Origin of the sequence: Veronia pacifica, from assembly GCF_001707825.1 — a bacterium.
GTDB lineage: Bacteria > Pseudomonadota > Gammaproteobacteria > Enterobacterales > Vibrionaceae > Veronia > Veronia pacifica.
Map to the genome: position 1 here is coordinate 57,672 of NZ_LYBM01000009.1, position 57,671 is coordinate 115,342.

The 57,671-nt window shown below is 46.7% G+C and carries 50 protein-coding genes and 1 pseudogene (2 of these 51 cut by a window edge); 27 read left to right on the forward strand and 24 right to left on the reverse strand.

The genetic code is table 11. The features are described 5' to 3' along the window. From apbC to A8L45_RS06980, 5 genes are all read left to right on the forward strand, one after another. Nucleotides 1–104, forward strand: the 3' portion of a protein-coding gene (gene apbC, locus A8L45_RS06960; RefSeq protein ID WP_068900608.1) for an iron-sulfur cluster carrier protein ApbC. The gene continues 988 nt to the left of window position 1, outside the view; 104 of the gene's 1,092 nt are visible here — the last part of the coding sequence; its start codon lies off the left edge, out of view; it ends in the stop codon at nucleotides 102–104. 153 nt (nucleotides 105–257) lie between these two features. Continuing rightward, a complete protein-coding gene (gene udk, locus A8L45_RS06965) occupies nucleotides 258–899 on the forward strand; it encodes a uridine kinase (protein ID WP_068900610.1) in 642 nt (213 codons plus the stop codon). Between the two features lie 112 nt (nucleotides 900–1,011). Continuing rightward, a complete protein-coding gene (gene dcd, locus A8L45_RS06970) occupies nucleotides 1,012–1,593 on the forward strand; it encodes a dCTP deaminase (RefSeq protein WP_068900612.1) in 582 nt (193 codons plus the stop codon). Nucleotides 1,594–1,740: 147 nt separating this feature from the next. Next, complete coding sequence (locus A8L45_RS06975) at nucleotides 1,741–3,930, forward strand: AsmA family protein (RefSeq protein WP_068900614.1); 2,190 nt, start codon at nucleotides 1,741–1,743, stop codon at nucleotides 3,928–3,930. 86 nt (nucleotides 3,931–4,016) lie between these two features. Beyond that, entirely contained in the window at nucleotides 4,017–5,045 is a 1,029-nt protein-coding gene (locus tag A8L45_RS06980; RefSeq protein ID WP_068900616.1) for a metal-dependent hydrolase, read from the forward strand. 50 nt (nucleotides 5,046–5,095) lie between these two features. Here the strand turns inward: A8L45_RS06980 and cobO are convergent, their stop codons facing one another. After that, a complete protein-coding gene (gene cobO / locus A8L45_RS06985; protein WP_068900618.1) occupies nucleotides 5,096–5,686 on the reverse strand; it encodes a cob(I)yrinic acid a,c-diamide adenosyltransferase in 591 nt (196 codons plus the stop codon). Nucleotides 5,687–5,901: 215 nt separating this feature from the next. Here cobO and A8L45_RS06990 point away from each other — a divergent pair, with 215 nt between their 5' ends. Beyond that, a complete protein-coding gene (locus A8L45_RS06990) occupies nucleotides 5,902–6,393 on the forward strand; it encodes a low molecular weight protein-tyrosine-phosphatase (protein ID WP_068900620.1) in 492 nt (163 codons plus the stop codon). 144 nt (nucleotides 6,394–6,537) lie between these two features. Next, nucleotides 6,538–7,515: a LysR substrate-binding domain-containing protein gene (locus A8L45_RS06995; protein ID WP_068900621.1), complete on the forward strand. Its 978-nt coding sequence runs from the start codon at nucleotides 6,538–6,540 to the stop codon at nucleotides 7,513–7,515. 83 nt (nucleotides 7,516–7,598) lie between these two features. On the opposite strand, the gene A8L45_RS07000 is transcribed toward A8L45_RS06995, so the two are convergent. The 3 genes from A8L45_RS07000 to A8L45_RS07015 all read right to left on the reverse strand — a co-directional run bounded on the left by A8L45_RS07000 (nucleotide 7,599) and on the right by A8L45_RS07015 (nucleotide 11,835). Further along, entirely contained in the window at nucleotides 7,599–8,888 is a 1,290-nt protein-coding gene (locus A8L45_RS07000) for an ABC transporter substrate-binding protein (RefSeq protein WP_068900623.1), read from the reverse strand. Between the two features lie 10 nt (nucleotides 8,889–8,898). Next, nucleotides 8,899–10,767, reverse strand: a complete 1,869-nt coding sequence (locus tag A8L45_RS07005; RefSeq protein WP_245680663.1) for a methyl-accepting chemotaxis protein — start codon at nucleotides 10,765–10,767, stop codon at nucleotides 8,899–8,901. A gap of 375 nt (nucleotides 10,768–11,142) precedes the next feature. Continuing rightward, on the reverse strand, nucleotides 11,143–11,835 hold the full coding sequence (locus A8L45_RS07015; protein ID WP_245680666.1) for a DNA repair protein: 693 nt from the start codon (nucleotides 11,833–11,835) through the stop codon (nucleotides 11,143–11,145). Nucleotides 11,836–12,281: 446 nt separating this feature from the next. On the opposite strand from A8L45_RS07015, the gene A8L45_RS07020 reads away from it, so the two are divergent. Both A8L45_RS07020 and A8L45_RS07025 read left to right on the forward strand, forming a co-directional pair. Continuing rightward, on the forward strand, nucleotides 12,282–13,487 hold the full coding sequence (locus A8L45_RS07020; protein ID WP_068900631.1) for a methyltransferase: 1,206 nt from the start codon (nucleotides 12,282–12,284) through the stop codon (nucleotides 13,485–13,487). Continuing rightward, nucleotides 13,484–14,197 carry a sulfite exporter TauE/SafE family protein gene (locus A8L45_RS07025; protein WP_068900633.1) on the forward strand — a complete coding sequence of 238 codons (714 nt, stop codon included), beginning with the start codon at nucleotides 13,484–13,486 and terminating at the stop codon, nucleotides 14,195–14,197. The genes A8L45_RS07020 and A8L45_RS07025 overlap by 4 nt, the downstream gene beginning before the upstream one ends. A 135-nt stretch (nucleotides 14,198–14,332) precedes the next feature. Here the strand turns inward: A8L45_RS07025 and A8L45_RS07030 are convergent, their stop codons facing one another. Further along, nucleotides 14,333–15,517, reverse strand: coding sequence for an aromatic amino acid transport family protein (locus A8L45_RS07030; RefSeq protein WP_068900635.1), 1,185 nt, complete (start codon nucleotides 15,515–15,517; stop codon nucleotides 14,333–14,335). A 230-nt stretch (nucleotides 15,518–15,747) separates the two neighbouring features. Between A8L45_RS07030 and A8L45_RS07035 the strand changes: the two genes are divergently transcribed. Continuing rightward, nucleotides 15,748–16,980 carry a CinA family nicotinamide mononucleotide deamidase-related protein gene (locus A8L45_RS07035; protein WP_245680664.1) on the forward strand — a complete coding sequence of 411 codons (1,233 nt, stop codon included), beginning with the start codon at nucleotides 15,748–15,750 and terminating at the stop codon, nucleotides 16,978–16,980. 140 nt (nucleotides 16,981–17,120) lie between these two features. Here the strand turns inward: A8L45_RS07035 and A8L45_RS07040 are convergent, their stop codons facing one another. The 5 genes from A8L45_RS07040 to ubiG form a co-directional block, all read right to left on the reverse strand. Further along, complete coding sequence (locus A8L45_RS07040) at nucleotides 17,121–17,408, reverse strand: 2Fe-2S iron-sulfur cluster-binding protein (protein WP_068900636.1); 288 nt, start codon at nucleotides 17,406–17,408, stop codon at nucleotides 17,121–17,123. Beyond that, the gene (gene nrdB / locus A8L45_RS07045; protein WP_068900638.1) at nucleotides 17,405–18,538 is read right to left on the reverse strand and encodes a class Ia ribonucleoside-diphosphate reductase subunit beta; all 1,134 of its coding nucleotides are present in this window, start codon (nucleotides 18,536–18,538) and stop codon (nucleotides 17,405–17,407) included. The genes A8L45_RS07040 and nrdB overlap by 4 nt, the downstream gene beginning before the upstream one ends. A gap of 67 nt (nucleotides 18,539–18,605) precedes the next feature. Beyond that, nucleotides 18,606–20,885, reverse strand: a complete 2,280-nt coding sequence (nrdA, locus tag A8L45_RS07050; RefSeq protein WP_068900640.1) for a class 1a ribonucleoside-diphosphate reductase subunit alpha — start codon at nucleotides 20,883–20,885, stop codon at nucleotides 18,606–18,608. 398 nt (nucleotides 20,886–21,283) lie between these two features. Beyond that, nucleotides 21,284–21,937 (reverse strand): HAD family hydrolase, encoded by a 654-nt coding sequence (locus A8L45_RS07055; protein WP_068900642.1) that lies wholly within the window; start codon nucleotides 21,935–21,937, stop codon nucleotides 21,284–21,286. A 30-nt stretch (nucleotides 21,938–21,967) separates the two neighbouring features. Beyond that, on the reverse strand, nucleotides 21,968–22,684 hold the full coding sequence (ubiG, locus tag A8L45_RS07060) for a bifunctional 2-polyprenyl-6-hydroxyphenol methylase/3-demethylubiquinol 3-O-methyltransferase UbiG (RefSeq protein WP_068900644.1): 717 nt from the start codon (nucleotides 22,682–22,684) through the stop codon (nucleotides 21,968–21,970). Nucleotides 22,685–23,141: 457 nt separating this feature from the next. Between ubiG and gyrA the strand changes: the two genes are divergently transcribed. Both gyrA and serC read left to right on the forward strand, forming a co-directional pair. Then, nucleotides 23,142–25,796, forward strand: a complete 2,655-nt coding sequence (gene gyrA / locus A8L45_RS07065; RefSeq protein WP_068900646.1) for a DNA topoisomerase (ATP-hydrolyzing) subunit A — start codon at nucleotides 23,142–23,144, stop codon at nucleotides 25,794–25,796. A gap of 234 nt (nucleotides 25,797–26,030) precedes the next feature. After that, nucleotides 26,031–27,113: a 3-phosphoserine/phosphohydroxythreonine transaminase gene (gene serC / locus A8L45_RS07070; protein WP_068900648.1), complete on the forward strand. Its 1,083-nt coding sequence runs from the start codon at nucleotides 26,031–26,033 to the stop codon at nucleotides 27,111–27,113. A 41-nt stretch (nucleotides 27,114–27,154) separates the two neighbouring features. Here the strand turns inward: serC and A8L45_RS25605 are convergent, their stop codons facing one another. The 4 genes and pseudogenes from A8L45_RS25605 to A8L45_RS07085 all read right to left on the reverse strand — a co-directional run bounded on the left by A8L45_RS25605 (nucleotide 27,155) and on the right by A8L45_RS07085 (nucleotide 32,692). Next, nucleotides 27,155–27,544: an MBL fold metallo-hydrolase gene (locus A8L45_RS25605; protein ID WP_349266991.1), complete on the reverse strand. Its 390-nt coding sequence runs from the start codon at nucleotides 27,542–27,544 to the stop codon at nucleotides 27,155–27,157. Then, on the reverse strand, nucleotides 27,499–27,939 hold the full coding sequence (locus A8L45_RS25610) for an MBL fold metallo-hydrolase (protein WP_349266992.1): 441 nt from the start codon (nucleotides 27,937–27,939) through the stop codon (nucleotides 27,499–27,501). The genes A8L45_RS25605 and A8L45_RS25610 overlap by 46 nt, the downstream gene beginning before the upstream one ends. A gap of 134 nt (nucleotides 27,940–28,073) precedes the next feature. Continuing rightward, nucleotides 28,074–30,794, reverse strand: a complete 2,721-nt coding sequence (locus tag A8L45_RS07080; protein WP_068900650.1) for a M16 family metallopeptidase — start codon at nucleotides 30,792–30,794, stop codon at nucleotides 28,074–28,076. A 339-nt stretch (nucleotides 30,795–31,133) separates the two neighbouring features. Continuing rightward, a pseudogene (locus A8L45_RS07085) lies at nucleotides 31,134–32,692 on the reverse strand (BCCT family transporter). Between the two features lie 462 nt (nucleotides 32,693–33,154). Here A8L45_RS07085 and aroA point away from each other — a divergent pair. The 7 genes from aroA (at nucleotide 33,155) to pyrF (ending at nucleotide 39,751) form a co-directional block, all read left to right on the forward strand. Further along, entirely contained in the window at nucleotides 33,155–34,435 is a 1,281-nt protein-coding gene (aroA, locus tag A8L45_RS07090) for a 3-phosphoshikimate 1-carboxyvinyltransferase (RefSeq protein ID WP_068900653.1), read from the forward strand. Nucleotides 34,436–34,612: 177 nt separating this feature from the next. After that, nucleotides 34,613–35,296 carry a (d)CMP kinase gene (cmk, locus tag A8L45_RS07095; protein ID WP_068900655.1) on the forward strand — a complete coding sequence of 228 codons (684 nt, stop codon included), beginning with the start codon at nucleotides 34,613–34,615 and terminating at the stop codon, nucleotides 35,294–35,296. A 97-nt stretch (nucleotides 35,297–35,393) separates the two neighbouring features. Next, complete coding sequence (gene rpsA, locus A8L45_RS07100) at nucleotides 35,394–37,064, forward strand: 30S ribosomal protein S1 (protein ID WP_068900657.1); 1,671 nt, start codon at nucleotides 35,394–35,396, stop codon at nucleotides 37,062–37,064. 74 nt (nucleotides 37,065–37,138) lie between these two features. Continuing rightward, nucleotides 37,139–37,423: an integration host factor subunit beta gene (gene ihfB / locus A8L45_RS07105; RefSeq protein ID WP_068900660.1), complete on the forward strand. Its 285-nt coding sequence runs from the start codon at nucleotides 37,139–37,141 to the stop codon at nucleotides 37,421–37,423. Between the two features lie 170 nt (nucleotides 37,424–37,593). Further along, nucleotides 37,594–37,881 (forward strand): LapA family protein, encoded by a 288-nt coding sequence (locus A8L45_RS07110; RefSeq protein WP_068900662.1) that lies wholly within the window; start codon nucleotides 37,594–37,596, stop codon nucleotides 37,879–37,881. Between the two features lie 3 nt (nucleotides 37,882–37,884). Then, entirely contained in the window at nucleotides 37,885–39,054 is a 1,170-nt protein-coding gene (lapB, locus tag A8L45_RS07115; protein ID WP_068900664.1) for a lipopolysaccharide assembly protein LapB, read from the forward strand. 1 nt (nucleotide 39,055) lies between these two features. Next, nucleotides 39,056–39,751 (forward strand): orotidine-5'-phosphate decarboxylase, encoded by a 696-nt coding sequence (gene pyrF / locus A8L45_RS07120; protein ID WP_068900666.1) that lies wholly within the window; start codon nucleotides 39,056–39,058, stop codon nucleotides 39,749–39,751. 49 nt (nucleotides 39,752–39,800) lie between these two features. On the opposite strand, the gene A8L45_RS07125 is transcribed toward pyrF, so the two are convergent. From A8L45_RS07125 to pspF, 6 genes are all read right to left on the reverse strand, one after another. Then, nucleotides 39,801–40,604: a peptide ABC transporter ATP-binding protein gene (locus tag A8L45_RS07125; RefSeq protein ID WP_068900668.1), complete on the reverse strand. Its 804-nt coding sequence runs from the start codon at nucleotides 40,602–40,604 to the stop codon at nucleotides 39,801–39,803. After that, entirely contained in the window at nucleotides 40,588–41,598 is a 1,011-nt protein-coding gene (locus A8L45_RS07130; protein ID WP_068900671.1) for a peptide ABC transporter ATP-binding protein, read from the reverse strand. The genes A8L45_RS07125 and A8L45_RS07130 overlap by 17 nt, the downstream gene beginning before the upstream one ends. Then, a complete protein-coding gene (gene sapC, locus A8L45_RS07135) occupies nucleotides 41,598–42,485 on the reverse strand; it encodes a putrescine export ABC transporter permease SapC (RefSeq protein ID WP_068900673.1) in 888 nt (295 codons plus the stop codon). Before sapC ends, A8L45_RS07130 begins: the two co-directional genes overlap by 1 nt. Continuing rightward, nucleotides 42,472–43,434 (reverse strand): ABC transporter permease, encoded by a 963-nt coding sequence (locus A8L45_RS07140; RefSeq protein ID WP_068900676.1) that lies wholly within the window; start codon nucleotides 43,432–43,434, stop codon nucleotides 42,472–42,474. Before A8L45_RS07140 ends, sapC begins: the two co-directional genes overlap by 14 nt. A gap of 3 nt (nucleotides 43,435–43,437) precedes the next feature. Next, nucleotides 43,438–45,060 carry an ABC transporter substrate-binding protein SapA gene (gene sapA, locus A8L45_RS07145; protein ID WP_068900709.1) on the reverse strand — a complete coding sequence of 541 codons (1,623 nt, stop codon included), beginning with the start codon at nucleotides 45,058–45,060 and terminating at the stop codon, nucleotides 43,438–43,440. Between the two features lie 130 nt (nucleotides 45,061–45,190). Next, the gene (gene pspF / locus A8L45_RS07150) at nucleotides 45,191–46,195 is read right to left on the reverse strand and encodes a phage shock protein operon transcriptional activator (protein WP_068900678.1); all 1,005 of its coding nucleotides are present in this window, start codon (nucleotides 46,193–46,195) and stop codon (nucleotides 45,191–45,193) included. Nucleotides 46,196–46,391: 196 nt separating this feature from the next. Between pspF and pspA the strand changes: the two genes are divergently transcribed. From pspA to tyrR, 6 genes are all read left to right on the forward strand, one after another. Continuing rightward, nucleotides 46,392–47,057, forward strand: a complete 666-nt coding sequence (gene pspA, locus A8L45_RS07155; protein WP_068900680.1) for a phage shock protein PspA — start codon at nucleotides 46,392–46,394, stop codon at nucleotides 47,055–47,057. A gap of 37 nt (nucleotides 47,058–47,094) precedes the next feature. After that, the gene (pspB, locus tag A8L45_RS07160) at nucleotides 47,095–47,325 is read left to right on the forward strand and encodes an envelope stress response membrane protein PspB (RefSeq protein WP_068900682.1); all 231 of its coding nucleotides are present in this window, start codon (nucleotides 47,095–47,097) and stop codon (nucleotides 47,323–47,325) included. Then, nucleotides 47,322–47,708 (forward strand): envelope stress response membrane protein PspC, encoded by a 387-nt coding sequence (gene pspC / locus A8L45_RS07165; protein ID WP_068900684.1) that lies wholly within the window; start codon nucleotides 47,322–47,324, stop codon nucleotides 47,706–47,708. Before pspB ends, pspC begins: the two co-directional genes overlap by 4 nt. A gap of 69 nt (nucleotides 47,709–47,777) precedes the next feature. Next, the gene (locus A8L45_RS07170; protein ID WP_390335666.1) at nucleotides 47,778–49,181 is read left to right on the forward strand and encodes a YcjX family GTP-binding protein; all 1,404 of its coding nucleotides are present in this window, start codon (nucleotides 47,778–47,780) and stop codon (nucleotides 49,179–49,181) included. Further along, nucleotides 49,178–50,203: a YcjF family protein gene (locus A8L45_RS07175; RefSeq protein ID WP_068900686.1), complete on the forward strand. Its 1,026-nt coding sequence runs from the start codon at nucleotides 49,178–49,180 to the stop codon at nucleotides 50,201–50,203. Before A8L45_RS07170 ends, A8L45_RS07175 begins: the two co-directional genes overlap by 4 nt. Before the next feature lie 269 nt (nucleotides 50,204–50,472). After that, nucleotides 50,473–52,011 carry a transcriptional regulator TyrR gene (tyrR, locus tag A8L45_RS07180; RefSeq protein WP_068900688.1) on the forward strand — a complete coding sequence of 513 codons (1,539 nt, stop codon included), beginning with the start codon at nucleotides 50,473–50,475 and terminating at the stop codon, nucleotides 52,009–52,011. A 91-nt stretch (nucleotides 52,012–52,102) separates the two neighbouring features. Here tyrR and A8L45_RS07185 read toward each other — a convergent pair whose 3' ends face one another. Next, nucleotides 52,103–52,594, reverse strand: a complete 492-nt coding sequence (locus tag A8L45_RS07185) for a methylated-DNA--[protein]-cysteine S-methyltransferase (RefSeq protein WP_068900690.1) — start codon at nucleotides 52,592–52,594, stop codon at nucleotides 52,103–52,105. A 29-nt stretch (nucleotides 52,595–52,623) separates the two neighbouring features. Here A8L45_RS07185 and A8L45_RS07190 point away from each other — a divergent pair, with 29 nt between their 5' ends. Continuing rightward, on the forward strand, nucleotides 52,624–53,211 hold the full coding sequence (locus tag A8L45_RS07190; protein ID WP_083228239.1) for a GNAT family N-acetyltransferase: 588 nt from the start codon (nucleotides 52,624–52,626) through the stop codon (nucleotides 53,209–53,211). Between the two features lie 177 nt (nucleotides 53,212–53,388). Here A8L45_RS07190 and pyk read toward each other — a convergent pair whose 3' ends face one another. After that, nucleotides 53,389–54,831, reverse strand: coding sequence for a pyruvate kinase (pyk, locus tag A8L45_RS07195; RefSeq protein WP_068900694.1), 1,443 nt, complete (start codon nucleotides 54,829–54,831; stop codon nucleotides 53,389–53,391). Between the two features lie 159 nt (nucleotides 54,832–54,990). After that, complete coding sequence (locus A8L45_RS07200) at nucleotides 54,991–55,845, reverse strand: MurR/RpiR family transcriptional regulator (RefSeq protein ID WP_068900696.1); 855 nt, start codon at nucleotides 55,843–55,845, stop codon at nucleotides 54,991–54,993. A gap of 283 nt (nucleotides 55,846–56,128) precedes the next feature. Here A8L45_RS07200 and A8L45_RS07205 point away from each other — a divergent pair, with 283 nt between their 5' ends. Next, nucleotides 56,129–56,989 (forward strand): SDR family oxidoreductase, encoded by an 861-nt coding sequence (locus A8L45_RS07205; protein WP_083228237.1) that lies wholly within the window; start codon nucleotides 56,129–56,131, stop codon nucleotides 56,987–56,989. Nucleotides 56,990–56,994: 5 nt separating this feature from the next. Here A8L45_RS07205 and A8L45_RS07210 read toward each other — a convergent pair whose 3' ends face one another. After that, nucleotides 56,995–57,671, reverse strand: partial view of an alpha/beta hydrolase gene (locus tag A8L45_RS07210; protein ID WP_175401933.1) — the 3' portion only. It continues 388 nt past the right edge of the window; the window shows 677 of its 1,065 coding nt (coding positions 389–1,065); its start codon lies beyond the right edge, outside the window — the gene reads right to left on this strand; the stop codon is at nucleotides 56,995–56,997.

Sequence of the window (57,671 nt, forward strand, 5' to 3'; positions counted from 1 at the left end):
AGCACACGGCAATTTACCGAGAGTTGGCTTTGTCTGTTGCCAGCCGTCTCTACTGGCACGGTGATGAAGAAGCGGAACAAATTGACATCAAATTCACGGGGTAAAAACATTTCTCATCGTATATTTGTGTCTAAATAATGCGCTGTTGACAAAGAAAATGTGCTCTGAGTCTTATTTTTGTGGCGCGTTGTGTTTCAACTCCCTATAATCAGGCGGTTTTATTTTCATCTCGCCACATATTTTCCGGGTATGCATTTATGAGTGACAACAGTCAGTGTGTGATTATCGGCATTGCAGGGGCTTCAGCGTCAGGTAAAAGTCTGATTGCCAGAACCATTTATCAGGAACTGAAAGAGAAAGTGGGCGATCACCAGATTGGTGTGATCACAGAAGACCGCTATTATCGCGATCAGAGTCATCTGACTCTTGAAGAACGGATGCTGACAAATTACGACCACCCTCAGGCGTTTGATCATGACCTTTTGTGCCAGCATTTGTCATCCCTGATGGAAGGTAACTCGGTTGAAGTCCCTAATTACAGTTATGCCGAGCATACTCGAACCTCAGAAACGCAAACAATGACACCGAAAAAAGTCATTATTCTTGAGGGAATACTGCTGTTGACTGATCCGCGTCTGCGCGAACTGATGCACGCCACCATCTTTATGGATACACCATTAGATGTCTGCCTGATGCGTCGTGTCAGCCGTGATGTGACGGAGCGTGGTCGCACCATGGAAACGGTTCTTGAGCAATATCAGAAGACGGTGAGACCTATGTTTCTCCAGTTTATCGAACCGTCAAAACAGTATGCTGACATTATTGTCCCGCGTGGTGGGAAAAACAGGATTGCAATTGATGTGCTCAAAGCTCACATTGCCAAATTGTTAAAAGCATAATAAAAAGCCGGGCTCACCCGGCTTTTTCTCTCTTTGCCTCTGGATTCTTCATAATACTCAGTCAAGATAGTGAACCAGAAGCTAACCTTTTATAGATTTCAGGAGTTGCGCAATGAGGCTATGCGACAGGCATATTATCGAACATCTCGATGAGGGGAAGATTGTCATTGAACCCCGGCCGGGCATCGCGTCCATCTCAGGTGTGACAGTAGATGTCTCTCTGGGAAACAAATTTCGCGTATTCAATGATCATGGCGCGCCTTATATTGATTTGTCTGGGCCAAAAGAACAGGTTTCTGCTCAGCTAGAAAAAGTGATGAGTGACGAAATTCATGTTGAAGATGGTGACGCCTTCTATTTACACCCCGGCCAGCTGGCACTGGCGGTGACACATGAATCGGTGACTCTGCCAGATAGCATTGTTGGCTGGCTTGACGGGCGTTCATCATTGGCTCGTCTGGGTTTGATGGTTCACGTGACGGCGCACCGAATTGATCCGGGCTGGTCTGGAAAGATCGTGCTCGAATTTTATAACAGTGGCAGATTACCACTGGCTTTGAGACCGAAAATGCCCATCGGCGCGCTAAGTTTTGAAATGATGTCAGGCTCAGCTGATCGCCCTTATAACAAACGTGACAACGCGAAATATAAAAATCAACAGGGCGCGGTTGCCTCAAAAATTAACGAAGATTAATCAATAGCTTGTCTCACTAAAAGCGGCTGACCCGAGAGGTCGGCCGTTTTTTTATTTTTGGGAGAGTGCACTATGGCGTCGATCTGTTATGGTGTGTGACACTTCAGGGTGTGTATCCCGTATGCGGGAAAGGATGATTCACAAATTATGAAAAAGTTACTCTCAATCCTTTTTGGGCTAATGTTGGTTGCCGTCGTCGGTGTCGTTATTCTTGTTAATGTCATTGACCCCAATCAATTCAAACCACTGCTGGTGGAGCAGGTGAAAAAGCAAACGGGTCGTGATTTGGTGATTGATGGCGATCTGAGCTGGCGTTTCTGGCCAAGCCTAGGTTTGTCAGTCGATAAGCTTGCTCTGAAAAACCCGGACGGATTTGGCGAGCCGAACCTGATAAGCATCGGCCATGCTGAAATGTCAGTGGCCGTGTTGCCACTGTTGTCTGATCATCTCGATGTCGGGCTGATTAGCCTCAGTGATACCCGTTTATATGTACATACTCTGTCAAATGGTGTCAGTAATCTTGATGGCATAACCGACAAATCCTCGACACCGACCGAATCTACAACTGAGTCGTCAGACTCACAAACATCGCCTGATACGGAAGACACCACTAGTCCGAGTTCTGAATCTAATAGCCCTGATGAGGCGACGGGATGGCTAGTGCAGATAAATGGCGTTGAACTGGTAAACGCCAGTGCAGTGATTCGTGATGACAAAGCCGAATCTATCACTGAGCTTTCAAATATCAGTCTGTCGATGGGTGAGCTTAAAATGGATAGCTGGGTGCCTGTTAGTTTTGACATGAAGGGTAAACAAAACGCCCAGCAATTTTCTGCTAAAGGAAAAACTGAGCTAAATCTGAATCCTCAATACGTGAAAAGCCAGCTCAGGCAGCTTGAACTGACCGCAAGTTTCAGTGACGCAGCCACCCGTTTGGACAGCGCATCACTGACTATCGACAACCTGGGGTTCGGCCTTCCTGCAACCACTCAGTTCAAGGTAAAGGGTGAAGCCTCTGGAATGATATTTGATGCCAAGGGCAATATCATAGTCACTCTCGATGAGGCGATGTCCCTGCTCAAGGCCAATGTTGTTAGTCTGGATGCATCCCTTGAGGGTGAGGCGTTACCCAAGAAGACACTTGCTTTATCGGCATCGGCTGATGCCTCCTACGACCTGTCTAAAAAACGCGCAGACTTCACTGCCCTGACGTTGAAAGCGGACGATATTGCTGTTATCGGTAAAGCCAGTGTGACGCTCAACGATATACCCGCTATTCGATTTGCTATGAATAGCGACAATATCGACCTTGATAAATTCCTTGGCCTCAAGGAAACAAAAACTAATAAACCCCCTCAGCAGAAAAAGTCCCCAACAACGGGCGAGCCATCAAAAATCCCTGAAAAACCAGCCAAAGCTCCGATTTCAGATGTGGAACCTGATTTAACAGCACTCAAGGGATTAGACCTCTCTGGTCAGATTAAGATTGGTCAGTTGAAAGCGGCTAATGTCAAAGTGAGCAAGGTCAACCTTGATGTCGCGGTCAATCGTGGTTTGGTGTCCTTGAAGAGATTTACGGCTTCTTTGTACGACGGCGATGTCTCTGCGACAGGTGTTCTTGATACCCGCAAAAAACTGGCAAGGTACTCGTTGAAACAAAACGCGACGGGAATTCAGATTCAGCCGTTACTCATGGATGCTGCGCAACAGGATATGTTGTCAGGCAAAGGGAATGTCTCGGTCAACCTGTCTGGTGCTGGTCTGTCTGAGAAAAAACTACGAGAGGGTATTAAAGGAACGGTCGGGCTCAACCTCACTGATGGTTCGGTGAAAGGTGTCAATGTCGCTGAGATGATTCGGGAAGCGAGGGCATTTTTGAAGGGTAAAAAAGCAGAATATGTTAAAGAAGAGCGCAAGACCGATTTTAGCGGCCTAACTGCGACATTCCAACTAGGAAAAGGTATTGCATCAACGGACAATGTGAAACTTGAAGCGCCACTTTTACGTGTTCGCAGCGAAGGTAAAACGTCTTTGGTGAAAGAGACGCTTGATTTTCTGGTATTTGCGTCCGTGGTCGAAACCAGCAAAGGGCAGGGTGGAAAAGACATCGACGAGTTAAAAGATGTCACTATCCCGGTCAACATCATAGGCACTTGGCAGGCACCTGATTATAAACTTGACCTAAAGAAACTGGCGAAAGTGAATGCGGGCAAAAAGCTGGAGGAGAAAGCCCGGAAAGAGGCCGAGCGCGGTATCAAAAAGCTCTTGGGTGACAAAATAGGTGACGATAAGACCAAAGATTTAGCCGATCAGCTGCTAAAAGGGCTGTTTAACTGATTTGTCTTTTGGAGTCATTGGGCAGATATCAGTAAACAGTCGCGGTAAAATTTTAGTGTTCACAGTAATAAGGAAGTAAGCAAGATATGGATTCAGTCACACAGGCTGCGCTTGGCGCGACAGTTGCCGGGATAGTAGCGGGCAAGGAGTGCAGGCCAAAACACTTATTGGCAGGTGCATTGCTTGGCACACTTCCAGATATGGATGTGTTGTTGGATCACGGTGATCCACTCAGTGATATGATTGGCCACAGAGGCTTTTCCCATTCTCTTTTCTTCCTGCTGCCTCTTTCTGGTGTCTTAGCCTTCTTGTGGCACAAATACAGTCGTACAGAGTGGTCTCTGGGGCACGTTTTTCTGTTTTGCCTGATGACGCTGACAACCCATCCCATGCTTGATTCGTTTACCAGTTACGGTACGCGCTTGTTCTGGCCCATCTTTCCGGAACCGATTGGGGTATCGAGTATTTTCATTATCGACCCTGTCTTCACCATACCCTTGCTCCTCGGTCTTCTCGGCGCGCTTTTATGGCGGGAAAAAGCAGCCCGGCTTTGCACCTATGGAATGGTACTTTCATCAGCATATTTACTTTGGTCTGTTGCTGCGATGGAGATGATTAAATATCGCACTGAGTCAGTGTTAGTAGGCACCTCCATGAAGGGTCAATCGATATTCATTACACCGACTCCCTTTAATACCCTGCTGTGGCGCGTGGTGGTTCGTGATGAAAATACACAGTGGGAAACCTTATTGTCTTTATTGGATAAGGGAGAGGGGGCTGAGTGGCTAAAAACAGAGTCCGGCAAATGGCCCAATGAAGACAAACCTGAGTTGATAAGAAAGTTTGAATCGTTTACCGATGGGTTTATCCGTTACACAGAAGAGGATAACCAGCTGATCGCAACAGATATAAGACTAGGTATGGCGGAGTATCATCCTTTCTCCTTTATTGTCGCGAATTGGGATTCAGGAAGGTGGCAAGCTCAGACACCCGTGCAAATTGAGCCGGGCCCAGTTGTGCCTGGTTCTGTACCTGCAATGTGGCTGCGCCTGCTCGGTGATCAGAACATCGATGCCAGACTGTGCAAAGGGGACGCCTGCTACGGAAAAAAATAGGAGCTGTTGATTCAGCTCCTATACATACATTTCAGTCGTCACTGATGATACTACCAGTCGATACCTTTGCGTGCTTTAACCCCAGATTCAAAAGCGTGTTTTACACTTCTGACCTCTGATACGGTATCTGCCATATCGGTGAGTGTACGATGCGCGCCACGGCCTGTGATGATCACTGATTGCTCAACAGGCCTATTGTTTAGCGCTTCAACCACCTCCTCCAGCGCGACGTAGTCATAGCTGACCATATATGTCAGTTCATCGAGCAATACCACGTCGTAATTTGGGTCGGCAAGCATTTTTTTACATTCTTGCCATACTTGCTGGGCTGCTTCAGTGTCGGCAGATTTATCTTGTGTATCCCAGGTAAAGCCAGTCGCCATAACATGGAAATCCACACCATTATTTGCAAGGAGATTTCGCTCCCCGCATTCCCATGTCCCCTTGATAAACTGGGCAACACCGCATTTTTGACCATGCCCTGTGGCACGGGCAATCATGCCAAAACCTGAGGTGGATTTTCCTTTACCGTTACCAGTGATAACCAATAACAGCCCTTTTTCTGTTTGTGCTGCTGCCACTTTTTCATCGACTTTCTGTTTGATTTTACTTTGTCTGGCTTTGTAGCGTTCTTCACTCATGAGTGGAGGTGTCCTTTAGCTGTCATCATGCTCTAAATTGTTCGCTATCATAGCTGAGTCAACAGAGGCAGTGCTACTGTGTAGAGATAATTGGTCCCGTTTTTATTGCTCGTCGTGTTCAAAGAGAATGTAAGGCCATTACTGATAGTGCTTGGGTATACACTAAAAGTGAATCTCTGGGATAATTGCGCAATATCAAGTTTGAAGGAATGAATATGTCTCGTGAGTTAAAGGAAAAACCCTCGGTGCTGGTGGTATGTATGGGCAATATCTGCCGTTCGCCGACAGGAGAGGCTGTTCTGAAAAAGCTAGCCGCCGACCGTGGAGTAGATATTTTGGTCGATTCAGCGGGAACCATTAATTATCATCAAGGCAGTAGCCCTGATCCCCGCTCTGTTGCGGCTGGTGAGGCAAGAGGGTACAGTTTTAGCGGTATGCATGCCCGTCAGGTCGAGCAGTCAGATTTTGCTCGTTTCGATTTAATACTGGCTGCAGACAGGGATAACCTCAACGATTTACTCCGCCAGTGTCCTGCTGAATACCGCCACAAAGTTACCCTTTTTCTAAGTCACGGCAACAGTGAAACAGATGAAGTACCAGACCCTTATTTCGGCGGGAGCCGTGGCTTTGAGAACGTGCTTGATCTCATAGAAGATGCCGCAGAAAGTATCTTAGATAAGTTATCTCCGACAGCATCAGCCGGGTAACGAACGGATTATGTTTAGATAATGAACCATTTCGGTCTGTAAGCCGAAGTAAGTTCTGTTTTTAGCTTATAATTGCTTGTCTGTAGGAGGTGCCTCTTATACTCTCAGATAAGCGAACCTTTTTTTGGAGTCAGAGGTAAGAGATTGAAACTGCAGCAACTAAAATATCTGAAGGCTATTAAGGATAATAACCTCAATGTCTCTGCCGCCTCTCAGTCTATGTTCACCACTCAGCCTGGTGTAAGTAAACAGGTGGGTCTGCTTGAGAAAGAGTTGGGAGTGAGGATTTTTGAGCGCCGGGGGAAAAACCTCAGCGGGATCACGCCAATAGGCGAGAAAATTCTTGATCAAGTCGAGCGTATGCTTGCGCTTGAGCAAAAAATAAAGGCACTGGCAAACGAACATCTCGACCCGAGTATAGGTACCCTTAATATCTATACTACGCATACCATTGCCCGCTACTTGCTGCCAAACAGTGTTTCTTACTTTACGCAAAAGTATCCGAATATCAATTTTCATTTGCAGCCAACGCTACCGCTACAAACGAAAGGGGTGATCAGTAAAGGTCATTCAGACTTCTCCATTGTGGCCCACGACGTTGGGATGGATAACGACTTAGTCATGTTACCCGCATATCTTTGGACGTTGGGATTGGTGGTACCGGAAGACCATCCACTGGCAGAGATTGATAAACCGACGTTAAAGCAATTGGCCGAATATCCTATCCTGAGCTACGAGCCGAGTGCGACAGGCCGGCAGGTACAGGACGCAGCATTTGAGAAAGAGGGTGTCACTCCTAATTACTTCATGACGGTAATGGATGCTGATGTCATCAAACGCTACGTGCAACTGGGCTTTGGCATAGGTGTGATTTCAACGCTGGCCGCGAGAGATATTGAAAATACAGGGCTAATGTATATCAATCTTGATCATCTCTTCGAGCCCTGCAAGGCATGGATATGTTTCAGTAAAGATATTTTACTGCAAAACTACATGTATGATTTTCTGTCTTCATTTTCACCTCATCTGACCAAGAGTTTGATGGAGAACGTGTTAATGCAGCAGCAAAGTAGCGAGAAACTCGAACGTTTGTTTGACGGCATTGAGTTACCCGTTTACTAATAAACATCTGTAATATCAGTGCGTGAATAGCAAAAAGGCCCACAGCGGGCCTTTTTTGTTGTTACTAATAAATACAACAAAAGTTACATTGCTATGCACTTAACAGCGGCAGACTCTTTTTGTGTATTTTGCTGTGGCGGGTACCAGCTATTCAGTCCTTGCTGAAGTGTATCGACAGCCGTGTCAGGCGTCATTGTCTTATTCAGCACACCCACACTCGTTTCCCACACCTGTCGGTCCAGACTCGGTTTGCCACGGGAAAGGATTTGCGCCGTATTACGAATAGTTGAGTCACACTCGTCACGCCACGACATCATCTCTTTGGCAATAGGGTCCTTTACATCAATAAAGTGATTAGACAGAGAGAAGAAGCCTGAAATCTCATTTGTCAGCAAATCCGCAAATTCGGCTGTTGTCATCCATTTCAGGAAAGTCTCAGCTGCTTCCGGGTTTTTACTTTGGGCATTGATTCCCATACCAAGGTCAGTATGTTCACTGAAGTAGCAAGCATCACCCCGACGTTTAACCGGCGGGCGGAAAACACCAAGATCCAGTTTATCTTTAAAGGTCAGTATGTCCCACGAACCTGCCGGGTAAACTGCCGCTTTTCCATCAGCGAAAAGGGAAATGGTATCCCTATAGCTACGCGTTTGATAGCCGTTACCGAGATAGTCAGACCAGCGTGAGAGCTGTCTGAACGTTTCTTTGTAGGGCTCGCTGTCGATTCTTTCCTTGCCTTCAATAAGCCCATACCGGCCATCTTCCCCTTTCCAGTAGGTAGGGCCTATGTTTTGAAAGCCCATGGTGGCGGCTTCCCATTTGTCTCTTGTTCCCATTGCCAACGGCACGTAACCCGCGCGTTTCGCTTTGTCGAGTACGCGATAAAAATCATCTGTAGTGCTTGGTTTGCTCACTCCCAACCGCTTAAAAATAGCTTTGTTGTATAGAAAGCCATGGATGACTGATGCCATGGGAAGACAAAAGGTTTGTGCGCCTGAGTCGGTTTGCCAAGGCGCCTGAGCAAAACTTGGGAAATTTTCGATTCCCTCCATTTCGGTGACCTCTTTCAGAACACCTTGTTGAAATAGCTTCAGTGAACCATCGAAAGGCAGACAAGTGATTAAATCACCCGCAGTCCCATTTTTCAGGCTGCTTTGTAGCTGTTGATCGAAGGGCTGCGAGTCGTCAGCAGAGCGGTAAATGACCTCTATCTCTGGATGATGTTTATTAAATGCAGGAATAATTTTTTGTTGCCAGATTGCATCGTCTTTTCTCCACGCATCAATAACTATGGTGCTTTTAGCCATCACAGGTAAGCTGAAGGTTGAGACCAGTAGTGAGCTGGCAAGTGAAAGTAAAAAACAATTTTTCATGCCAACTACCTCAGACACGGAATTTTGAAATAAGTGATTGTTGACCTCTCGCCAGCTCTGACAGCGAAGCACTGTTTTCGGCAGAGGCTACGGCATCTTTTTCTGCGTCAGATGCGACGACTGCAATACCATGTATGTGTTCAGCAACATCTGTGCTGACTTTTATCTGCTCTTCTGTTGCCTGCGCAACATGCACTGCCATCTCTTGTATGGCGGTCATGCGACCAGCAATATCCTGCAGCATGTCGTCGGTGATCCGGGTTTGCTGGAGACAATCAGACATTTGTTTTTGACTGTTGGCCATGCTATCGGCCATCTTGCCCGCGTTGTCCTGCAGGTTACCGATCATCGCCTTAATTTCTTCTGTCGATTGTTGGGTTCGGTTGGCAAGGGCGCGAACTTCTTCGGCAACAACAGCAAATCCACGTCCCTGAGTACCTGCTCTGGCAGCTTCAATGGCTGCATTTAAGGCAAGCAGGTTAGTTTGTTCTGCAATCTCTTCAATAACATGCAATACCGAGCCGATATTTGCTGAGTATTGACTCAGTTGCGCCATATCTGTAGCGGCCTGCTCGACATTAGCAGACAGAGATTCAGTGAGTTCACGGCTAAGCGTGACCTGATTTCTGCCATTATCTGCAGCCTGATTAGCACTATCGACCTCAGACACTGTCATTTCCGTTGCCCGGGCAATTTCTTTAGCACTGACTTCCATTTGGGCAATCGCTGTTGCCACTTGTTCGGTTCTTGAACGTTGGTCTTCTGCGCGGTGACGAGAGTTTTCACTGACTGATGCAGAGCGGCTTGCCTCATCAAGTACCTGATTCGCACCAGAGCCAAACTGTGCCAGAGTACTTGCCATGGTATCGGCCATGCTATCGATGGCACGGCTCAGCTCACCAAACTCATCTTGACTGATGTAGTTTGTGCGCTGACGCATGTCTCCAGCGGTGAGCTGGTTGAGAACACGGCGAATTTTAGACAGCGGGCGCTGAATTTTTCTGGTCGTGCTTATCACAACGAATAGACCAATAATGGCGGAAATCAGTGTACCTGTGATCACTGAGAACAAGGCATCACTCAGTGCTTTGTCAGCATCAAGCTTGCTTTGTATCGCGAGTTGATTTGCATGTTCGACATAGTCATTGAGCTGCTCTTGAATATTATTCAACTGGCTTTCGACAGAGAAGGTTGCCTCGCTGATACGGTTTACTAATTGATTCTGCTGGTTAAGTGTCTCAATGAGACCATCTGCACCCAGAGTAAATTCAGCAATACGGTTCAGGTTTTTGGTAAAGCGTTGTTTTACATCTTCGGGAACTGCGATACGCTGCAAGCGCTTCAACGCAATCTCAATGTCTTTCGTCAAGGTTTTTCGCAAGCTGATTAAATCAGTATCTCTGTCAGCGCGACGAAGGTTTTTAAGATCTCTGGCAATACCACTGGTGATAAGCTCCGCGCGATTGTGCAAAGAGCGTTGTGTTGATGCTTTTTGCAGTAACAGATCAGCGGCCCATTGGTAGGTGTCCTCGAGCCTCATGAACTTGAGTGACAAAGCGTGGTCTTGTTTATCAACCTCAATCAATTGCTGCTTGAGGGAGATAAGCGACTGGGCCTCGTCAAAATAACGGGTTGATTCCATAGCAATGATGGAAAGGGTTCTTTGCTCGTTGCTTTCAGTCATCTTTAGGCTGATATCGTCAAGCGTCCTTTGGTATTGAGTCATTAATCTGTTGAACTCAGCCATATCACTATTCTGTCCAGCATTACCAAAGGTTTTCACAAAGAGGCTGGTCTCAATCAATTGATTGATCAGGTGGCTGGAGGCGACAACAACAGGGGTCGATTTTTCCGTGATTTGCTCGATTTTGCTCTGCATGCTTTTAGCGTTAAAAAAGCTGACACTGCTGAGTATGGCAATCAGGCAAAACATCAAAGAAAAACCAATGACGGTTCTTTGAACAACTGAAATTCTCATAGCTTAAAATAATCACTTCTTATTTGGATATTGCAGATACGCGCCGGGAGCAGTTAATTTACCAAGCGAATTAACTGTCAGGTTATCACTCAAAAGGTAGAGGTGCACACAATAATAGAGGGGTTTTTCATAACTGATATCACATTTACATGATGTTCAACTGACAAGCATACATAATATTTTTTAGTCACAAAATAATCGATAAAAAAGTGAACAATAAGCTGAAAAAAAACCTGCTCGGAAGCAGGTTTGATTGTCTCGGCTTTGGGAAGCTCGTTACCATTTCTTTTTGGGAGCAAATAGTTCGTCCAGCTCCTCATTGGATTCGTCTTTCGGTCTTGCCTCTTCAAAGCCTTTGTTGAGGCTATCAGTCAGTTCTTGATAGGCTTGGCCGAGGCTTTCTTTAGCTTGCACACAGTAGGGGTCGTTTTTGGCGCTGACTACGTCCAGTGCCTTCTTAAGAAGTTGTTGTGCTGTGCCCATCTGACCTTTCGCTTTCGCATCATTTACACGTTTGAGCACATTCTCAACGTTAATTTTCATTTGCATTTGCTCTAGGCGAGAGTTTTCAGCGACAAATTCCTGCGTGTGCATGTGTCCTTTAGTATGCTCAGCTTGAATGACTGCACGCAGTCTCTTCACAAGCTTTAGCATAGATATTGCGTCCCGGTCGTTATCCGGTACACGAAAAGCGGTTGAGTCTTTGCTCTGATAGCTTTGCTGCAACTGGCTGATCTGGGTTTGAACGTCCTTAATACGCTGTTGGATAGACTTATCACCTGAATCAATTGCATACATGGCTTTGAGCGAATCGAGAATTTTTTTGTTAAGACAAATCATCAGAGAGCCGCTGTAAGGGAGGTTGTGAGCATTGCCAACCAACTCCTCTGTCGCATCGACAACAGCGATGTACTTCGCTAACTCCTGGCGTTTAGATGATTCAACTCGCTGGCGCTGTTGGGCAATCATGTTATAGCCCACAATAAGTCCAAGCAGAACGACGCACAGACCAACAATTAAGACGATGTTACTAGGCAATGTCCGGTTTCCCTGTAAAAACTGAATGAGGCAGGATGAGATCCCACCGAATTATATACTTTATTTATACTACTTTCGATCTTAGCTAAAAACTCTCGTTCTGTCGGAGTTTTATCGGTTTTCATTTTGCCTGCTGCAAGGTTAATCAATAATTTGGAATGCGTTCGACGGTGACGGCAGAATCGTTTGACACGACCGAGATTTTACTGAGCGTAGCCTGCATAATTTTCAATCGCACCTTGCGAGTTTCCGATAATAACCTTTCATATTCCTCAGCGTTTGATTCTGCACCTGAAGGTTATTTTTGTATATAATTTTGTTTCAAGATTTTCAGTCGACGAATTCGTCATCTGTGTTTTACTTCAGCGGAGCATACCTTGCGAAAACCGTCTTCTTCATATTGTGATTCGTTTGAAAAAATCGATCGATTCCTGACCCGTTTTCAACCTCTTTGGCGAGATAAGCCTTTCGATTTTCTTGAACTGCCTTGGAAAGAGGAGTTCCCCACGTTGTGTGAATGGCTCAATAGTCAGAAGCTTGACACCTTAGCGGAATGGAAGCAAAACAGTCATTGTCTGGCCAGAGAGATTGAGCAATGGATCCCCGAGCTTGTTGAGACGATGGAATCCACATCTTGGCCCCTATCGACAAAAGATAAAGTGTACCCAGATAACCACCTCTCGACAGGTATACCGGGCAGGAAGTGGCAGCAAATTAATGCATTTACTGAGAGTCTCACTGCGGAAGGGGAAAACTGGCTCGAGTGGTGCGGAGGTAAGGGTTTTCTGGGACGACTGATCACTCAACGCACCAATGCCAAAGTGACAACGCTGGAATGGCAGCAATCGCTTTGCGATCAGGGGGCGGATTATGCGAAACAGCATCAGCTAAAAATGGATTTTGTTCAGTCAGATGCATTCTCAGCTGACAGTCAGCAATGGGTGAAAGACTGCGATCACGCTGTCGCCTTACATGCCTGTGGTGACCTTCACGTGACTCTTATTAACCATGCAACCACGGCAAAGATACCTGCAGTCAGTATTTCTCCCTGCTGCTATCACTTAATTCAGGCCAAGGTCTACCAACCTCTGTCCGAACCCGCAAGAGGGTCCCAACTCGTTCTTTCCAAAGATGATCTAAAACTTCCTCTTCAGGAAACAGTGACGGCTGGAAATACCGTTCGCAATAAGCGATTTATTGAAGTCAGCTTTCGCTTAGGCTTTGATTTACTCCAGCGCAGTTTGCTCAATACTGACACCTACCTAGCAGTACCGAGCATAAAAAAATCATTGTTAAACGAGGGCTTTGAGGCCTTTTGTTTGTGGGCCGCGACTGAAAAAGGCCTCTCGCTGCCTGAGAATACGGATTTTCAGTCTTTTCTCAGCAAAGGTGAAAAGCGTTTTTACGTGGTAGAGCAGATGGAAACAGTCCGAACTGTTTTCCGACGTTTACTTGAGTCTTGGTTAGTCTTGGACCGGGCGATGTATCTCCAGCAAATGGGCTATCACGTAGAGATTGGTGAATTTTGTCACCGTAGCCTGACACCACGAAATATTTTGATTCAGGCCAGACTTTACCCATGAGTATCGATTTAATTTCTCTTTTTTCCGTCGCAATCCTTTTGGCTTTTGGCGCGCTTGTTCAGAGTCTGGTTGGGTTTGGTCTAGCTATCGTGGTTGCGCCTCTTTTGTTAGTCATTGACCCTCAACACGTACCGGGCACTATTACTTTCGTCGCGCTCTGCCTTGGCTTGGTCAACACGTGGCAGTATCGCTCTCATCTGTCAATTGGGGGGCTAAGTTGGGCATTTATAGGGCGTGTACCGGGTACCGCTGTAGGAGGCGTGATATTGACCGTCTTCTCGCTAAAATTGATCAAGGTCGTGCTCGCCGTCGCTGTATTGTCTTCAGTCTTGTTGAGCGTGCTTCGCGTCAGTGTTCAACCGAGCAACCGCAATATGCTTATTGCAGGTTTTTTCTCTGGAATTATGGGGACGACAACCAGTGTAGGTGGTCCACCAATGGCGTTGGTATTGCAAAATGCCAAGGCACATCAGCTTAGGGCTAATCTCGCTTTCTATTTTGTTGTCAGCTGTCTCTTGTCCATTGCAACACTACTTTATACCGGCCATTTCGGCATTATTCATATTCAGTATGGCGCTTTCGCTCTGCCTTTCGTATTTCTAGCCTCTCATTTGGCATATACCATTGCTGAACGGATAAATCCCATTTGGGTCAAACACAGTGTCTTGGTGTTGTGCTCGTTGGCTGGTATTGGTCTCTTAATTAATTAGACGTTCAGTCTGCCAGTATTATTCGCATACCGCTTACACATAAAGTTAACCACTGAGAAAACACTCAGCCCGTGACATTCTGTAATGTATCACGGGCTATTTGGGCGCAGATAAAATGCGTCCGGGTCATTGCTGTTATGAAGCAGCACTGATCAATTGGATCAAAATGATCACCATACCGATGAGCAACGCCAACATTAGCGATAAACTGCCACCAGCAACTTGATATTTTCCTTTGTTAAGTCCTTCCATTCTGACTTTTCTGGCCATGAGGACAGGCAATACAACGCCGAGCATGACCAGGGCAATAGCGGCATAACCCAAAGCAGCAGCAAAGCCCTGAGGATAAAATAATGCAACAACCATTGGCGGCAAAAAGGTACATACCGATGTCTGAAGCCTGCCCACACCAGAAGACTCTCGATTAAGTGCATCTCTGAGGAAGTCGAAAAGACCGAGGCTAACACCAAGGAAAGACGTTGCCAGAGCGAGATCAGCAAATACAGATATCGCCGATGCGATAGTCTCTGAGTGAACAACCTGACCAACAAGCATGATAAAACCGGCGAGATTATCATTAGTGATTAACTGGGCCTGTCCAATGCTGCCGAGGCTCGCTGCTTGCCAGAACACGTAAATAAGCAGAGGCAGTCCCGATCCCACAACCATGACTTTACGCAATGCACGAACATCCAGCCCGACATAAGCCACCACTGAAGGAATACTGCCATGAAAACCAAAGGACGTGAATATGACTGGGATAGCGGAAAGCAGCAGGCCTTTCTCCAAAGGCATCTCGACCAGGTGTCCCGATGAAATATGTGGGGTAAGCAGAGCCAGTGCCAATATCAGCATAATGATCTTTAGCGCAAACAAACCACGGTTGATTAAGTCGACTTTACTGGTGCCAAGGCTGACGATAGTGGCAATAAGTAATGTGAATCCAACAACACCGACAGAAGAGGGCAGAGACGTTTCCGTGAGTAAGGCTAATTTAGTTTGTAACTGACTTCCGCCCCCTGCGATGTATGCCGCACAGAGTGCGTAAAGCAAAAACATGGTAGCAAAATTAGCAAACCATTGGCCCTTCTTACCAAGGAACTGGTGGGCGAGGGTGTTCAGTGTCGCACCAGCAGGTGCATGTTGGTGTACTTCCAGCATCAGCATGGCTGTGAATGTCATTAACGTCCACATTCCCACCATGATGAAGACAGAGAGGCCAAGACCGAGTCCAGCCGATGCCAGAGGGAGGGCGAGCATACCGGCACCGATAGTGGTACCAGCGATAATAAGGGCACTGCCAAATAATTTGTTTTGCATGTAATAACAACCTGAAGAGCGATGTATCGAGTGACTTGTTCTATTTGACCGCGCAATGACTGCTTTCTGAGCAACGTGATATAAAAGAGAGGTTTTTTGCGCGACTTTCCTGAGAGTGTAACAATAAAAATACAGTTGTTGTAACTATATTTGTACGGTTACTTGGCTTGCCAGTCAAGTAATGATGGGCGCATAATCAGTTAACTGTATGTTGTACTGGGAGAATATAGGTGAATCAATCAATAAAAATTGCAATGATCAGCACCGGTGAAGAAGTGCTTCATGGAGATATCAACGACACCAATGCCTCCTGGCTATCCCGCAACTGTTTTGAACAAGGTTTTCCTCTTCACCGTCGGGTGACAGTAGGGGACTCTCTCGACGACCTCGCCGTTGAACTTACACGGTGCAGTCTGGTCTCTGATGTGGTGGTTGTGAATGGAGGCTTGGGCCCGACGACAGATGATTTGACCAGTCAGGCCATGGCAGCGGCAATGGACGTTGAGCTTGAGCTGAACACAGATTGGCTGGCAGAGCTAAAAGCCAGATTTGAACGTGACGGTCGTGAGATGCCCAAGAGTAATATCAAGCAGGCAATGTTACCAACGGGGGCTGAAATCCTTGATAACCCTATAGGAAGTGCATGCGGTTTTGTTGCTGTTCTGAATGACAGTGTGTTCTTCTTTACTCCGGGTGTTCCCAGCGAATTTAAGATGATGTTTGACGAACAAATCTTACCTCGTCTGAAGGCGATGGCACCGAATAACGCTGCCCGCGATGTGCAGCGTCTTTACACTTACGGCTTATCTGAAGCGGTATTAAATGACAGTTTTGATGCTCTCTCTTTACCCGACGGCTTTGAGATAGGCTATCGCTCGGCGCTACCTTTTATAGAAGTAAAACTATTTTCCCCGAGGTCTGCCGAACAAGTGCCTGACGTTATTGATGAGCTGAGAGAGAAATTAGGCGAGCATATCGTTGGCGATGGCAAGCCAATGTTAAATCATGTTGGAGAGTTGCTTGCCAAGCGGGAGATCACCGTAGCCCTCGCTGAACAGTTCACTGGCGGCTGGTTAGCCAATGCGATGCAAAGCGAATATGAATGTCAGCAACATTTCATACAAGGTTGGGTGCTATCAGAAAGAGCACAGGTTGACGATGCTGAACAATACCCGCTGGCCGCTGCGATAGCGATGGCATCTGCGGCAAGAGAGAATGCGGGTACCAGTGTTGCCTTGGCGTGCGGTAAAAATATCGAAGGCAAGGTGTCTATTGCCCTGTCGACTTTAGAGGGCGATTGGGGAATCAGGGTTTCATCGCGCAAGGCGATGACACAGGATGATTATCGGCATTATTTGTCGACACTGATGCTGGATTTGTTAAGACGTTGGTTGGAAAAAAAGTCGATGTTCCCGGTTATTGCTTCACTCAACTTACTGGAAGAGCAACATATCTCAGGCTGACAGATAACCGCATGAGTGGCAGAAAGACTTCATATCAATATGTCACTCAAGTTGCTAACAGTAGTATGGGGAAAAAGGGGCTGTTTGAAATGATAACTTTAACTGAAAGTTATAAGGTTACCTTATGATTTTTAATGATTTTACTCGTTGACCGCTTTTGCCCGGGTAACCAGTTGATAATCAAATGTCAGCTCGACATCTGACAGGGGAGTCGACTGACAGGTAAGTATCTCGCCAGCGGACAAGTAGGCCATTGCATCTTTCTGATCGACACTACCATTATCTAACTTACAACGACACGCACCACAAACGCCATTGCGGCACTGATACTCCGGCGCAAGGCCAGCATGCTCCAGTTGTTCGAGGAGATGCTGGTGGGAGTTACCCACCAGCGTCTGACCGTTAACCGTGATTTGGACTCGGTTCATAGCTCGAATTCACCCAGATCATCAATGCTCACGTCATTGTCAATTTGACCGACAAGATAAGAGCTGATTTCTGCTTCCTGCGGAGCAACCTGAACGTTATCCGAAGATAACCACGCATTGATCCATGGAATAGGGTTTTGTGAAGCACCGGGGTAAGGCGATTTTAAACCTACCGCGTTCATTCGCAGATTAGTGATGTACTCAACGTACTGACAAAGGATGTCTTTGTTAAGTCCAATCATCGAGCCGTCTTTGAACAGGTATTCCGCCCACTCTTTTTCCTGCTCAGCAGCTTTCTTGAACAGATCAAAACACTCCTGCTCGCACTCAGCGGCGATCTCTGCCATTTCAGGATCGTCATCACCGCTGCGCAGAATGTTGACCATGTGCTGTGTACTGGTCAGGTGAAGTGCTTCATCACGCGCAATCAGTTTGATAATTTTTGCGTTACCTTCCATCAGCTCGCGTTCTGCAAAAGCAAACGAGCACGCGAAACTAACATAGAAGCGGATAGCTTCCAGCGCGTTGACCGACATCAGGCACAGATAGAGTTTCTTTTTCAGTTCGCGTAATGAGACTGAAACTTCCTCACCATTGAGCGTGTGGTCACCTTCACCGAAACGATGATAATCATTGGTCGCCTGAATTAAATCATCATAAAAGTGAGCAATGTCTGCAGCTCGTTTGATGATTTGCTCATTACCAATGATGTCGTCAAAAACCACACCCGGATCAGCCACAATGTTTCTGATAATGTGGGTATAAGAGCGCGAATGTATGGTCTCAGAGAATGACCATGTTTCTATCCACGTCTCAAGCTCAGGTATCGACACCAGCGGCAGCAATGCAACGTTCGGGCTTCTGCCCTGAATTGAATCGAGCAGCGTCTGATACTTAAGGTTACTGATGAAAATGTGCTTTTCATGCTCAGGAAGACGGTTATAGTCGATGCGATCGTTCGATACGTCGACCTCTTCCGGACGCCAGAAGAAACTGAGCTGCTTCTCAATCAGCTTTTCAAATATTTCATACTTTTGCTGATCATAACGCGCGACGTTCACAGACTGTCCGAAGAACATAGGTTCTTTCAACGCATCGTTTTTTTCTTTAGAAAAAGTACTATAAGCCATTATCGTTCAATTACCGTTTTCATGTTTGAACACCAATGCGGGAGCTGCGCCCCCACATTGAATTTTGTTAGATTTTACAAGCGCCGCCTGCACAACCATCGTCTTCTGCAGCCAGATCTTGCTGGTTATCGTCTGCACCATCACGGGTGTTGTGGTAGTAAAGCGTTTTAACACCGAGCTTGTATGCTGTAAGTAAATCTTTCAGCAGTAATTTCATTGGTACTTTGCCGGATGGCATTTTGCTCGGATCATAGTTGGTGTTGGCAGAGATGGCCTGATCAATAAACTTCTGCATAACACCGACCAGCTGCAAGTAACCATCATTACCGCCAATATTCCAAAGCAGCTCATAATTTTCCTTGTACTTTTCGTACTCAGGAACCACTTGCTTAAGAATTCCGTCTTTCGACGCTTTTATCGAAACGAATCCACGTGGGGGCTCGATTCCATTGGTGGCATTTGAGATCTGAGATGATGTCTCTGATGGCATCAGAGCTGACAGCGTTGAGTTACGCAGGCCATGCTCAACAATCTCTTTTCGCAGAGTTTCCCAGTCATAGTGAAGGGGCTCTTCACAGATCTTATCCAAATCCTTCTTATATGTATCGATAGGAAGGATGCCTTGAGCATACGTTGTCTCTTTAAATGCCGGGCAAGCGCCTTGCTCTTTCGCCAGTTCCAAGGACGCTTTAAGCAAGTAATACTGCATGGCTTCAAAGGTTCTGTGTGTCAGAGCGTTTGCGCTGCCATCTGAATAGCGCACCCCATTCTTCGCCAGATAGTAGGCGTAGTTGATCACACCAACACCCAGTGTCCGACGGTTCATTGTTGCCTTGCGTGCCGCGGGTAACGGGTAATCTTGGTAGTCTAACAACGCGTCAAGTGCGCGTATTGTCAGATCTGCAAGCTCTTCCAGTTCGTCCAGAGATTTGATTGCACCCAAATTGAATGCTGACAAAGTACATAGAGCAATCTCGCCGCTGTCATCCTCAACATTGTTGAGAGGCTTAGTCGGCAGTGCAATTTCAAGGCACAGGTTCGACTGGCGAATCGGCGCAACAGACGGATCAAAAGGACTGTGCGTATTACAGTGGTCAACATTCTGAATGTAGATACGACCTGTAGAGGCGCGCTCTTGCATCATCAGAGAGAAAAGCTCAACGGCTTTAACCGTTTCTCGAGGTATAGATAGATCAGCCTCATACTGAGTATAAAGACGATCGAATTCATCCTGGTCAGCAAAGAATGCATCGTACAGCCCCGGTACATCAGAAGGTGAGAACAACGAAATATCGCCACCCTTTATAAGACGCGTGTACATGAGTTTGTTCAACTGAACGCCGTAGTCCATATGACGAACACGGTTTTCTTCAACGCCACGGTTGTTTTTCAATACCAGCAGGCTTTCCACTTCGCGGTGCCATAATGGGTAGAATAGAGTTGCTGCACCGCCACGAACGCCACCTTGTGAACAGCATTTAACGGCTGTTTGGAAGTACTTGTAGAACGGAATACATCCTGTGTGGAACGCTTCACCACCTCGGATAGGGCTGCCCAGCGCACGGATACGCCCTGCATTGATACCGATGCCTGCACGTTGGCTGACGTAACGCACGATCGCGCTCGACGTCGCATTGATAGAATCAAGACTATCGTCACATTCAATCAGTACACATGAACTGAACTGACGGGTAGGTGTACGAACGCCAGACATAATAGGTGTTGGCAGTGAAATCTTGAACATAGAGACCGCATCGTAGAAACGACGGATGTAATCAAGACGTGTTTCTTTCGGGTATTTTGCGAATAGGCACGCAGCAACCATTATGTATAAAAACTGCGCACTCTCGTAGATTTCACCAGAAACGCGGTTTTGTACCAAGTATTTACCTTCAAGCTGTTTAACGGCAGCATATGAGAAGTTCATGTCACGCCAGTGATCAATGTAACTATCAAGGATATTCAGCTCTTCCGCTGTATAGTCTTCCAAGATGTGTTGATCATACTTGCCCATCTCAACCAAATTGGTCACATGGTCTAACAACTTAGGTGGCTCGAATTGGCCGTAGGCCTTTTTGCGCAAGTGGAAGATAGCCAAACGCGCAGCCAGATATTGGTAGTCCGGAGTCTGCTCAGAAATTAAATCTGCTGCCGCTTTGATGATGGTTTCATGAATATCTTCAGTCCTGATCCCATCATAAAACTGGATGTGAGAGCGTAATTCAACCTGCGACACTGAGACATTATCTAGACCTTCTGCCGCCCAGGTAATAACTCGGTGAATTTTTTCAAGATCAATATTTTCTTTACGACCACAACGTTTTTCAACAGTGATTTGTTGGTTCATTTATCTATTTCCCAGCGATTCTTAGCTTAGCGTCGTTTTTTTGCCGCTTTTTAACTTTTGTTGTTCATGTTGTGAACAATATGTAGGGAGGCGAGCAAAATAAAAACACTACATATAGGGGGTACCCTGAACATGAGTAACAAGATAGTGTTGTACGGCAGATATTGCAAGTTCGGATCTCTTTGGTCGCATGTGGATATCTTGGGGATGAAAAACACAATGTTAGTGCTTACTAACCCATTTATCCCTATGCTCCAATGACGTTGAAAAATGCAATGTGTCAGACAAGAAAATCGAGGCTGAAATTTATTTTTTCAATCGATGTTTTCTTAGCCTGAAAGCACATTGCTAAATGGTTGAATTTCATACGCTCACATGTGAATCAAATGTGACAGCGATCAGAATAATGACAGTATTTGCGTAGGGTTGTTAAAAATCTGATCCGGTTCCCAGTCTGAAGGATGATCACATTCACGTCGGTAACCCCATGCTGCAACAGCAGAAAACATGTTTGCCCGTTGAGCTGCAATGACATCATTTCTGACGTCTCCTACGTACAGACACCTTTCAGGAGCAAGACCGAGTTGATTGGCTGCATGGAGTAATGGGGCAGGGTCAGGCTTAGCCTTGTTAAGGGTATCGGGAGTAACTAATACCTGCGCTTCTGAAAGTAGCGGAAAATGAGGGAGTAACAATGATGTTAGAACACCCGGCTTATTGGTCACAATTCCCCACGGAATCTGCTTATCTGAGAGACCGATGAGCAGTTCCGCCACCCCAGAATAGAAGTCTGTGCCATTGCAAATATTCTCTGAGTAGACCCGAAAAAATGCCTGACGTAGCACGGGTATCATTGCTTCTGGAATGTCGCCGCCAAAGCCGTCACTGAGAAGTCCCCGGGAACCAAAATTTGCACATTGTCTGACCTGCTTATCTGTCAGTGTTTCTTTGCCATGAGCTTTGAGTACTTCATTGACGGCAAAGCCCATATCGGGGGCGGTATCAAGAAGTGTTCCATCAAGGTCGAACAATACTGACGAGATATCTTGCACGTTTCCGAAATCCTATTTTGAAGTGTTAAATCAATCTGATGATTTAATGGTATGTACCATGTAATTCACATCAACATTGCTTGACGACAGCCAGTAGCTTTCTGTTAGTGGATTGTAGTGAAGGCCTGTCATGTGCTGCTCGGCCAAGTCCGTGGTGTCAATCATCCGCAGGAGCTCTGAAGGTCGGATGAACTTATTGTGATCATGTGTGCCTTTCGGAACCATTTTCATCACATACTCAGCACCGACGATAGCCAGCAACCATGATTTAGTGTTGCGGTTAAGTGTGGAGAAAAAGACATGACCATCAGGTTTGACAAGCTTTGCGCATGACGCAATGACGGACGCCGGGTCAGGCACATGCTCAAGCATTTCCATGCAAGTGACAACATCATAGCGGCCAGCATTTTCGGCGGCATGGTCTTCGACGGTATTCTGAATATAATCAAGCTTGGTTGCTGTCTCCAGCGCGTGCAGACGAGCAACTTCTAGAGGCTCTTTACCCATATCCAGCCCGGTTACTACAGCGCCTTCACGCGCCATACTCTCGGCAAGGATTCCGCCACCGCAACCCACATCCAACACTTTCTTACCGAAAATCCCGCCACTCTTTTCCAGAATGTAATTAAGGCGCAACGGGTTAATCTGATGAAGTGGTTTGAATTCACCATCAAGATCCCACCAGCGCGAGGCCATTTCCTCAAATTTTTGGATTTCAGCAGGATCTACATTTAGGTTGCTCGTCATTGGTTTCAGTTTCCTTGGTTTTTTCGGCATTATATATCGAACAAAGCGCAATCTTGTACCTTGAGGTTCATCATCAGTCCGCCAATTGCTCATTGGTAGGGATAGTATGTTTTCTTGATACCGTCATCAAGGCAGGATCATCCCGTCGATGAGGTCCCAAAATTGGCTCAGCAGATAAGTCAATGTTGATGTTTTTCTGTACTCGATGAGTAAACAGCGGCGTGTGGTTCACCAAAAACAAATTGATGTAAGTGACATAGACTATAGTCAGCTAAATTTCCTGTTTAAAAATGCATGGTTATTACACAACCAGCAAAATTTCACTCATTGATTAAAATGACAACAATTCGTGATTTATCTCCTCTTTACCCTATGACTATGTCGTGTTTTTTATGGTAATATTACAGGTCTTGCACGTATTTAATTACGACATTCTTATCTGAGGGATACTGGCTCCATGAGCGATCTTGCTAAAGAGATCACGCCCGTTAATATTGAAGAAGAACTGAAGAGTTCTTACCTTGACTATGCGATGTCGGTTATCGTTGGTCGAGCACTTCCAGACGTGCGTGATGGCCTTAAACCTGTTCACCGTCGTGTCTTATATGCCATGAACGTATTGGGCAACGATTGGAACAAGGCCTACAAAAAATCAGCCCGTGTAGTCGGCGATGTGATTGGTAAATACCACCCACATGGTGACAGTGCGGTATACGACACCATAGTTCGTATGGCTCAGCCATTCTCACTGCGTTATATGCTGGTTGACGGCCAGGGTAACTTTGGTTCGATCGATGGTGACTCCGCAGCTGCAATGCGTTACACCGAAGTTCGTATGGCAAAAATTGCCCATGAGCTTCTTGCGGACCTTGAAAAAGAAACGGTCGATTTCGTTCCTAACTACGACGGAACGGAAAAAATTCCTGAAGTTATGCCGACCCGAATCCCTAACCTTCTGGTAAACGGGGCATCAGGTATTGCAGTCGGTATGGCAACAAACATCCCTCCGCACAACCTGACGGAAGTGATCAGCGGTTGTCTTGCTTACATTGACAATGAAGACATCACAATTGAAGAGCTGATGACCCATATCCCGGGTCCTGACTTCCCAACCGCAGCACTGATAAATGGCCGTAAAGGCATTGAGGATGCGTATCGTACCGGTAGGGGTAAGATCTACCTGCGTTCACGCGCTGAAATCGAAGTTGACAAGAATGGCAAAGAGACCATTATCGTCAATGAGATTCCTTATCAAGTGAACAAAGCGCGTCTGATCGAAAAGATCGCTGAGCTTGTAAAAGACAAAAAGATTGAAGGCATCAGTGCGCTGCGTGATGAGTCTGACAAAGACGGTATGCGCATCGTTATTGAGTGTAAGCGTGATGCAGTTGGTGAGGTTATCCTCAACAACCTATACGCGCAGACTCAACTCCAGACGTCGTTCGGTATCAACATGGTTGCGCTGGACAATAACCAGCCGAAGCTGTTTGGTCTGAAAGAGATGCTGAAGTGCTTCGTCAATCACCGCCGTGAAGTGGTGACTCGACGCACTATCTTCGAACTCCGCAAAGCCCGCGACAGAGCACACATCCTTGAAGGCTTGGCGATTGCTCTGGCTAACATTGACGAAATCATAGAATTGATTCGTGCTGCTCAGACACCTGCTATTGCTCGTGAGCAACTTCAGGCGCGAGGCTGGCAGTTAGGCACTGTTGCTGCAATGCTAGAGGCAACCGGTGTTGATGCAGCTCGTCCAGAGTGGTTGGATGATCAGTTTGGTGTTCGTGATGGCCTGTATTACCTGACGGAGCAACAGGCTCAGGCAATTCTTGATTTACGTCTGCACAAGCTGACTGGCCTTGAGCATGAGAAGATTCTTGATGAGTACAAAGAGCTTCTTTCTCTGATTGGCGAATTGATGCTGATCTTGTCCAGCCCGCAGCGTTTGATGGAAGTGATTCGGGAAGAGCTGGAAGCGGTTCGTGATAACTATGGTGACGAGCGCCGCACTGAAATCACTGCTGCAAGTGCCGATATCGATATTGAAGACCTGATCAACCAGGAAGATGTTGTCGTGACTCTCTCTCACGAAGGCTATGTGAAATATCAGCCGCTGAGCGATTATGAAGCACAGCGACGTGGTGGTAAGGGTAAATCAGCAACGCGAATGAAAGATGAAGATTTCATTGAGCGTCTGCTGGTAGCGAATACCCATGACACCATTCTATGCTTCTCAAGCCGTGGCAGAATGTACTGGCTGAAAGTCTATCAATTGCCTCTTGCATCGCGTACTGCGCGTGGCAAGCCGATTGTTAATCTCTTACCTCTTGAGTCTGATGAGCGAATTACAGCTATTCTGCCAGTCAGAGAATACGAAGAGGATAAGTTTGTCTTCATGGCGACCGGAAACGGTACCGTGAAGAAAACGCCGCTGACAGATTTCAGCCGTCCTCGCAGCGCGGGTATTATCGCGGTGAATTTGCGCGATGATGACTCCCTGATTGGCGTCGATATCACAACCGGTGACAACGACATCATGTTGTTCTCCAAGTCCGGAAAAGTGGTTCGATTCAACGAAGATCAGGTTCGTGGTATGGGCCGTACGGCGGCGGGTGTTCGTGGTATCAAGCTGACCGAAAGCGACAAGGTTGTGTCCCTGATCGTCCCTCACACAGAAGGTGACATCCTGACAGTGACTGAGAACGGTTATGGTAAACGGACTGAGCTTGCTGAGTACCCAGCGAAGAGCCGTGCGACTCAGGGCGTTGTTTCTATCAAGGTCTCTGAACGAAATGGCTGTGTAGTCGGCGCGGTTCAGGTCGAAGAAGGTGATGAGTTTATGATGATCACTAACGCCGGCACCTTGGTCAGAACCCGTGCTTCTGAAGTCAGTCAGGTTGGTCGTAACACCCAGGGTGTCACACTAATTCGTACCTGCGATGGCGAAGAGGTTGTTGGTTTACAGCGTATTGAAGAGCCTGAAGAAGACGATTTACCGACTGAAGATGGCGAGCTTGATGAAGCATCAGCATCGTCAGAATCAGTTGGCGAAAATGCCGATTCAGCGCCTGACGCAGAGCAGAGCGACAGCGATACACCAGACGTGGAATAACACGCAGTTATGATTAAAAACGCAGCCTAGGCTGCGTTTTTTTATGTCTGTCGTTCTATAAACCATTAGGTATAAGAGTTTTACTTTTCAAATGCCTGTCAAAGGTGGTAATAATAAATGTTCATTGGTCAATGCCTCGTTGCTCTGCCTTTTGAACGACAATGCAGTTGACTAATTTTATGTATAACCCAAGAAATAGTCGCAAGAATTCGCGCGCAGGAGTATTCACTGATAATGGAGAAGGTATTTAACTTTTCGGCAGGTCCCGCTATGTTGCCACATGATGTATTGGCAAAGGCACAGGCTGAGCTGACAAATTGGAATGACAATGGAACATCAGTGATGGAAATCTCTCACCGCAGTAAGGAGTTTCTCTCTGTGGTGGCTGATGCTGAGAAAAATCTGCGCGAATTGCTGTCGATACCTGACAATTACCATGTATTGTTTTGCCATGGTGGCGCAAGGGCTCAGTTTGCTGCTGTTCCCATGAATCTGCTTGGTAGCGCAACCATTGCAGACTATGTCGACGCTGGTTACTGGGCGCAGTCGGCTATTACCGAAGCCAAAAAATACTGTACGCCAAATACGGTCAGCGTAATAACAGAAATTGACGGACTCAAAGCTGTTTTGCCCGCCAAAGACTGGAACCTCAGTGCTGATGCGGAATACGTCCACTTCTGCCCTAATGAAACCATCGACGGGATTGAGATCCGGGATTTACCCGTCACGGATAAACCAATTGTTGCGGACATGTCGTCAACCATCCTTTCTCGCCCGATTAATGTCAGCGAGTATGGTGTGATTTATGCGGGTGCTCAGAAAAATATTGGACCGGCAGGAATCACCCTGGTGATTGTAAGAGACGATTTACTGGGCAAGGCAAAAGAATATCTACCAGAGTTCTTAAACTACAAAACTCTGGTAGAGAAGGAATCTATGTTCAATACGCCGCCGACTTTTGCCTGGTATCTTGCTGGCGAAGTCTTTAAATGGGTTTTAGAGAAAGGCGGTCTTGAAGGAATGAGGGAACACAACGAGCATAAAGCGTCTTTGCTATATGATTATATCGACAGCTCGTCTTTCTACAGCAATGGTGTGCACCCTAATAACCGCTCGCTGATGAATGTACCTTTCTTACTTGCGAACCCAGAACTTGATGCACTGTTCCTTGAACAAGCAAAAGCCAAAGGCTTACATTCACTGAAAGGCCACAGAGCAGTAGGTGGAATGCGTGCCTCTATCTACAATGCTATGCCGCTTGAAGGAGTTCAGGCATTGGTTGATTTTATGAAAGTTTTTGAGAAAGAAAACGCCTGATAATCCAATGCTAGGATAGATATCCAATGTCAAAAACCGCCTTAACGGCGGTTTTTTTGTTTGAACATATTGAATAGCAAGCGCTGGTGAATATTTTTCCAGATCACTTTCCATTGTGTCAGTGGTTCGTCAGGAGAACGCTGAATCAGGAGGTCTAAATCGACTTCTTCTGCGCGATTTTCGCCTCCATGAGCCAAGATAAAATAATCCTTTTCAAGATTGCGGATCTTTTCCAGTGAACGCTTGTAGCGGTTGGGGTAAGAAATAGGAACAGGAGGAACGTACTTGTCTCTGATTTTCACAATGAGGTCAGCGACATAGACTGTTCGGGTTGGTTCGTGGAGCAGCGAGAGATCTCTGTCAGTGTGGCCTGGTGTAAAGTAGGCTACCCAGTCCTCAAACCCCGGGATCTTTTCGCCTTCCTTAAGCAAAATGTCCGGCTGAAGTTTCCTTGGGTACCACAGTCTCTCAAAAGGTTTTTTTGTCGTGATGCGACAAAATGCGCCAGTCCAATATCAGTAAGATGCATCACACCACCCGCAAGCCCCTGGTACCACTGGCCGGAAATATCAGCTGAGGCTACTTGGCATCCGGTGAGTTTACGGAAGTGTTGGACGCCACCGACATGATCTGGGTGCATGTGGGTGACAACGACCAATTTGAGGTCCTCTTTTTTTCTCGCCAATTCATGCTCAATAAATGCCAAAACCTTCGGTACATCAGGACGGCTGCAGCCATCGAGTAATAGCAAGCTGTCAGCATACTCTGCCAGATAAATCGTCTGGATGTAGCCCTCAATTTTATGCAGTGCAATAAGTGACGACATTAATTCCATTTAATTAGTAAGGGAGTTTTTTAGTATGAATAAACAGGTACGACCAGTCAAGTTAGCCATCTCTAATGTTAATCTGCAGAACAATAAGCCAGCCTGATGGCTGGCTTATTATGATTGACTCTAGGCTAGTTCACTTTTGATAAATCACCCGCTTTAATAACGACAAAGTCATCCACTTTGACATATTTTCGGAAAGCGCTATTCAAGTCATCAACACTCAGCTCTGACAACGAACGTTCGAACTCTTTATCAAATGTCATATCCCGCTCAAGATACAAATTAGCATTCAGGTCATAGGCTAATTCGCTGTCTTGCGAGCGGCTGACACGTCGACTCTGGAGTAAGCCTGATTTTGCCATTTCGAGTTCTTTTGCGGTGAAGCCATCCTTAAGGAGCCGAGCCAGTTCCTCTTTAAAACCCAGTTCTACTTTTGGCAGATTTTGCGGCGCGCACATCGCGTAGGCACCCAGGGCAGCACTCTGATCCTGACTGTCCAAATCCAGAAATGAACCAGCACCGTAGCTAAGACCATCCTGCTGACGGAGACGGTTAGCCAATCGGCTATTTAAAAATCCGCCACCAAGGATATAGTTACCCATGGTTAACGCAGGTGCATCCGGATGTTTCTCACCAACAGGCAGACTCATAGATGCAAAGAACATTGCGTTCTCTTTATCAGGCGTATTGAACTCGATAGGCTGAGTGGGCAATTTGAAATACGGCGTCTTGATGCGGTTATACGTTTCGCCGCTCTTCCAGTTTTCCGTCATAGTGTTCAGCGAAGACAATAAAGGTTGCCTATCAAAGTCACCAACAACAGAAATCTGCATGTGGTCAGCACCATAAAACCGCTGGTGGTAAGCAACAATGTCCTCTAGCTTCAGTGCTGCAATCTCGTCCAGTTGCTCTTTAAAGCTAGGTACATAGAATGGATGTCCCTTACCGTAAGGCGAATACAATTGACTCAGTGCCAATGAGGCCAAGGATTGCGGGTCTTGCATATTCGTTTCAATAGCAACCTTCTCTTCCTCTTTGTATAGCTCGAACTCTTTTTCGGGGAAGCTGGGTTTGCGCAGAACATCCGAGATGACAGCCAGCGCTGGAACCAGATTAGCTTTATCCGTCTCAATGGTGCCGAAGAAGCTACCGTTACTGCCATTCACATAATATGACGTTTCCAGCTTATCGAGCTCTGTTTTAATCTGTTCGCGGGTAAGCTTGTCTGTACCAGACAACAGAAGTGAACCTGTTGCGTCACCAATGGCATTCATACCTGTCAGGCTATCTAGGTCGCCCATCTGGCTTCTGAAACGAACAATTACCGACTCACCACGGGTTTTCTTCTGAATCAGGGCAACTTTTGCACCTGACTTCAGGGTAAGAGTTTCGGTACGTTTTTCGATATTGTCGAATGAAGGTTCGAATGCTTCACCTTGAGCAATCTGTTCTTTACCCTTATAGCCCTCAAGCATTGACGCCACGTCGGTCACCTGAGCAATTTCTACCCGCTGAGGCTTATCGGTAGGAATGAAACGTCCCAATGTCCGGTTATTTTGCACAAGATATTTCTGGGCAACGCGCTGAACATCTTCTGTTGTGACTTTTTCCAAACGGTCACGGTTGAGGAACATAAGTCGCCAGTCACCCATGCCAATATATTCACTCAGCTCTATAGACACCTCTTCCGATGAATTAAGAGACAGTTTGAAGCCTTTAAGCAGCGCTTGTTTGGCAATATCAACTTCCTGCTGAGACACTTTCTCTTTACCGAGGTTTTCTACAGTGTCGAGAAAAACGTGTTCTGCCGCAGCAATATCTGTGGTTTTGCTTAGTTCTGCGCCAAACATGGTCATACCGGGATCTTTAAGCGGAAGATTGAAGCCAAACGTTGATGACGCCAGCTTTTGTTCAACCATCGCTTTGTGTAGTCTGCCATTCGGCGTAGCAGAGAGGATTGTATTTAATACTTCAATGGCAGCAATATCTTCATGTGCTCCAGATGGAATGTGGTAAAGGCTGCTGAGATATTGAACGTCGCCTATCCGACGAATAGTGAAGCTGCGCTCGCCATCCTGAGCGGGTTCAGTCGTATAAGTGTCTTGCAACTTGCGTTCAGGTTTGGGTATTGCACCAAAAGTAGCATCAATTTTTTTTAGTAGTGAAGATGGCTCGAACTTTCCTGCAATGACCAGTGTTGCATTGTCAGGTTGATAGTATTTTTTGTAGAAAGCCTGCAGACGTTCAATTGACACGTTCTCAATGTCTGAGCGTGCACCAATTGTTGAATTTCCATAGTTATGCCAGTCAAATGCCGTTGCCAGAATACGCTTGAACATGATGCTGAACGGGCGGTTTTCACCCATTTCGAATTCATTTCGCACCACCGTCATTTCACTGTCGAGGTCTTTTTTAGCAATAAAAGAGTTAACCATCCTGTCTGATTCGAGACTCAAGGCCCAGTCAATATTTTCTTCTGTTGCGGCGAACGTTTCAAAATAATTAGTTCGGTCAAAGAAAGTGGTGCCATTGGGCCTAGCTCCATGGGCGCTCAGCTCAGCGGGAATGTCAGGATGTTTCGGGGTTCCTTTGAATACAAGGTGTTCCAGTAGGTGAGCCATACCGGTTTCGCCATAGTTCTCGTGTTTGGAACCAACCTTATAAGTAACATTGACGGTCACTGTTTCTTTACTTGGATCCGGAAACAAGAGTACTTGTAATCCGTTGTCATACCGATATTCAGTGATACCTTCAACTTCGGTGACTTTTTGATAATCTGCAAATGTACTAAAAGATGCGGCTAATGACAGAGCGGCCGCAGTTAATCTAATTTTCACTTGTTTGTTCATTCAAGCTCCTGAGGATACAGATTCTTTTATGCTCGTTGTGCACTTTCTTGAACCTAACAAATGGCTGCCATTAGCGTCTCTACTGTTTGTGAGAAAATCTCGACACCATATTTACAGGTTCTGCTGCAAACCTATCACTTTCATGTGTAAAGTCAGGATGAATATCTATTTATTTGTAGCCAGTCGACAGAACGAGAAAAATACTTAGATCATTATCCGTTGCTGGTAATGATAAATAACGTGCTTTTTTTGTGTAAAAACGAGAAAAGGGCTCTGTATCATCAGATACAGAGCCCTTCTTAACTACTACCCCGGAAGGGTAAATATAGTGTAATGCGTTTAGGCGATAGGGTAGCTGTTATCGGTCAAAACCATGTCCCGCTTTTTATTGAGGCCTGCCATTTTATATAGCACGATTGGTCCAGCAATTAGGGTGTCGCTAACAGCAGCGACACAGGAACGGCAGTAATGACAATAAATGATTGCAGTGCTTTCAGACCGCTTTCACCCACTTGTAGTAACACACCAGCAACCAGACCCATGACAATTGCCCAGAACAGGCGATGAGCTCGACTTGGTTCTGCATCGCCAGCGACTGATGCGGCAATAGAGTAAGCCATAGAGTCACCAGTGGTGACCACAAATGTTGTGCTTAGCACCATAAATGCAGGTAGTAAGAACCATGAGCCGGGTAGCTGTGACAAAGTAGCAATGAGTACAGCGGGCAGTCCGGACGCAGCCAGTGGATCTGAGATACTGCCCGGTGTCATCAGCTCAAAGTAAATACCTGTACCGCCCAAAACAGTGAACCAGAAATTAGTCACAATCGGAGCGCCAATGGCGACTGCACAGATCAGTTCACGTACTGAGCGGCCTGAGGAAATACGGGCGACGAAAATAGCGATCACTGGTGCGAAACCAATAAACCAGCCCCAGAAGAACCATGTCCACCATTGATTCCATTGAGGGTCACCATCAGTAAGTGCCAGCTGGTTAAAGTGCACCAGATAACTGGCGAATCCATTACCGAATTGCTCGAAGATAAAGGCGGTGGGGCCCAAAATGAGCACGGTTAACATTAAGAGTAATGCGCCAATAACGTTGAATTTGCTCAGCCATTGTAGGCCTTTATCGACGCCTGACACGGCAGATACTGAGTAAATAGCAACCACAACGGCAAGGATAGTGAGCTGAACGGGCACTGAATCGGCAATGCCAGTTAACGCCTCAAGACTTGACCCCATCTGCAAGCACAGAAAACCAATCGGGCCAATGGTGCCAGCAGCAACAGCGATAATCGAGAACGCATCAATCAGAGATCCAAACCAGTGATTTTCGAGTCTGTCGCCGAGCAAAGGGTATAAGAGAGCTCGTGGGCGAAGTTTCAGACCAGCTTGATAATGGGCGTACATCAATATAATTGCACTTAGTGTACCGAGTGCTGCCCATGCAAGAAAACCCCAATGAAGAAAGCTTTGAGCAAGTGCGGGTGCGACTCTCGTTGCCGGCTCTAGATCTGCTGCATGTTGGTACGCAGGAGGAGTGGTAATAAAGTGAAAAATAGGCTCTGCAGCTGACCAGAAAACGCCACCACCAGCCAGAAGTGTACACATGATCATCGCGAGCCATCTGAAAGTACTAATGTCAGGCGAATCTGTGTTACCAAGCTTGAGCTTGCCATAGGGGCTGATAGCAATAATAAGAGCGAGTAGGAAATTGATCAGCATCAGCCACTGCCAGCTTTGGCCGAAAAGAAGGGTTGATTGCTCAAATAACGTCTGAATCAGATGGCTAAGCTGTTGGATATCCAACAATGCCCAAATGAGGAACAGAGAAATAAAAGAAATGGTTAAACGTGGAACAAGTTTATCGCCATTTTCAGGCGTTTTTGAAAGCATAAATCTCTCACGTTGGGTGTGAGGGACGGCATGCTAACAGTGTGATCGCGAAATAGCCAGATAAAATTTGATATTTGTCACACTATAAATGACAGATATATGAAAATTGATAACTAAAATCATGGTGATGAGCAACTTTTTGAGGACATCTCTTAATAACGTTGCAGAGGTGAAAATACCCCCAAGTTTATGTGCAGCCAGAGATGATGCTGCCCTGAGATTCCTGCATCAGTTTTTATCACTGATGTTAAACGGACATCACTATACCTCGATCACTCAGTTCTGAATAACAACAAGGTTCAATTCTGTATTTACGAAAAGTGTAGTGAGAACAAACACAGTCCCCAGTAAATTGATGATGTTTAGCGTATTGTTTTTCAGGAAATGTATCAAGGCTCTAGCCGAGACACTGCCTTTTCGATACTCTGAGAGCACGAAAAATGAAAGGACACCAACATTCAGATGGAGCAATTGACACTTCAACCTATTGGTAAAATCAACGGAACAGTAAATCTTCCAGGATCAAAAAGCGTTTCTAACCGGGCACTTCTGCTGGCAGCATTGGCAGAGGGGAAAACTCGCCTGACCAACCTTCTCGATAGTGACGATATCCGCCACATGCTAAACGCGCTGACGAAGCTGGGTGTTAGCTATCAACTATCTGCTAATAATACCGTTTGTGAAATTGAAGGGTTGGGGAGACCATTTCACGTCGACACTCTGCAAGAATTATTTTTAGGTAACGCAGGTACGGCAATGCGTCCTTTGGCTGCGGCCTTGTGTCTGGGCGAGGGCGACTTCGTTCTCACCGGCGAACCAAGAATGAAAGAACGGCCGATTGGTCACCTTGTCGATGCATTAAGAACGGCAGGCGCAAACATCAGCTACATCGAAAGTGAGGGGTATCCGCCACTCAAGATCTCTGCCACTGGTCTTCATGGCGGTCAGGTAGAAATTGATGGCTCAATATCAAGCCAATTTCTGACTGCCTTCCTGATGGCGGCACCGCTGGCTTCCTCTGATACCGAGATCCGAATTAAAGGTGAGCTGGTCTCCAAGCCGTATATTGATATCACGTTGCATATCATGGCGCAGTTTGGTGTAACGGTAGAGCACAGTGATTATCAGGTATTTCACATTAAGGCAGGGCAACGTTATGTCTCGCCTGGTGATTTTCTTGTAGAAGGTGATGCTTCCTCTGCTTCTTACTTCCTTGCCGCTGCAGCGATTAAAGGTGGTGAAGTAAAAGTAACAGGTATCGGTAAAAAGAGTATTCAAGGCGACATCCAGTTTGCTGATGCATTAGTCGCAATGGGTGCTGATATCGAATGGGGCGACGATTATGTGATTGCCCGTCGAGGTGAGCTTAATGCAGTGGACATGGACTTCAACCACATACCAGACGCCGCGATGACCATTGCTACCGCTGCGCTATTCGCAAACGGGACTACGGCAATTCGCAACGTATATAACTGGCGGGTGAAAGAAACTGACAGGTTGTCAGCTATGGCAACCGAGCTGAGAAAAGTGGGTGCTGAGGTTGAAGAAGGTGATGACTTCATCACTATTACACCACCAAAACATTTAACCCATGCCGCGATCGACACCTACGACGATCATAGGGTGGCGATGTGTTTTTCATTGGTAGCACTAAGTGATACCCCTGTCACCATTAACGACCCAGGGTGTACGTCTAAGACCTTTCCTGACTACTTTGATAAACTCGCGTCACTTTCTGTTTAAAACGGTCAAATAGCCAGCAGAAATAGTCGAAGTAATTGTTTAAGCAGGTCATCTTTGCGTTGGCCTGTTTTTTTGTGCATCTTTTCCCTATAATACGCCGCAAAATTCTGGTTGGTCTTCATTTTTATCAGCAGACGCTATAAATAAAAGACCAGACGACTGATTGTGGAGAAAGATATGTCAACCCAAGCGCCAATCATTACTGTTGATGGCCCGAGTGGTGCCGGTAAGGGCACCTTATGCATGTTACTTGCAAAAGCACTGGGCTGGCATCTTCTGGATTCGGGTGCAATCTATCGTGTACTTGCGCTCGCTGCCATCCATCATGGCGTAGATACTGAGTCTGAGGATGCTTTGGTTCCGTTGGCCTCTCACCTTGATGTCACCTTCAAGGCTGAAGGCGATCTGGTAAAAGTAATCTTGGAAGGCGAGGATGTGTCAAAAACACTTCGCACCGAAGAAGTGGGCAATGCGGCTTCTAAAGTGGCAGCCTTACCTCGTGTTCGTGAGGCCCTGCTTCGTCGTCAGAGAGCGTTTTCTGACCAGCCCGGTTTGGTTGCCGATGGCCGTGATATGGGTACAGTTGTTTTCCCCAAAGCAGAGGCAAAGATTTTCCTCGATGCGAGTGCTGAGGAACGCGCCAAACGACGCCAGAACCAGTTGCAACAAAAGGGGTTAGATGTTAACTTTGACCGCCTTTTGAGCGAAATTCAAGAGCGCGACGATCGTGACCGTAACAGAGCGGTGGCACCGTTGCGTCCTGCCGATGACGCATTAGTCCTAGATTCGACGTCTCTTAACATCGAACAAGTGCTAGAACAATCATTGGCCTATATTAAAGAAAGAATTTCTGTCGCGTAGCGACAAAAAATCGTTGGCTGCAAGGATGATGGCCGACATTACTATCAACCCCACGCGGTAGGATGCCCGTGGACGTTTAAAATTGAAGATCAAATTAATGACTGAATCTTTTGCTCTACTCTTTGAAGAGTCACTGAAAGAAATCGAAACTCGCCCAGGTGCGATCGTTAAAGGTACTGTTGTTGCAATCGAGAACGGTTTCGTTCTGGTTGACGCTGGCCTGAAGTCTGAGTCTGCTATCCCTGCAGAACAATTCAAGAACGCTGCTGGCGAACTTGAAATTGAAGTGGGTGCTGAAGTAGACGTAGCACTTGACGCGATCGAAGATGGCTTCGGTGAGACTCAACTTTCACGTGAGAAAGCTAAGCGTCACGAAGCTTGGATCCAACTGGAGAAAGCCTACGAAGATGCTGAAACCGTTATGGGTATCATCAACGGTAAAGTTAAGGGTGGTTTCACTGTTGAACTTAACGGCATCCGTGCGTTCCTGCCAGGCTCACTGGTTGACGTTCGCCCAGTACGTGACACTGCTCACCTGGAAGGTAAAGAGCTGGAGTTCAAAGTAATCAAGCTTGATCAGAAGCGTAACAACGTAGTTGTTTCTCGTCGTGCTGTTATCGAATCAGAAAACAGTGTTGAGCGTGATGAGCTGCTGGCTTCTCTGCAAGAAGGTATGGAAGTTAAAGGTATCGTTAAGAACCTGACCGACTACGGTGCATTCGTAGATCTGGGCGGTGTTGACGGCCTGCTTCACATCACTGACATGGCTTGGAAACGCGTTAAGCACCCATCAGAAATCGTTAATGTTGGTGACGAAATCAACGTTAAAGTTCTGAAGTTCGATCGTGAGCGTACTCGTGTATCTCTGGGTCTGAAGCAACTGGGTGAAGATCCATGGGTAGCAATTGCTAACCGTTACCCAGAAGGTCACAAGCTGACTGGTCGTGTAACTAACCTGACTGATTACGGCTGCTTCGTTGAAATCGAAGAAGGCGTTGAAGGTCTGGTACACGTTTCTGAAATGGACTGGACTAACAAGAACATTCACCCATCTAAAGTTGTTAACGTGGGTGACGAAGTTGAAGTTATGGTTCTGGACATCGACGAAGAGCGTCGTCGTATCAGCCTTGGTCTGAAGCAATGTAAAGCCAACCCATGGCAGTCATTCGCTGAAATCCAGAACAAAGGCGATCGCGTAACTGGTAAGATCAAGTCTATCACTGACTTCGGTATCTTCATCGGTCTGGAAGGCGGCATCGACGGTCTGGTTCACCTGTCTGACATCTCTTGGAACGTAACTGGTGAAGAAGCAGTTCGCGAATTCAAGAAAGGCGACGAGATCTCTGCAGTAGTTCTTCAGGTTGACGCTGAGCGTGAGCGGATCTCACTTGGCATCAAGCAAATGGAAGAAGACCCATTCAACAACTACCTTGCTGATAACAAGAAAGGCACAGTTGTTAAGGGTAAAGTAACTGCTGTTGACGCGAAAGGCGCAACTGTTGAGCTGATCGAAGGCGTTGAGGGTTACCTGCGCGCTTCTGAAGCTTCACGTGACCGTGTTGAAGATGCGACTCTGGTTCTGGCTGTTGGTGACGAAGTTGAAGCTAAGTTCACTGGCGTTGACCGTAAGAACCGCGTGATCAACCTGTCTGTTCGTGCGAAAGACGAAGCTGAAGAGCAAGAAGCAATGGCTAGCCTGAACAAAGCGGACGACGCTGCGTTCGGTAACGCTATGGCAGATGCGTTCAAAGCTGCGAAAAGCGAATAATTAATGTAGGAAGGGGGGAAAATTTCCCTCTTCCCATTTATACTGTTGAGAAACATACTAAAAGCGGGGTAATCATGACGAAGTCTGAGTTAATCGAAAGACTGTGCAGTCAACAGACCCATCTTTCTGCCAAACAGGTGGAAGATGCCATCAAGGAAATCCTTGAGTACATGGCGACGACGCTCGAGGAAGGCGACAGAATCGAGATTCGTGGCTTCGGTAGTTTCTCTTTGCATTATCGCGCTCCGCGAGTCGGACGAAATCCTAAAACGGGAGATAAGGTAGAGCTCGACGGCAAGTACGTCCCTCACTTTAAACCCGGTAAGGAACTTCGTGATCGCGTAAACATCCATAGTTGATGTTACTCGTACAAAAAAACGGCATGCTATACGTATGCCGTTTTTTTTATGCCTTTCAGCATGGTCTGATGAGTTAAATTACTGCATAATCACTGCTGTAATCCTTAGTACTTTCCAATACCACAATCAAAACAGACATAAGTGCTAGTGAATGATTAAGAGGGAGAATCATGAAGATTATTGGGATTGTTGTGCTTATTTTCAGTTTTCTGGTTGCTTTAGCCTTAGGCGCTCAAAATCAGGAGATTGTTTCTTTCAATTACCTCCTTGCAAAGGGAGAGTTCAGGCTTTCAGTTCTGCTCGGTGCCATTTTTGGAATCGGCTTTATATTAGGCTGGATATCATGCGGTATGCTTTACCTTAAAGCTCGCCTGTCAGCCAGTTCACTGCAAAAGAAAGTAAATCGTCAGCAAAAAGAGTTGGATAAACTTCGCGTGGATCCAGTCAAGGAACACTAATTCATGCTAGAGCTGTTGTTTCTATTGTTACCGCTAGCGGCTGGATATGGCTGGTACATGGGCAATAGGAATGCTCGACATCAACGTCAGGACAAATCGCACCATCTTTCCAGACAGTATGTAGCAGGTCTTAACCTGCTCCTGTCCGATCAGTCTGATAAGGCAGTAGATTTGTTTATTGACCTGTTACAGGTTGATAATGACACTATCGATACTCACTTGGCGTTAGGAAACCTTTTCCGCTCGCGGGGTGAGGTCGATCGCGCTATCCGCATTCACCAAAATCTCATCGCAAGACCTAATCTCACACTGGATCAGCGTAATCTGTCCCTTCAACAATTGGCAAAAGATTATATGACTGCCGGTTTTATTGACCGAGCAGAAAAAATCTTCGAGCAATTAACCGACGAGCCCGATTACAAAAGCTTCGCGCTTGAGCAGTTACTGTCTATCTATCAGCAAACGAGAGAGTGGGATAAGGCGATTGTTGTAGCGAATAAATTGCTCAAGGCAGGAAAATCCAGCCTTAAGAATGATATCGCCCACTTTCATTGTGAGTTGTCGATGCAGTCAGTGGCGGAAGATGACTTACGAACTGCTCGCCAGCAGCTGAGAAAAGCCCTGTCTATAGATAAAAACTGCGTACGTGCGTCCTTGATGATCGCCAAAATGGATATCCAGCAAGACGACATTAAGTCAGCAGTTAAAGTGTTAGAGACGGTACTGGAACAGGACACCGATTTTGTCAGTGAAGCACTGCCACTGCTTGTGGAATGCTATAGCAAGCTGAACAAAGAAATGGCTATGGTCCGCTTTTTAAAAGAGTGTCTGGATCGAAAAGCTGGTGTCAGTGCTGAGCTTATGATGTCTGACGTAATTCAGAAAAATGAAAATACCGCCATGGCACAGGCTTTTTTAACCCGACAGCTTACCCGTAACCCGACCATGAAAGGCTTTTATAAGCTGATGGAGCTTCATGCAGAGGAAGCTGAGGAAGGCCGAGCCAAAACCAGTTTGACGGCTTTAAAAGACTTGGTGGCGGAACAACTAAAAATTAAACCGCATTATCGTTGCCGTAAATGCGGTTTTTCCACTCATTCTTTATATTGGCATTGTCCATCATGTAAAGGGTGGGGTTCTATAAAACCGATCAGAGGGCTAGATGGAGAATAAGATGCAGGACCCAAAAGTAATCGTCGCATTAGATTACCCAAGTGTTGACCAAGCGCTGGCGTTTGTCGATAAGATTGAACCTGGCACGTGTCACCTGAAAGTGGGTAAAGAGATGTTCACCCTGTTTGGCCCTGATTATGTTCGTCAGTTACACAAGCGCGGACACTCTGTCTTTCTGGATTTGAAATTTCACGATATCCCCAACACGTGTGCTCGCGCAGTCGCTGCAGCCGCTGAACTAGGTGTTTGGATGGTGAACGTCCATGCCAGCGGCGGTGAACGTATGATGGTCGCTGCCCGTGAGGCGCTTGAAGCTTACGGCAGTGATAAACCATTGCTGATTGGTGTGACGGTACTGACCAGCATGGAGCAGAGTGATCTTGCAGGCGTTGGCATAAACCGTGCGCCGCAGGACCATGTATTGTCATTGGCATCGCTGACCCGTAACAGTGGTCTAGACGGTGTGGTATGTTCTGCCCATGAGTCCAGCATGTTGAAAGCTGAACTCGGTCAGGCATTCAAATTGGTGACACCTGGTATACGACCAGCGGGTTCCGCTGCTGGTGATCAACGTAGAATCATGACGCCAGAACAAGCAGTAACGGCGGGATCCGATTATTTGGTCATTGGTCGCCCTATAACTCACGCTGAAAATCCAGCTGAAGTGTTATCAAACATCAATGCATCTCTAGCATAAGCGATGAAGCGAAATTGACATGCAAAAGGCTGCCTGTGGGCAGCTTTTTTTATGCCGTGTAGCGAGCTTTTCTGTCCAATGTGGGCGCAGAGAAATGGCTGTCGAGTAATCTTTGTGTAAGTGGGTGTTGCGGCGTAGAGAAAATCTGATTGGCGCGTCCTGTTTCAACAATACTGCCTGACTGCATAACCATTACATGGTCAGCAATATGTTTTACCACTCCCATGTGTTGTGACACATAAATGTATGAAAGTGCCATCTTCTCCTGAAGCTCCAGCAACAGGTTTATGATCTGTGAACGGACAGACATATCTAGACCATTGAGCGCTTCATCAGCCACAATGACACTGGGTTGAAGAATGAGAGCGCGTGCCAGTGACACCCGTTGTTTTTGACCTGTTGCCAACATTTGCGGATAAAAATAGGCGTGTTCAGGCAATAATCCCACTTCTCTCAGTGTACTGTTGATTCGCCTTTCTCTCTCGCTTGCTGTCATATTGGTATTGCGCGCAAGAGGGCTGTTTAGTATCTGACCAACCTGAAGCCTTGGATTGAGCGATGTATTGGGATCCTGAAAAATCATTCGTATCAGCTTACAGCGTGTTCTGAAATCGTCCTGCTTTAATCGCTCGCCATTAACTCTGATAGCACCTGCTGTGGGTTCGACAACGCCAGCAAGCATTTTAGCCAGTGTTGATTTACCTGAACCGTTTTCGCCAATGATCGCCAGTGTTTCCCCTGCCTCTAATGAAAAAGATACTGGCTTGACGGCCTCTATCTTCCGTTTGGTAAAAAATCCCGTTCTGTAATGGTAATCCTTGCACAGGCTATCAACCTCAAGCAGTGCGGTCATGTTTGATGTTCTCCATATTGAGCGGGAAATGACAGGCAAACTTATGGTTTTTAATTTTCTTTGATCCCGGTACCTCAACACATTTACGCTGCGCATAAGGACACCTTGGGCCAAGTCGACACCCTATAGGCAAGTGCTGGAGCGGAGGTGTCGTACCGGGTAAAGTTTCAAGCCGAGATTTGTGGGGGATATCCTTACTAAAATCTGGCATAGCACGCAGTAAAGCATCGGTATAAGGATGATGTGGTGTAGTCAGGATCTGCTTTCTACTGCCAGACTCGACAGACTGACCACAGTACATCACAGTGATTCGGTCAGCCCACTGAGTGACTGTCGTTAAATCGTGGCTAATAAGTAAGATTGTGGTGTTTGACAGCTGATTGGTACGGCTTAAAAGACGAAATATCTGAGCCTGCGTTATTGGGTCAAGATCGTTGGTGGGTTCATCTGCAATCAATAGGCGCGGACGGTTAGCAATAGCCATCGCTATCATAACCTTCTGGCATTCGCCGTCCGTCAGCTCGTACGGATAGCTATTCATGATGCGTTTGTGGTCTTTTATACCAACTTTGTGCAGCAGGGCCTTTGAGTGCTTTTTTCGCCACGCAAGACGTTGCCACCAACTTCCAGAAAAGGACTCGGATGGAATAGCCTCTTCAAGTTGATAACCAACATGCTCTGATGGATCAAGACAGCTTGATGGCTCCTGAAAAACCATAGCGATTTCTTTGCCTATGATATGTCGACGCTCACGGGGCGGGGTGGACAATAGGTCGATATTGCCCAGTCTGAGACGGTCTGCTGTTACCCGCCAGCCATCTTTTGTTACGCCGCAGATGGCTTTTGCCACCAAGCTCTTTCCTGAGCCTGACTCGCCAACCAGACCACGAATTTCTCCCTCCTTAATCGTAAGGCTCATTCTGTCTACAGCCTTAACGAGACCTTGGGGGGTATCGATCTCAATGGTCAGGTTTCGGATATCTAAAAGTGGCATTACTCTGTCCCCACAGTGATTGCACGGGTTAGCCCATCGCCAACCAAATTCACAACCAGAACGCTAAACATGATACATATTCCCGGCAAATGGACCGTCCAGGACGCAGTATAAATCAAATCTATCGAGTCTCTGAGCATAGCTCCCCATTCGGGAGACGGTGCCTGTGCGCCCAGTTCCAAAAAGCCCATGGCTGCGATGTCCAAAATAGCCACCGAAAGAGCACGGGTAAATTCAGTTGTTAATACTACTAATATGTTGGGTAAGATTGAGCTTTTCAAGAGGTAGAAACCGGAACCGCCATCGAGTTGGGCGGCAAGGATATATTCCTTTTTCACTTCCTCATGAACTGCTGTGTATACCGCGCGAATAAAGCGAGGGATCAACGCCAGCCATACTGCAATCAGAATATTCAGTTCCCCCGGCCCGAGAAAGGCCACGACAATGATGGCGAGAAGCAGGGAAGGGATTGAAAGTATGGTATCCAGTAAATGATTGAGAAAACTGGACTTAAGGCCAGATGTCATGCCCGCAACTATCCCCAAGGCGACACCGATTAAACCTGAGGCCAGTGTGACCAAAATGGCATAGCCAAAGGTAAGCTGGGAGCCTGCAACCAGTCTTGAGAGAATATCCCGGGTTAAGTCATCAGTACCAAGGAAGTAGTCAACCTTTCCTTCCAAATCCCAAGACGGTGGCAATAACAGTTCACCCGTCTGATATTGCGGATCATAAGGTGTCAACCAAGGAGCAAATACGGTGATCACAATCAACAGGCATAGACACCAAAACCCAAACATTGCCAGCGTGTTTTCCCTGAACTCTGCCCACGAACGCTGCAGCTGAGTCGGAAAAGACTGTTCCAGATAGACGCTATTTGAGGGCATACCACTCTTTCCTTACCAGTGGATTGACAACAGCGCTGGCCAGATCAGAAAAGATATTAGCCAAAAGCACAATAGATCCGACGGTCAGAACGCCAGCCTGAACAGCGACATAGTCCTGTTGATTAAGTGCGGCCAGCAGCCAGCTGCCTATGCCGGGCCAGTCAAAAATATACTCGGTAATGATTGCAAAGGTCATCATGGTCGATATTTGCATACCAAATTTTGGAATAATGGGAGGTAAAGCATTTTTAAGTACATGCCGCATGACAATTTCATATTTCGACAAGCCCTTGGTCGCTGCAACCTTGATGTAGTTTTGGCTCATCACATCACTGACTGAGTCTCGTAGGAGTTTTATCACTTCCGTTGTCGGTGCAACCGCCAGCACAATGGTTGGCATCACCAAGTGCCGCAATATGTCTCTCAGCGCTTCGTCTTTTTGAGGGTGGTCAGAAAAAATAATATCGACGAGAGCGAAACCTGACACATCAGGGATCTCGAACAGAAGGTTATAACGGCCTGAAACGGGCAACCAGTTTGCCAGTAATGAAAACAGGGTGATCATCAGGATAGCCATCCAGAAGATAGGCATGGAGAAAGTGAGCAATGTTGCCGAAGAAATCACTACGTCGGTATAACTTCCCCGGCGCAATCCTGCGAGAGTACCGAGCGGAATACCGATAATAAGTGCAAACACAAAGGCGAGCAGGCAAAGCTCCAGTGTTGCTGGAATGACCTGCCCAATTGCCTGCGTGACCGGCTCTCCATTTTTACTGGTGCCTAAATCACCTTCAACAAGATGACGGAGATACTGTATCCAGCCCGTCCAGTAATCATTACTTAACCAAGTCAGACTGACGTCAATCCTGAGAATGTTGTAGCTGATAAAGCTGAGAATAAGCAATGTGATGATAAACAGGTTGAGTCGCCTGATTGAGTAAATCAGCATATATCAGCGGTCTCCACGGGACACATTTGCAAATGAATTATCGCCGTATGGCGTGAGAGAGAATCCCTTGAGATTTGCCTGACGAGCCTGAAAGTGAACACCATGTGCCAGTGCAATAACAGGTACTCTGTCTCTCAGAATCTGCTGGGCATCATGGTATAGACTTTTCCGGTCGGCGAGACGATCTGTTGAAATCGCTGCATCCAGCTTTTGGTCAAAATAACGGTTACACCAGTTAGACATGTTCCAGCCAGTAAATTTGGCATTGCACGACAGTAAAGGCCGCAGGAAGTTGTCTGGGTCGCCGTTATCGGCAATCCAACCTGTTAGCACCATGTCGTGACCATTTGGATCTTCCCTGAGTTTCTGACGATTGATTTCATCCTGAGTGACAATATTTACCCTGATACCAATCTCTTTGAGATCCGCCTGAATGAGCTCAGCTGTTTTACGCGGACTTGGATTATAAGGTTTAGCAAGCGTGGGTACCAACAGATTTAAATCAAATCCGTAGCGGTAGCCTGCTTTCGCCATTAAGGCCAGCGCTAACTGCGGGTCATAAATCGTCGATTCCTCGCTGTCATAGGCCCATGACATAGGTGGAAGCATGCCTGTCGCCATTGTCCCGGTGCCGTAATAGACTGATTTCATCAGTGCCTTACGGTTAATGGCATAATTAATGGCCTGCCTAACTTCGAGTTCCGAGAGTGCAGGGTGGCGGGTATTCAAGGCGAGGAATGCGACATTCATACCTGTCTGGGAGGACAACACGAAATTCTTGTCTTCTCTGATGACCTCAAGCTGACTGGCAACCGGAGAAGACAATACGTCGCACTCCCGGGTAATGAGCTTGGCTAAGGTACCCGTACCCCGGGATGAGATATCAAAAACAATTTGTTCCATCGGCGCTGCACCGTCCCAATAGTCCCAGTGACGCTTGAATCTAATAAGCTCATTCGGTTTGTATTGGTCGAGGTAAAATGCGCCTGTACCGACTGGGTAATGATCAATATCCTCAGATTTTCCCGTTGCGATTAATGAGTTTGCATATTCTGCAGATAATATCACCGCATAGTTGGTTGAAAGCGTGTTAAGGAATGACACGTCTGGTCTGGTCAGGTTAAAGGCAACAGTATACTCATCAATCGCCTCAACACTTTTTACCAGTCCTGAAAAGTCCAGGCTGTTGAACCAAGGATATTGCCCTCCCGATACATCATGAAATTTGTTGTTTGGGTCGATAAGGCGTTGGAAACTGAAAGCCACATCTTCAGCGTTTAAGGTACGCGAGGGAGTAAACCAAGCGGTATGATGAAATCTGACATTGTGTCTGAGTTGGAAAACATAGCGTTTACCATCACTGCTCACCTCCCAGTGACGCGCCAGCATTGCGACAGGTTTATGGCTATTGGGGTCAAGTTGTAAAAGCCTGTCATAGAGTTGACTGGAGAGTACCTCAGTCGTGAGGCCGCCATCAGTAAGCTGCGGATTAAAAGTATTTGGTTGTCCCTGTCCGCAGTAAACAAAGCCACGGTTGTTAATCAGAGTGCGATCTTCAGGGTCCTCGCAGGCACCAAGTGTCAGCAGACAGAAGCTCACCATAAAAAAGCGAATGATCACGTGCATATTAAAGACAAATTTTGCCATTACAATAAGCTGGTTAATTTACCACTGAACCCGTTATCCGACCAAGCGAAGACGACGAATATACCAATTAAACCAAGGTGAAAGCGTTGCAGTGGTCGCTATTTACCCACTATTCGGCTTTTTCATCACCAGCCAGACTATGCTTCTTCAATAGCCCTCTTATCTGATGGTAGCTCAGACCCAAGAGATCTGCGGCTTTGCGCTGGTTGAATTTTGCCTCATCCAATGCCTTTGTAACGATATCCCTCTCCAGTTGATGCTGCCAATCACGAAGATCAACGGGCAAAGAGGGGATGGTGCCAGTCTCAGAGACTTCATCCCCTTTAGGAATGTCGTCATGCCAAGGAGCAGTGAAAGGGTCGAGGTAGATATCATCAATCGGTGCCTGTTCGCCGTCTTTCCTATACACCGCCCGTTCGATAACGTTTTTGAGTTCTCGAATATTTCCCGGCCAGTGGTAGTCCTGAATGGTCTCCTTTGCATAGGTGGTGAAGCCAGCAAAGTAGCCGTAGCCGAGTTCGCGACACATTCTCACCGCAAAATTTTCTGCCAGCAGCATGATATCTTCCTGCCGTTCCCGCAATGGTGGTAAATGAATGACATCAAATGCCAGCCTATCCAACAGGTCGGCGCGAAATTTACCTTTTTCAACCATATCGGGTAGGTTTTCATTGGTAGCACAAACCAGCCTTACGTCAGCAGAAAGAGGCTTACCGCCACCGACACGCTCATACTCTCCATACTCAATCACTCGCAGTAATTTTTCTTGCACGCCAAGCGGCGCTGTGCCCAGCTCGTCAAGGAAAAGGGTTCCTCCCTCGGCCCTTTCAAAGCGACCACTGTGTTTCCCTTTTGCACCACTGAATGAGCCCGCTTCATGTCCAAACAGCTCTGAATCAATCAGACCCTCACTGAGTGCGGCACAATTAAGTGACACCAGAGGGGCATCCCATCGGCGCGAAAGATAGTGAACACGCTGAGCGATCAACTCTTTACCCGTTCCGCGTTCTCCCATAACAAGAACGGGCCTGTTAAGTGGAGCGACCCGGGACACATGGTCGAGAACTGAGAGAAAGTAATCTGATTCACCAATCAGAGCATCTGTTTTTTCCATGGTTAAAATTACCAACAGTTAGTTTATTTCATCATACCTGTTTTGATGAAAAATGTGTGGATCCGCTTAACACATTGAAAAATAACGATATAAAAACTTGGCACGGCTCTTGATATATACCAAGCAAGTAACATTTCCACTTGGAAATATACTTTACGCACTCAAAGACTTAAATGATTTGAAGAAGGAGCTGGATATGGGGATTTTTTCTCGTTTTGCCGACATTGTAAACGCAAATGTCAACGCCTTGCTGGACAAAGCCGAAGACCCACAAAAAATGGTGCGTCTTATCATACAGGAAATGGAAGATACACTGGTTGAGGTAAGAACCTCTTCAGCCCGAGCACTGGCAGACAAAAAAGAACTGGCCAGAAAAATTGAAAGCGTTGAACGTCAGGCTGTCGATTGGCAGGAAAAAGCGAGTCTTGCGCTGCAAAAAGAGCGTGAGGATCTGGCAAGAGCCGCATTGATTGAAAAACAGAAGGTGCACGATATTTTGTTGGCACTGAAAGAAGAATACAATCTGGTAGAGGAAACCATCAGCAAGCTGTCTAACGAGATTGCTGAACTGGAGACCAAGTTGACGGAAACCCGCGCCCGTCAACAGGCACTTGTCATTCGCAGGGAAACGGCAGGTAACCGCCGTGATGTTCGTCGCCAACTCGATACGCGTAAAACGGACGAGGCAATGGCCAAGTTCGAGCAATATGAACGCCGTATTGATGAGCTAGAAGCAGAAGCAGATAGCTACGGCTTGGGTCAGGGCAAAAACCTCGAGAGCGAGTTCGCCGATTTGCAGGCGCAGGATGACATTGAGAAAGAGCTGGAAAAGTTGAAATCAGAACTTAAGGATAAAGACTAAGCTGGCTCATCACCCTGGACATATTTAAGGAGAAGATATGACATCGTTCTTTCTCATGATACCCCTGGCTGCTTTTGTGGTATTCGTATTACCGATTTGGCTGGTACTGCATTACAAGAGCAAGCGTCAGGTGGGACAGGGGTTAAGTACTGATGAGTTTGATACTCTTCACTCACTGACGAAGAAAGCAGAAGCCCTGCAAACCAGAGTTCACTCACTGGAACGCATACTGGATGTAGAGGCACCGGAATGGAGGGAACGCCGATGAGCCGCACTCTTTACCGCGACACGCAAAACGGTAAATGGGGAGGGGTCTGTGCTGGTATCGCCAATTACTTCGGGATGGAAGTCTGGTTGGTGCGGGTACTGACTGTGTCAGCTTTTCTTCTTGGATTCGGTGCGCTGATTTTCGTTCTGTATATTGCGATGATGCTGATTTTGGACCCAATGCCAGCCGAACAGCGTCAACAAGCGGAACAGCACCGTGATCATCACATCAAGCAAAAGGCATGGCAGTCTGGTAAGGCTCCCAGAAATTTGCTTAGTGACATTGAGCGCGAGCTTAATGACATCGAGCAAGCCGTTGAAAAGATGGAAGCCTGCGTGACCTCGAAGGAGTTCGAGTTAAAGCGTCAGTTCAGCAAGCTGTAATTATGAATTGAAAAAAGCCTCCATTACCTCGTAATGGGGGCTTTACTTTTGCGGGGTGATTTTCCCTTTATGGATCGAATAGAAAAAGTAAAAAATAAAGTAAATAAACTGGTCAACCGAGGTTTGGACAGACACATGCGCCTTGCCGTAACAGGACTTTCCCGGGCAGGCAAAACCGCATTTATCACTTCACTGATTAATCAGTTGCTTCACAGCGGAACCAATCCCCGTCTTCCTTTATTCACACCAGCAAGAGAGGGACAGTTGCTCGGTGCCCGAAGAGTTCCTCAAGGACAACTTCATATTCCTTCATTTGATTATGATCAGGGCATACATGCGCTTCGATCATCACCACCCTCATGGCCAGTGCCTACTCGTGATGTCAGTGAAATACGGCTTGAGCTTAGATACCGCCCCGAGAGTGGCCCACTGAGGTTACTTAAAGATACCGCCACGTTATATCTGGATATTGTCGATTATCCCGGTGAATGGCTACTGGATCTGCCACTACTCTCTATGTCATTTGTCGAGTGGTCAGCCAAACAGAGAAGTGTGCTAAATGGGCGCAGGAGAGAGCTGGCAGAGCAATGGCTAACTGAAATCAGTGAATTGGACATGCTGGCTGAAGCGGATGAGCGGCAGATAAAGCATCTCTCGGGACTGTATACCGAATATCTTCACAAATGTAAGGATGAAGCAGGCCTTCACTGGGTTCAACCCGGACGCTTCGTTCTGCCCGGCGAGTATGCGGGAGCGCCTGTCCTCGAGTTTTTTCCCATAGTCAGTGACAAACTGTCAGAAAGTGCGCTGTCTTCGGCTCCTCCGAATAGCTTGTTTAGCCTAATGAAAAAGCGTTACGACTATTATTGTGAACACGTGGTAAAAGACTTTTATAAAGAGCATTTTTCTCAGGTTGATCGCCAGATTGTGCTCGTCGATACCTTGCAGCCACTGAATGCCGGTCCTGATTCTTTCAATGATATGCGTCAGGCACTCGAACAACTGATGCAAAGTTTCCGCTATGGAAAAAGTGGGCTGCTCCGTCGGTTATTTTCTCCCCGTATTGATCGGATATTGTTTGCTGCGACCAAAGCGGATCACGTGACGCCAGACCAGCACCCGAATCTGGTATCGCTGCTACAGCAATTGATTCATGAGGCTTGGCAAACTGCGGCCTTTGAGGGCATCGATATGGAGTGTGTCAGTCTTTCCTCTATTCAAGCGACTGAGCCGGGCAATGTTGATCACAAGGGAGAGACATTACCTGCATTGCGTGGAACGCTGGAATCTGGCGAAGCTATGTTGATGTACCCAGGAGAAGTGCCTGCGAGGTTACCCGGTGAGAGCTTTTGGCAATCTCAGGGATTTGAATTCCGACAGTTCAGACCCATGCCGGGACCTTCTGACGAGCCATTGCCTCATATTCGTATCGATAAAGCCCTTCAGTACTTACTGGGAGACAAATTGAAATGAGTAAGATTAAAAAGGCAGTCATATTTGATGAACCCAGTCATGAAGATAAAGATGCTAATCCTGAACTCACTGCGCAGATGCAGTTTTCACAACAGGAAACGCAATTTTCAGCCCCTGTGGCAGAGCAGGAAACCGAGGCGGAAAGTGAGTTAACCTCCGTTGTAAATCCGCCGAAAAAGAGCCGTCTTGGCCTGAAAGCACTGATGTTTGCAGGTGCGGGCTTAATTGGCTGGCAGCTTGTTGATCACGTTTACTCAGCATGGATGAGCAGTGATTGGCTGTCTCTGGGGTGGAGTGGCTTTATTGGTGGAATATCTCTGTTCGGTGCGGCAGCACTTGGCAGAGAATGGCTCGCACTGCGTAAACTCAGGCAGCGTCAGGACGACAGAGAGAAGGTTCAGGCCATTATTGATGCAGATGGTATAGGTAAAGCCCGGCCAATTTGTCAGTCTTTGGCTGAATCCAGCGAGAGTAAGTTGACGCCGGGATATGACCGCTGGAACAATGCGCTGGCTGAAACACACAATGATCGAGAGGTATTTGAACTCTACGATCTTATGGTCGTTGCTGAGCAGGACAAAGCCGCGAAAAAAGCGGTTACCCGATATGCGAGTGAATCTGCTGTTATGGTCGCAGTCAGTCCTCTCGCCGTTGTCGATATGTTGCTGGTGGCGTGGCGTAACTTTAAATTACTTGAATCCATTGCCAATATTTATGGTGTTAAGCTCGGCTATTGGTCGCGTATTCGTCTGCTCCGATTGGTTATTGCTAATATGGCTGCTGCGGGTGTTACCGAAGCAGTGACTGATGTCAGTATTGATCTGATTTCTGTCGATTTGGCAGGGAGAATGGCAACACGAGCAGCGCAGGGAATCGGCGTAGGGCTTTTGACAGCTCGGCTCGGTTACAAGGCAATGGCGCTCATGCGTCCGCTGCCATACATCAGTGAATCTCCGCCAAAGTTGTCTGAATTGAGAAAGCAGCTAATTGGTAAACTTTTACCGGGCAAAAAGAAAGAGTAAGCGTGGCTCAGCGGATGCATTGTTATCAATGCATCCGATTTGAATACTTGAACCCCAAATCCGCTGTTCACGAAAAAAACGATTTGCTTGCAATCACACCAACCGGAAATTTTGATTAACAGAAATCAACACTCTTGCTTGACTCCGTCCCTTATAAACCGCAAACTCCTACGTGCTGTCAGGAATTGTTGACACTTTTTTTGAAAAATAATTGTGCAATATTCGACCTTTGACATTCTTGCTTAATCATTCAGTTACAGGACATCAATGTGCGATTAAAGGTCTCATGTGAAGATCGTCTCGGCATGACCCGGGAGTTGCTTGATATTCTCACCCGCCGCAGTATCGACCTGCGTGGTATCGAAATCGATCAAATCGGAATTATCTATCTCAATTGTCCCGAGATTGAATTCGACGAGTTTCGCCAGTTAATGTCGGAAATTCGCCTGATCAAAGGCGTAACTGATGTTAGAAAAATCCAGTTTCTACCTGCCGAGCGTGAGCATCGTGAGTTACGGGCACTATTAGAAACCCTGAGCGATCCCGTCTTTTCTCTCAACCTTAACGGCACCATCGACATGGCAAATATGGCCGCGTCCCGCTTGCTTGGTTCGGATGAAAAAGACCTGATAGGTGAGTCGGCCTCATTGGTTTTTCCAGATTTCAGCTTCAACCAGTGGCTGGAAAAAGATAATGCTGAGAAAATTTGCACGCAAATCGTAATGTCTGGGCTGGACTTCCTGATGGAAGTCACCCCCGTCTATGTCTCTGAGGGCAAGGATGAGCCGGTATTGGTCAGTGTCGTTGTACAACTGAAACAGGTTTCGATGAACCACCTGCCAACAACGCTCTACCGGACACCAAGCGAGCATGGTTTTGATCATTTAGTCGGACAGTCCACCCGATTCCGCAACCTGATCAATCAGGCCAAGAAATTTGCTCAGCTTGATGCACCGCTTCTTATTCAGGGCGAAACAGGCACAGGTAAGGAAATGCTTGCTCGGGCTTGCCATCAGCGCTCCCACCGTTCGTCGGATGCGTTTATGCTGGTCAACTGTGTGTCTATGCCTGATGATGCCGCTGAAACTGAGCTATTTGGCTGTGCTCCTGTCATTAATGGCGAGGGCAAAAAAGGTATTTTCGAGCTGGCAGCCGGAGGAACGGTTTTCCTTTACGAAGTAGGGGAGATGAGCCCTCACTTACAAGTTAAACTGCTGCGCTTTATGCAGGATGGAAAGTTCCGTCGAGTAGGCGAAGAAGAAGAGATCAGTGTTGATGTTCGAGTGATTTGCTCAACACAGAAAAACATGTCTGAACTGGTCGCGTCGGGTAAATTCCGCGAGGATCTATATTATCGTCTCAACGTCTTGTCGCTGACAGTACCGCCATTGAGAGAGCGTCCGTCCGATATTATTCCACTGGCAGACCTGTTCCTGAATCAATTTGCCGCCGAATTGGGTGAAGAAAAGCCTGTTCTTAGTGACCAAGTAGCTGATTACTTGTCTCAGTATGCATGGCCGGGAAATATTAGACAGCTGCGGAATGTGCTGTTTCGTGCGATGACGCAGAATGAGGGCAGTCTTTTGCGTGAAGAAGATATTCAGCTACCGACCGTTGAGAACTCAAATTTTGTAACGGAAGAGACGTTGGATGGGTCGCTGGATGAGATCATGAAGCGATATGAATCAGGCATACTGTCTAATCTCTACCGCAGTTATCCATCGACGCGAAAACTGGCTAAGCGTTTGAATGTGTCCCATACAGCGGTCGCAAACAAACTCCGCGAATACGGCATTGGTAAGAAGTAACACGGGTTGTCATTTAGAGCCATAAAGAGAATAACAATCGGCCCCTGCAGATAACTTTCTGCGGGGGCTTTCTTTTATCAGACAACAAGGTTCATGCGCTTGCGATGTTTCTCTCGGGTTGGTTTTTCTCCAATGAGAGTAGCTGTGCCCTAATTTCAGCACCATAATGATAATGTGTGGAATTTCCGTCAATTGCAGTGACTCTGTGACAAGGAATTATAATCGGGATAGGATTAACGTTGGCTGCCATAATGATGGCGCGCATTGCATGAGGGTTGGCTAGCATGGCGGCAAGTTCGCCACAGCTTCTGGTTTCACCGAAGGGGATCTGTTCAATGTGTTGCCAGACCTTATGCTGAAATTCTGAGCCATCAGGTGCCAGCGGCAGGGTGAAATATCTTCGCTCTCCTGCAAGATATTCCTGAATTTGAGCCTTATAGGGTTCAAGTTCTACGGAGGATTGCACCCAGTCTAAACTTTGCTCAAATGGATGGTGTAGAGAAAGAGTAAGCTGGCGCAGGCCTACATCATCGGCGAGTAGGTGGATTGTTCCAATCTCAGACTTCAAGCAGTCGTAAAACATAAAGAATCCAATACCGGATGGGAGGAACGTTGTCTTTAAAAATTATAAACCCAATCCCTCAAATCCGTACAGATGACCTGAACATCTGTACGATCACTTCGTCTGATGTAGCAGCGATAACCACATATTTTCAGCAAAACCGCGAGTTTCTCCGGCCTTGGGAGCCAAGGCGGAACGAGTCTTTTTTTAGTTATGAGGGGTGGGATCGCAGGGTCAATCAATTGGTAGAGCTGGCGCATCACAAAATGTGTTTTTATTTTCTGATCAGAGAAAACGGTGATCCGGATGTTCGTGGCCTTATCACTTACAGCAATGTCAGTATGTATCCTTCCTACTCTGCTGTTGTTGGCTATTCAATGGCAGAACATGCCCAAGGAAGAGGCATCATGAAAAAGGCACTCAAGGCGACCAATGACATCATATTTGACCGTCTGAATCTTCACCGTATCTCGGCAGCGTTTATGCCAAGAAATACTAAAAGCCAATCTGTTCTTGAGTCCGCTGGTTTCGTGAAAGAGGGCTTGGCGAAAGAGTACCTTCTTATCAATGGTGTCTGGGAAGATCACATCCTAATGTCAGTCAGCAACGCGAACTGGTACAACCCAAATATTGAATAATGCCTCACGACCAGCACGAGACAGCGACCAAGATAAAAAAAGAGCTGCATCCGCAACTCTTTTGTTTTTGACTGACAACCGTAGCTCTATATTTGGGTCACTGTAAGCTGTTTTAGTTACTATCGGTCGTTGTTCTGAAGCATGCAAATGGCAACATTAACTGCATGCACAGGGTGGTCAGTCAACTGTCAGTATTCGCATAGTGTTAGTAGTGCCGACACTGTCCACCATGTCTCCCTGAGTGAAAATCACTCTATCACCTGAATCCAGAATACCCTGTGCTTTGAGTATCTTTAGTGCCTTGGTTGCGACTTCACGACCTGCACCTGTTTCACTCTCAAAGTGTACAGGTGTGACACCACGATAAAGCGCTAACCTGCATAAGGTTGACTCATGTCTGGACATCGCGATAATCGGTTTACCCGAGCTGATACGCGACATCATAAGTGCTGTGCGGCCTGACTCTGTCAGAGTGATCATCGCCTTGACGGCATCCATATGGTTGGCGGCATACATGGTCGCCATAGACACTGCCTCCTCTACACGTTCAAACTGCTCATTCAGCCTGTGATTTGAAACGTTAATTGAGGGCATTTTCTCAGCGCCAGCACAAACATTTGCCATTGCCAGCAAGGTTTCTAGTGGGTAATCACCGGCTGCAGTTTCTGCGGACAGCATAACTGCATCAGTACCATCCAGTACTGCGTTTGCTACATCCATAACTTCGGCGCGGGTAGGCATGGGCGCTTTAATCATAGATTCCATCATCTGAGTTGCGGTGATCACGCAGCGATTCATCGCTCTTGCACGTCGAATAAGTTGTTTCTGAACGCCCACCAATTCCGCATCGCCAATTTCGACACCCAAATCACCCCGTGCGACCATAACCACATCTGAGTGCTCAATAATGTCGTCAATATTCTCAATACTTGCGACGGTTTCAGCGCGCTCCACCTTTGCCACAAGTTTGGCTTTCAGTCCTGATGCTTCTGCCAGATAACGAGCCAGCTTCATATCGTCACCGTTGCGCGGGAATGAAATGGCAAGGTAATCCACTTTCAGTTTCGCGGCAGTGAGAATGTCCTCCCGGTCTTTTTCAGTGAGGGCAGGGGCGGAGAGACCTCCCCCTTTTTTGTTGATCCCTTTGTTGTTCGACAGGATGCCACCAATGATAACTTTGGTGTGTATCCGCGAGCCGGCCACTTTCTCCACTTCGAGTTGTACTCGACCATCATCGAGTAACAACAGGTCTCCCGGCACCACGTCCTGGGGGAGATCTTTGTAGTCCAGTCCGACAGCCTCTTGGTCGCCTTCACCAGCTTCCATTTCACTGTCGAGGGCAAATACGTCACCCGCGGACAAGGTTATTTTATTATTTTTAAATGTGGACACCCGGATTTTAGGGCCCTGAAGATCACCGAGTATTCCCACATGGGTACCCATACGCGCAGCAATCTCTCGTACCTGCTCAGCACGCTTCATATGATCTTCTGGTGTGCCGTGAGAGAAATTCATTCGCACGACATTAGCACCTGATTCGATCAGCTTTTCCAGCACACCTTCTTTATCTGTTGCCGGGCCCAGAGTGGTAACAATTTTTGTTCTTCGCATGGATTTCATCGTTATCTCCATTTATCGCTCACCCCTGAGACAGGGATAAAGTAGCTGCTAAAAGTAACGCAAAATTTGTTGTTTAAAGAGAAGTGTAGTTGAGGCGAATGTAACAGGGATAGGAAAGCAAGAAGGCCAGTGTAAACTGGCCTTCTTTTGTAGTGTTTGTTAGTTCATGAATTCCTTGTTAAACCGGGAATCCTTGATTGCCTCTTTCACTCTGCGTAAGTTCTCTCTAAAGCCCGGCCCACGTCGCAATGTAAACCCTGTAGCCAGTACATCAATCACCGTCATTTGAACCACACGGCTAGCCATCGGCATATAAACATCTGTGTCTTCGGGCACGTCCAGTGTCACTGTAAGGTTACACACTTTATCCAGCGGCGAACCTTTTTCAGTTATGCCAATAACGGTTGCACCGTTATCTTTTGCTAGATTAGCCACATCGACAAGGCTTTTGGTGCGGCCAGTGTGAGAAATAACCACTACTACGTCACCGTCAGAGCAGTTGATACAGCCCATTCTCTGCATCACGATGTCGTTGAAACAGACAATAGGGATGTTAAACCGAAAAAACTTATTTTGTGCGTCCTGAGCAACAGAAGCTGATGCGCCCAAACCAAAGAAAGAAATTTTCTTGGCCTGAGTTAGGAGGTCTACTGCTCGGTTGATCTGTTGGGGATCAATACTGTTTTTCGCGACATCCAGACAGGCCATCGTCGATTCGAAAATCTTTGCCGTGTAGGCGTCCGGGCTGTCAGTTTCTTCGACATTCCGGTTAACGTAAGGCGTGCCATTAGCCAGACTCTGGGCTAAATGTAACTTAAAGTCTGGGAAACCTTTGGTGTCGAGGCGTCGACAAAAACGGTTTACGGTGGGCTCACTTACGTCAGCCATCTTTGCCAGCGTTGCAATGCTGGAGTGAATGGCTGTCTGAGGTGACGCAATAATGACTTCAGCAACTTTTCGCTCAGACTTACTGAAAGTCTCTATATTTTTTTGTATTTTTTCTAGGGTATTCATTCGGACTGCCGTTTCATTTCCAGAATTAAAACGCTGCAAATTCCGTCATGTCCGTGCAGGAATTTAGCAGCAACAGCATCAGGGTTGTTAAAGAAACCGGAATGCTCACCAAATAGAGTGTAACTGTTCATCAGTACCTTTAACATTTTACCCAACTTTTACGTATTAAATTTATGTCACTATTCACGCTTTTGGTTGCTTTATTACAATAACCAGAGATTTTTTTTCAGAATAGGGACTTCGTTGCCCAAATCAAGGCCGATATCTGACAGGGAGTTATCATATGAAAGAAGCTTACAATGCCGATAAAAATAAAAGCGGCCAACATATCACCATCATTGGTTGTGGTTGGCTGGGGCTACCATTGGCACTGCATCTGAAGGAAAAGGGTCACAGGGTGACGGGTACTAAACGCACAGAAGAGGGCGCTGAATCCATTCGCTCGCTCGGCATTCCTTGCAGAGAATTTCACATTAGCAGGCCACCCGAGAGTGGTCAAGCTGACGACCTTTTCAATGCCGACACCGTTCTAATAAATATTCCTCCGGGCAGAAAAAACCTTGAGCTACAACAGTTTTTCCAAGATATAAAGTCTGTGATTGATCGCGTAAAGCAGTCAGATGTTCGACAGATAATCTTTATTAGTACGACATCTGTCTATGGTGAGCTGACAGGCAAGGTGACAGAAGCAACACCCAGCCAGCCAGTGACTGCATCTGGTGAAGTACATCATGACATCGAGCAGTATATCCAGCAGCAACTTGGCGAACGCGGTGTGATTTTACGTCTGGCTGGTCTGGTGGGGGGAGACAGGCACCCGGTAAAGTACCTCGCCGGCCGAACTGGTATCAGTCAGGGTGAAAAACCAGTCAATCTCATCCATCGCGACGACTGTGTTACTGCGATCACCGCGATTATTGAAAAAGAGATTAAAGGAAAGGTGATGCTGCTTTGCAGCCCTGATCACCCCTCAAGAGCAGATTTTTATACCTGGGCTGCAAGTGAGATGCAGTTATCACCGCCTCAATTCGAGCGAAATGGTAATGACGGTAAATACATTGATGGAACGTCAACTATCAATATGTTAAAGCTGACGCTCAAATACCCTTCTCCTTATGACATGCCATTGCCAGAGAATTCATGATTATCTCAGGCAACCAATTCGCCAAGGCGTTGAGCGATAACATCGGTAGACTCACGGGCTCGGTTGCATATCCCAGCAAAGTGAGGGAACGCGTGCATACAGTCGTCAAAGTGCTCATCAAATATTGATACCCCAGCGTCTTTAAGACGCTGTACCATCTGCTGACCTTCATCTCGTAAAGGATCGTATTCCACTGTCAATAAATAGGTTTTTGGTAGTGTGGAAAGGTTTTCGGCCAGCAAAGGGCTCACTCCCGGGCTATTTTTAAGCTCTGGATCTGTGAAGAAATGCTTATAGAAGTAATCCATGACTTCTGTGGTCAGCATAAGGTTTTTATCGAACTCACTATATGAGGCGGTCTGTCCTCTGGTATCTGTGATTGGATAAAGCAGAAACTGAAAGTCCGGCATGGATTGGCTAATCACAGGAAGTCCACGTCGGGTATCTGACAGGCTCACTGACAGCGCGAGGTAACCGCCAGCACTATCGCCTCCAACCCCGATATTATTTGTCGATACTCCCAGCTCCGCCGCATGCTCATTAATCCAATTCCACGCGTCAACGCAGTCCACGATGGCCGTCGGAAATTTATTTTCTGGCGCTAGCCGATAGTCAACAGCCACAATGCTTATATTGCATCTCGATGCCAGCTTTCTAATGAGATTTTCGTGGGTCGCAATGC

Excerpts from the sequence above, each read along its gene's own strand:
- A8L45_RS07170 (WP_390335666.1), top strand. The coding sequence starts at position 47,778 with ATGGATCGAATAGAAAAAGTAAAAAATAAAGTAAATAAACTGGTCAAC.
- A8L45_RS07140 (WP_068900676.1), bottom strand. The coding sequence starts at position 43,434 with ATGCTGATTTACTCAATCAGGCGACTCAACCTGTTTATCATCACATTG.
- A8L45_RS07185 (WP_068900690.1), bottom strand. The coding sequence starts at position 52,594 with ATGTTTTACGACTGCTTGAAGTCTGAGATTGGAACAATCCACCTACTC.
- cobO (WP_068900618.1), bottom strand. The coding sequence starts at position 5,686 with ATGAGTGAAGAACGCTACAAAGCCAGACAAAGTAAAATCAAACAGAAA.
- pyk (WP_068900694.1), bottom strand. The coding sequence starts at position 54,831 with ATGAAATCCATGCGAAGAACAAAAATTGTTACCACTCTGGGCCCGGCA.
- A8L45_RS07130 (WP_068900671.1), bottom strand. The coding sequence starts at position 41,598 with ATGCCACTTTTAGATATCCGAAACCTGACCATTGAGATCGATACCCCC.
- pspB (WP_068900682.1), top strand. The coding sequence starts at position 47,095 with ATGACATCGTTCTTTCTCATGATACCCCTGGCTGCTTTTGTGGTATTC.
- A8L45_RS07125 (WP_068900668.1), bottom strand. The coding sequence starts at position 40,604 with ATGACCGCACTGCTTGAGGTTGATAGCCTGTGCAAGGATTACCATTAC.
- pspA (WP_068900680.1), top strand. The coding sequence starts at position 46,392 with ATGGGGATTTTTTCTCGTTTTGCCGACATTGTAAACGCAAATGTCAAC.
- A8L45_RS07005 (WP_245680663.1), bottom strand. The coding sequence starts at position 10,767 with ATGCAGAGCAAAATCGAGCAAATCACGGAAAAATCGACCCCTGTTGTT.
- sapA (WP_068900709.1), bottom strand. The coding sequence starts at position 45,060 with ATGCACGTGATCATTCGCTTTTTTATGGTGAGCTTCTGTCTGCTGACA.
- A8L45_RS07025 (WP_068900633.1), top strand. The coding sequence starts at position 13,484 with ATGAGTATCGATTTAATTTCTCTTTTTTCCGTCGCAATCCTTTTGGCT.
- A8L45_RS06980 (WP_068900616.1), top strand. The coding sequence starts at position 4,017 with ATGGATTCAGTCACACAGGCTGCGCTTGGCGCGACAGTTGCCGGGATA.
- serC (WP_068900648.1), top strand. The coding sequence starts at position 26,031 with ATGGAGAAGGTATTTAACTTTTCGGCAGGTCCCGCTATGTTGCCACAT.
- dcd (WP_068900612.1), top strand. The coding sequence starts at position 1,012 with ATGAGGCTATGCGACAGGCATATTATCGAACATCTCGATGAGGGGAAG.
- A8L45_RS07200 (WP_068900696.1), bottom strand. The coding sequence starts at position 55,845 with ATGAATACCCTAGAAAAAATACAAAAAAATATAGAGACTTTCAGTAAG.
- lapB (WP_068900664.1), top strand. The coding sequence starts at position 37,885 with ATGCTAGAGCTGTTGTTTCTATTGTTACCGCTAGCGGCTGGATATGGC.
- udk (WP_068900610.1), top strand. The coding sequence starts at position 258 with ATGAGTGACAACAGTCAGTGTGTGATTATCGGCATTGCAGGGGCTTCA.
- A8L45_RS07205 (WP_083228237.1), top strand. The coding sequence starts at position 56,129 with ATGAAAGAAGCTTACAATGCCGATAAAAATAAAAGCGGCCAACATATC.
- pspF (WP_068900678.1), bottom strand. The coding sequence starts at position 46,195 with ATGGAAAAAACAGATGCTCTGATTGGTGAATCAGATTACTTTCTCTCA.
- gyrA (WP_068900646.1), top strand. The coding sequence starts at position 23,142 with ATGAGCGATCTTGCTAAAGAGATCACGCCCGTTAATATTGAAGAAGAA.
- sapC (WP_068900673.1), bottom strand. The coding sequence starts at position 42,485 with ATGCCCTCAAATAGCGTCTATCTGGAACAGTCTTTTCCGACTCAGCTG.
- A8L45_RS07040 (WP_068900636.1), bottom strand. The coding sequence starts at position 17,408 with ATGAACCGAGTCCAAATCACGGTTAACGGTCAGACGCTGGTGGGTAAC.
- A8L45_RS07110 (WP_068900662.1), top strand. The coding sequence starts at position 37,594 with ATGAAGATTATTGGGATTGTTGTGCTTATTTTCAGTTTTCTGGTTGCT.
- aroA (WP_068900653.1), top strand. The coding sequence starts at position 33,155 with ATGGAGCAATTGACACTTCAACCTATTGGTAAAATCAACGGAACAGTA.
- pyrF (WP_068900666.1), top strand. The coding sequence starts at position 39,056 with ATGCAGGACCCAAAAGTAATCGTCGCATTAGATTACCCAAGTGTTGAC.
- rpsA (WP_068900657.1), top strand. The coding sequence starts at position 35,394 with ATGACTGAATCTTTTGCTCTACTCTTTGAAGAGTCACTGAAAGAAATC.
- nrdA (WP_068900640.1), bottom strand. The coding sequence starts at position 20,885 with ATGAACCAACAAATCACTGTTGAAAAACGTTGTGGTCGTAAAGAAAAT.
- pspC (WP_068900684.1), top strand. The coding sequence starts at position 47,322 with ATGAGCCGCACTCTTTACCGCGACACGCAAAACGGTAAATGGGGAGGG.
- A8L45_RS07030 (WP_068900635.1), bottom strand. The coding sequence starts at position 15,517 with ATGCAAAACAAATTATTTGGCAGTGCCCTTATTATCGCTGGTACCACT.
- ubiG (WP_068900644.1), bottom strand. The coding sequence starts at position 22,684 with ATGACGAGCAACCTAAATGTAGATCCTGCTGAAATCCAAAAATTTGAG.
- A8L45_RS07000 (WP_068900623.1), bottom strand. The coding sequence starts at position 8,888 with ATGAAAAATTGTTTTTTACTTTCACTTGCCAGCTCACTACTGGTCTCA.
- ihfB (WP_068900660.1), top strand. The coding sequence starts at position 37,139 with ATGACGAAGTCTGAGTTAATCGAAAGACTGTGCAGTCAACAGACCCAT.
- cmk (WP_068900655.1), top strand. The coding sequence starts at position 34,613 with ATGTCAACCCAAGCGCCAATCATTACTGTTGATGGCCCGAGTGGTGCC.
- A8L45_RS06975 (WP_068900614.1), top strand. The coding sequence starts at position 1,741 with ATGAAAAAGTTACTCTCAATCCTTTTTGGGCTAATGTTGGTTGCCGTC.
- A8L45_RS07015 (WP_245680666.1), bottom strand. The coding sequence starts at position 11,835 with ATGATTGCCCAACAGCGCCAGCGAGTTGAATCATCTAAACGCCAGGAG.
- nrdB (WP_068900638.1), bottom strand. The coding sequence starts at position 18,538 with ATGGCTTATAGTACTTTTTCTAAAGAAAAAAACGATGCGTTGAAAGAA.
- A8L45_RS07080 (WP_068900650.1), bottom strand. The coding sequence starts at position 30,794 with ATGAACAAACAAGTGAAAATTAGATTAACTGCGGCCGCTCTGTCATTA.
- A8L45_RS25610 (WP_349266992.1), bottom strand. The coding sequence starts at position 27,939 with ATGTCGTCACTTATTGCACTGCATAAAATTGAGGGCTACATCCAGACG.
- A8L45_RS06990 (WP_068900620.1), top strand. The coding sequence starts at position 5,902 with ATGTCTCGTGAGTTAAAGGAAAAACCCTCGGTGCTGGTGGTATGTATG.
- A8L45_RS07175 (WP_068900686.1), top strand. The coding sequence starts at position 49,178 with ATGAGTAAGATTAAAAAGGCAGTCATATTTGATGAACCCAGTCATGAA.